The sequence below is a fragment of the Alteromonas sp. K632G genome (genome assembly GCF_017653625.1).
Classification (GTDB): domain Bacteria; phylum Pseudomonadota; class Gammaproteobacteria; order Enterobacterales; family Alteromonadaceae; genus Alteromonas; species Alteromonas naphthalenivorans.
Genome location: NZ_JAGGDM010000020.1, coordinates 1 through 57,671, shown reverse-complemented (window position 1 = coordinate 57,671; position 57,671 = coordinate 1). Strand labels below are relative to the sequence as shown.

At 44.4% G+C, this 57,671-nt stretch carries 45 protein-coding genes; 23 read left to right on the top strand and 22 right to left on the bottom strand.

Annotation, left to right across the window (positions count from 1 at the left end; translation table 11 throughout):
* Positions 1 to 18 precede the first annotated feature (18 nt).
* Positions 19 to 231, bottom strand: coding sequence for a 50S ribosomal protein L31 (rpmE, locus tag J5X92_RS17565; RefSeq protein WP_013786275.1), 213 nt, complete (start codon positions 229 to 231; stop codon positions 19 to 21).
* A gap of 311 nt (positions 232 to 542) precedes the next feature.
* On the opposite strand from rpmE, the gene priA reads away from it, so the two are divergent.
* From priA to hslU, 4 genes are all read left to right on the top strand, one after another.
* Positions 543 to 2,747, top strand: a complete 2,205-nt coding sequence (gene priA, locus J5X92_RS17560; protein WP_208806209.1) for a primosomal protein N' — start codon at positions 543 to 545, stop codon at positions 2,745 to 2,747.
* A 129-nt stretch (positions 2,748 to 2,876) separates the two neighbouring features.
* Positions 2,877 to 3,446 (top strand): SPOR domain-containing protein, encoded by a 570-nt coding sequence (locus J5X92_RS17555; protein WP_013786272.1) that lies wholly within the window; start codon positions 2,877 to 2,879, stop codon positions 3,444 to 3,446.
* 325 nt (positions 3,447 to 3,771) lie between these two features.
* Positions 3,772 to 4,296 (top strand): ATP-dependent protease subunit HslV, encoded by a 525-nt coding sequence (hslV, locus tag J5X92_RS17550; protein ID WP_013786271.1) that lies wholly within the window; start codon positions 3,772 to 3,774, stop codon positions 4,294 to 4,296.
* A gap of 79 nt (positions 4,297 to 4,375) precedes the next feature.
* Complete coding sequence (gene hslU / locus J5X92_RS17545) at positions 4,376 to 5,704, top strand: HslU--HslV peptidase ATPase subunit (protein ID WP_208806208.1); 1,329 nt, start codon at positions 4,376 to 4,378, stop codon at positions 5,702 to 5,704.
* A 53-nt stretch (positions 5,705 to 5,757) separates the two neighbouring features.
* On the opposite strand, the gene J5X92_RS17540 is transcribed toward hslU, so the two are convergent.
* Genes J5X92_RS17540 through J5X92_RS17520 form a run of 5 tightly spaced genes read right to left on the bottom strand, consistent with a single transcriptional unit; the run spans position 5,758 to position 10,776 of the window.
* Entirely contained in the window at positions 5,758 to 6,675 is a 918-nt protein-coding gene (locus tag J5X92_RS17540) for a hypothetical protein (RefSeq protein ID WP_013786269.1), read from the bottom strand.
* Positions 6,676 to 6,728: 53 nt separating this feature from the next.
* On the bottom strand, positions 6,729 to 6,953 hold the full coding sequence (locus J5X92_RS17535) for a hypothetical protein (protein WP_208806207.1): 225 nt from the start codon (positions 6,951 to 6,953) through the stop codon (positions 6,729 to 6,731).
* A gap of 48 nt (positions 6,954 to 7,001) precedes the next feature.
* Positions 7,002 to 7,313, bottom strand: coding sequence for a helix-turn-helix transcriptional regulator (locus tag J5X92_RS17530; protein WP_013786267.1), 312 nt, complete (start codon positions 7,311 to 7,313; stop codon positions 7,002 to 7,004).
* The gene (locus J5X92_RS17525; RefSeq protein WP_208806206.1) at positions 7,313 to 9,523 is read right to left on the bottom strand and encodes a peptidase domain-containing ABC transporter; all 2,211 of its coding nucleotides are present in this window, start codon (positions 9,521 to 9,523) and stop codon (positions 7,313 to 7,315) included. The genes J5X92_RS17530 and J5X92_RS17525 overlap by 1 nt, the downstream gene beginning before the upstream one ends.
* 2 nt (positions 9,524 to 9,525) lie before the next feature.
* Positions 9,526 to 10,776 carry an HlyD family efflux transporter periplasmic adaptor subunit gene (locus J5X92_RS17520; RefSeq protein ID WP_244361003.1) on the bottom strand — a complete coding sequence of 417 codons (1,251 nt, stop codon included), beginning with the start codon at positions 10,774 to 10,776 and terminating at the stop codon, positions 9,526 to 9,528.
* A gap of 383 nt (positions 10,777 to 11,159) precedes the next feature.
* Between J5X92_RS17520 and J5X92_RS17515 the strand changes: the two genes are divergently transcribed.
* Positions 11,160 to 12,704, top strand: a complete 1,545-nt coding sequence (locus J5X92_RS17515; RefSeq protein ID WP_208806205.1) for a hydroxymethylglutaryl-CoA reductase — start codon at positions 11,160 to 11,162, stop codon at positions 12,702 to 12,704.
* Between the two features lie 221 nt (positions 12,705 to 12,925).
* Here J5X92_RS17515 and J5X92_RS17510 read toward each other — a convergent pair whose 3' ends face one another.
* Entirely contained in the window at positions 12,926 to 16,261 is a 3,336-nt protein-coding gene (locus J5X92_RS17510) for an amidohydrolase family protein (RefSeq protein ID WP_208806204.1), read from the bottom strand.
* 286 nt (positions 16,262 to 16,547) lie between these two features.
* On the opposite strand from J5X92_RS17510, the gene J5X92_RS17505 reads away from it, so the two are divergent.
* A complete protein-coding gene (locus tag J5X92_RS17505) occupies positions 16,548 to 18,770 on the top strand; it encodes a molybdopterin oxidoreductase family protein (RefSeq protein ID WP_126871739.1) in 2,223 nt (740 codons plus the stop codon).
* A gap of 108 nt (positions 18,771 to 18,878) precedes the next feature.
* Here J5X92_RS17505 and gorA read toward each other — a convergent pair whose 3' ends face one another.
* The 5 genes from gorA to J5X92_RS17480 form a co-directional block, all read right to left on the bottom strand.
* Positions 18,879 to 20,228: a glutathione-disulfide reductase gene (gene gorA, locus J5X92_RS17500; RefSeq protein WP_208806203.1), complete on the bottom strand. Its 1,350-nt coding sequence runs from the start codon at positions 20,226 to 20,228 to the stop codon at positions 18,879 to 18,881.
* A 212-nt stretch (positions 20,229 to 20,440) separates the two neighbouring features.
* Positions 20,441 to 21,769 (bottom strand): response regulator, encoded by a 1,329-nt coding sequence (locus J5X92_RS17495; RefSeq protein WP_129740220.1) that lies wholly within the window; start codon positions 21,767 to 21,769, stop codon positions 20,441 to 20,443.
* Positions 21,766 to 23,466, bottom strand: coding sequence for an ATP-binding protein (locus tag J5X92_RS17490; RefSeq protein ID WP_208806202.1), 1,701 nt, complete (start codon positions 23,464 to 23,466; stop codon positions 21,766 to 21,768). The genes J5X92_RS17495 and J5X92_RS17490 overlap by 4 nt, the downstream gene beginning before the upstream one ends.
* Entirely contained in the window at positions 23,463 to 24,287 is an 825-nt protein-coding gene (locus J5X92_RS17485) for a phosphate/phosphite/phosphonate ABC transporter substrate-binding protein (RefSeq protein WP_129740218.1), read from the bottom strand. The genes J5X92_RS17490 and J5X92_RS17485 overlap by 4 nt, the downstream gene beginning before the upstream one ends.
* Positions 24,288 to 24,370: 83 nt before the next feature.
* A complete protein-coding gene (locus J5X92_RS17480) occupies positions 24,371 to 24,931 on the bottom strand; it encodes a response regulator (protein WP_129740217.1) in 561 nt (186 codons plus the stop codon).
* Positions 24,932 to 25,249: 318 nt separating this feature from the next.
* On the opposite strand from J5X92_RS17480, the gene prlC reads away from it, so the two are divergent.
* The 7 genes from prlC to J5X92_RS17445 all read left to right on the top strand — a co-directional run bounded on the left by prlC (position 25,250) and on the right by J5X92_RS17445 (position 32,528).
* A complete protein-coding gene (gene prlC, locus J5X92_RS17475; protein WP_208806201.1) occupies positions 25,250 to 27,286 on the top strand; it encodes an oligopeptidase A in 2,037 nt (678 codons plus the stop codon).
* Between the two features lie 21 nt (positions 27,287 to 27,307).
* Positions 27,308 to 28,000, top strand: coding sequence for a DNA-3-methyladenine glycosylase I (locus J5X92_RS17470; RefSeq protein WP_208806200.1), 693 nt, complete (start codon positions 27,308 to 27,310; stop codon positions 27,998 to 28,000).
* 74 nt (positions 28,001 to 28,074) lie between these two features.
* Entirely contained in the window at positions 28,075 to 28,860 is a 786-nt protein-coding gene (ubiE, locus tag J5X92_RS17465) for a bifunctional demethylmenaquinone methyltransferase/2-methoxy-6-polyprenyl-1,4-benzoquinol methylase UbiE (RefSeq protein WP_013786255.1), read from the top strand.
* Complete coding sequence (locus tag J5X92_RS17460) at positions 28,860 to 29,495, top strand: SCP2 sterol-binding domain-containing protein (RefSeq protein ID WP_013786254.1); 636 nt, start codon at positions 28,860 to 28,862, stop codon at positions 29,493 to 29,495. The genes ubiE and J5X92_RS17460 overlap by 1 nt, the downstream gene beginning before the upstream one ends.
* Before the next feature lie 9 nt (positions 29,496 to 29,504).
* Positions 29,505 to 31,133 carry a ubiquinone biosynthesis regulatory protein kinase UbiB gene (gene ubiB / locus J5X92_RS17455; protein WP_208806199.1) on the top strand — a complete coding sequence of 543 codons (1,629 nt, stop codon included), beginning with the start codon at positions 29,505 to 29,507 and terminating at the stop codon, positions 31,131 to 31,133.
* Positions 31,134 to 31,414: 281 nt separating this feature from the next.
* Positions 31,415 to 31,624: a cold-shock protein gene (locus J5X92_RS17450; protein ID WP_013786252.1), complete on the top strand. Its 210-nt coding sequence runs from the start codon at positions 31,415 to 31,417 to the stop codon at positions 31,622 to 31,624.
* 136 nt (positions 31,625 to 31,760) lie between these two features.
* Positions 31,761 to 32,528, top strand: a complete 768-nt coding sequence (locus J5X92_RS17445; protein WP_208806198.1) for a hypothetical protein — start codon at positions 31,761 to 31,763, stop codon at positions 32,526 to 32,528.
* Positions 32,529 to 32,600: 72 nt separating this feature from the next.
* Here the strand turns inward: J5X92_RS17445 and cysK are convergent, their stop codons facing one another.
* On the bottom strand, positions 32,601 to 33,557 hold the full coding sequence (cysK, locus tag J5X92_RS17440) for a cysteine synthase A (protein ID WP_208806197.1): 957 nt from the start codon (positions 33,555 to 33,557) through the stop codon (positions 32,601 to 32,603).
* Between the two features lie 119 nt (positions 33,558 to 33,676).
* Between cysK and J5X92_RS17435 the strand changes: the two genes are divergently transcribed.
* Complete coding sequence (locus J5X92_RS17435) at positions 33,677 to 34,150, top strand: Lrp/AsnC family transcriptional regulator (protein ID WP_013786248.1); 474 nt, start codon at positions 33,677 to 33,679, stop codon at positions 34,148 to 34,150.
* A gap of 174 nt (positions 34,151 to 34,324) precedes the next feature.
* Positions 34,325 to 35,920 carry a methyl-accepting chemotaxis protein gene (locus J5X92_RS17430; RefSeq protein ID WP_013786247.1) on the top strand — a complete coding sequence of 532 codons (1,596 nt, stop codon included), beginning with the start codon at positions 34,325 to 34,327 and terminating at the stop codon, positions 35,918 to 35,920.
* Between the two features lie 33 nt (positions 35,921 to 35,953).
* On the opposite strand, the gene J5X92_RS17425 is transcribed toward J5X92_RS17430, so the two are convergent.
* The 4 genes from J5X92_RS17425 to J5X92_RS17410 all read right to left on the bottom strand — a co-directional run bounded on the left by J5X92_RS17425 (position 35,954) and on the right by J5X92_RS17410 (position 39,329).
* Positions 35,954 to 36,118, bottom strand: a complete 165-nt coding sequence (locus tag J5X92_RS17425) for a hypothetical protein (RefSeq protein ID WP_167347530.1) — start codon at positions 36,116 to 36,118, stop codon at positions 35,954 to 35,956.
* Between the two features lie 260 nt (positions 36,119 to 36,378).
* Positions 36,379 to 37,389 carry a cytochrome d ubiquinol oxidase subunit II gene (locus tag J5X92_RS17420; RefSeq protein ID WP_129740210.1) on the bottom strand — a complete coding sequence of 337 codons (1,011 nt, stop codon included), beginning with the start codon at positions 37,387 to 37,389 and terminating at the stop codon, positions 36,379 to 36,381.
* Between the two features lie 9 nt (positions 37,390 to 37,398).
* Positions 37,399 to 38,760 carry a cytochrome ubiquinol oxidase subunit I gene (locus tag J5X92_RS17415; RefSeq protein ID WP_208806196.1) on the bottom strand — a complete coding sequence of 454 codons (1,362 nt, stop codon included), beginning with the start codon at positions 38,758 to 38,760 and terminating at the stop codon, positions 37,399 to 37,401.
* Positions 38,761 to 38,771: 11 nt separating this feature from the next.
* Positions 38,772 to 39,329: a GbsR/MarR family transcriptional regulator gene (locus J5X92_RS17410; RefSeq protein ID WP_013786244.1), complete on the bottom strand. Its 558-nt coding sequence runs from the start codon at positions 39,327 to 39,329 to the stop codon at positions 38,772 to 38,774.
* Positions 39,330 to 39,599: 270 nt separating this feature from the next.
* On the opposite strand from J5X92_RS17410, the gene J5X92_RS17405 reads away from it, so the two are divergent.
* A complete protein-coding gene (locus J5X92_RS17405; protein WP_013786243.1) occupies positions 39,600 to 40,634 on the top strand; it encodes an energy transducer TonB in 1,035 nt (344 codons plus the stop codon).
* Positions 40,635 to 40,782: 148 nt separating this feature from the next.
* On the opposite strand, the gene J5X92_RS17400 is transcribed toward J5X92_RS17405, so the two are convergent.
* From J5X92_RS17400 to ubiD, 4 genes are all read right to left on the bottom strand, one after another.
* Positions 40,783 to 41,757: a transporter substrate-binding domain-containing protein gene (locus tag J5X92_RS17400; protein ID WP_013786242.1), complete on the bottom strand. Its 975-nt coding sequence runs from the start codon at positions 41,755 to 41,757 to the stop codon at positions 40,783 to 40,785.
* Positions 41,758 to 41,823: 66 nt separating this feature from the next.
* A complete protein-coding gene (locus tag J5X92_RS17395) occupies positions 41,824 to 43,218 on the bottom strand; it encodes a M28 family metallopeptidase (RefSeq protein WP_208806223.1) in 1,395 nt (464 codons plus the stop codon).
* Positions 43,219 to 43,405: 187 nt separating this feature from the next.
* On the bottom strand, positions 43,406 to 44,101 hold the full coding sequence (gene fre, locus J5X92_RS17390; RefSeq protein WP_013786239.1) for an NAD(P)H-flavin reductase: 696 nt from the start codon (positions 44,099 to 44,101) through the stop codon (positions 43,406 to 43,408).
* 23 nt (positions 44,102 to 44,124) lie between these two features.
* The gene (gene ubiD / locus J5X92_RS17385; protein ID WP_013786238.1) at positions 44,125 to 45,612 is read right to left on the bottom strand and encodes a 4-hydroxy-3-polyprenylbenzoate decarboxylase; all 1,488 of its coding nucleotides are present in this window, start codon (positions 45,610 to 45,612) and stop codon (positions 44,125 to 44,127) included.
* Between the two features lie 247 nt (positions 45,613 to 45,859).
* Here ubiD and J5X92_RS17380 point away from each other — a divergent pair, with 247 nt between their 5' ends.
* From J5X92_RS17380 to J5X92_RS17370, 3 genes are all read left to right on the top strand, one after another.
* Positions 45,860 to 46,111: a TIGR02647 family protein gene (locus J5X92_RS17380; protein WP_126871752.1), complete on the top strand. Its 252-nt coding sequence runs from the start codon at positions 45,860 to 45,862 to the stop codon at positions 46,109 to 46,111.
* 266 nt (positions 46,112 to 46,377) lie between these two features.
* The gene (locus J5X92_RS17375; protein ID WP_126871753.1) at positions 46,378 to 47,022 is read left to right on the top strand and encodes a tetratricopeptide repeat protein; all 645 of its coding nucleotides are present in this window, start codon (positions 46,378 to 46,380) and stop codon (positions 47,020 to 47,022) included.
* A 443-nt stretch (positions 47,023 to 47,465) separates the two neighbouring features.
* On the top strand, positions 47,466 to 49,799 hold the full coding sequence (locus J5X92_RS17370) for a TonB-dependent receptor (protein ID WP_129740203.1): 2,334 nt from the start codon (positions 47,466 to 47,468) through the stop codon (positions 49,797 to 49,799).
* Between the two features lie 136 nt (positions 49,800 to 49,935).
* Here the strand turns inward: J5X92_RS17370 and J5X92_RS17365 are convergent, their stop codons facing one another.
* Positions 49,936 to 51,612: an alkaline phosphatase D family protein gene (locus J5X92_RS17365; RefSeq protein ID WP_208806195.1), complete on the bottom strand. Its 1,677-nt coding sequence runs from the start codon at positions 51,610 to 51,612 to the stop codon at positions 49,936 to 49,938.
* 212 nt (positions 51,613 to 51,824) lie between these two features.
* On the opposite strand from J5X92_RS17365, the gene rnr reads away from it, so the two are divergent.
* From rnr to J5X92_RS17345, 4 genes are all read left to right on the top strand, one after another.
* Positions 51,825 to 54,137 (top strand): ribonuclease R, encoded by a 2,313-nt coding sequence (gene rnr, locus J5X92_RS17360; RefSeq protein WP_208806194.1) that lies wholly within the window; start codon positions 51,825 to 51,827, stop codon positions 54,135 to 54,137.
* Positions 54,137 to 54,874, top strand: coding sequence for a 23S rRNA (guanosine(2251)-2'-O)-methyltransferase RlmB (rlmB, locus tag J5X92_RS17355; RefSeq protein ID WP_013786232.1), 738 nt, complete (start codon positions 54,137 to 54,139; stop codon positions 54,872 to 54,874). Before rnr ends, rlmB begins: the two co-directional genes overlap by 1 nt.
* A 556-nt stretch (positions 54,875 to 55,430) precedes the next feature.
* Entirely contained in the window at positions 55,431 to 57,119 is a 1,689-nt protein-coding gene (locus tag J5X92_RS17350; protein WP_208806193.1) for a S8 family serine peptidase, read from the top strand.
* A gap of 229 nt (positions 57,120 to 57,348) precedes the next feature.
* Complete coding sequence (locus tag J5X92_RS17345) at positions 57,349 to 57,600, top strand: hypothetical protein (RefSeq protein ID WP_244361000.1); 252 nt, start codon at positions 57,349 to 57,351, stop codon at positions 57,598 to 57,600.
* Positions 57,601 to 57,671 lie beyond the last annotated feature (71 nt).

The window sequence follows — 57,671 nt, the reverse complement described above, 5'->3', positions numbered from 1 at the left end:
TGTTTCTGAGTACTGAGCTTATTTAGCGCCCAAAGCACCGAAACGTTTCTTGAAGCGGTCAACACGACCACCGGTATCAACGTTACGTTGCTTACCAGTGTAGAATGGGTGACATGCAGAACATACGTCTAGGTTAATATCTTTACCTAGAGTAGAACGGATTTTCATTACGTTGCCGCAAGAACATGTTGCTGTCATTTCAGCGTATTCTGGGTGGATACCATCTTTCATTTTGGATTACCTTCAATATGAGGCCGTATCGCTATTTGGCCCGAAGCCAAACACCATACGCAACTTTAAATTCAATGACCAACCGCAGTAATTGCAGTCAGCCGCAAAAGAGCGGCGCATAATAAAGGAAGCAACTAAAGTGATCAAGCACTTTTTGTATGCGAAGTAAACAGGGGCGGCGTTAATCAAGCTCACGGGCTAAAATAAATTCCCTTCCCTTATTTGACATTATGTTTAAATGCCAGATCATTAGCGGTTCTGAATTTACGTTTACTCACTTTACGTTCATCAATTTTGGGGCATCAATTTTAATGGTATTCATTCAGGTGGCTGTACCTGTGCCGCTTCGCCAGCTATTTACCTATTCTCATACCGACACTTTACAACCGGGTGTGCGGGTAAAAGTGCCTTTCGGGCCACGTCAACTGGTAGGCATTGTGGTTGAATCCGGTGTAGACATAGATGATACCAGTAAGATAAAAGCCATTATTGAGGTGGTAGATAGCGCACCTGTTATCGACGAATCGCTAAGAAAAATGGCGCATTGGTTATGGCAGTATTACCACCATGCGCCTGGGGAAGTGATACATGCCATGCTTCCCGTACCACTTCGTAAAGGTGAGCCAGCCACGCCATCCCCCGCGCAATATATTCAAGTCACACCAGAAGGTGCTGATACCGATGTTAAAAGTTTAAGCCGTGCTCCAAAGCAAATGAGCTGCTTAAAAGCGGTTCAAACCACATCAATTATTGCTAGCGAAGCGCGTAAGCATTTTTCACCCGCAGTAGTGAAAGCGTTATTAGAGAAAGCACTTATTGAGCTCGTAGAAATTACCCCTGAACTCACTGCACAAGCGTGGTTGGATACCTTCGAAATTGGCGAAAAGCCCGTACCTGATAAAGAGCAAGGGGTCGCGATAGCGGCATTAAACCAGCAACATGGCACCTTTGCGATTAGCTTGCTTGAAGGGGTGACAGGTAGCGGTAAAACCGAGGTGTATCTGCAATCAATTGAACCTTTGCTTAAAGCCGGTAAACAAGTGCTTATTTTAGTGCCTGAAATTGGTTTAACGCCGCAAACCGTTTCGCGTTTCGAAAAGCGCTTCAATATTCCTGTAGGCGTATTGCACTCTCAATTGACGGACGCCGCGCGATTATCGGTATGGCAGCGGGCAAGGGCAGGCGAACTCGGTATTATCATTGGTACTCGCTCAGCTATTTTTACACCCCTTAAAAACCCCGGCATGATCATCGTAGATGAAGAGCATGATGAATCGTTTAAACAACAAGACGGGCTTAGGTATCACGCGCGCGATTTAGCGGCCATGCGAGCCAAAGAGCACAGCATTCCTTTGTTGCTCGGCAGTGCTACCCCAGCGCTTGAAACGCTTAATAACGCGTTAAACGGGCGCTTTGCGCATTTGCAACTAACACGGCGTGCCGCAGGGGCGCAAAGTACCAAGCAGTATTTGCTAGATGCAAGAGACCAACCTATTCATTACGGCATCTCAGAAGGCTTGCTGACGATTATGCGCCAGCATGTAAATGCAGGGAATCAGATTCTGGTTTTTGTAAATAGACGAGGTTATGCTCCCGCGCTTTTGTGTCATCACTGTGGCACCACGGCAATGTGTAAGCGTTGTGACAGACCCTATACCGTGCATAAAGGGCAAAACAGACTGCAATGCCACCACTGTGGTGCTACTCGTTCAATGCCCAAAGAGTGTGAAGCTTGCCACAGCCATGAAATGGTAACGGCGGGGACGGGCACCGAGCAGGTAGAAGAAGGCTTAATGAAGCTGTTCCCCGATGCCAAGCACGTGCGCATAGACAGTGATACGGTAAGAGGAAAAGACAAGCTACATCAAACCCTCGACGCTATTAACCGCCAAGAACACCAAATACTGGTAGGCACGCAAATTTTATCGAAAGGGCACCATTTTCCTCACGTTACATTGGTGGTGGTGTTAGATTGTGATGGGGCGCTATTTAGTGCTGATTTTCGAGCTCCTGAAAAGCTAGCGCAGCTCGTTACGCAGCTTGCAGGGCGAGCAGGGCGTGCCAGTAAACCCGGAGAAATGTGGCTGCAAACCCACAATCCTCACCATCCTTTATTACAAGATTTAGTGAACAACGGCTATGCCCACTTTGCTCGTCATGCATTGATGGAGCGAAAAGCGTCTGCATTGCCTCCTTATATTAGTCAATTTGTGATTCGGGCAGAGGCAACCGAGAGCTCATCGGCCTATGCATTCCTGCAGCAGACTAGGGGCGTCCTTTCAAACTCACATACTGCAAACGCAAATTCTAAGGGCTTAGTACCGCAAATGAGTGGACCATTTCCCTGTTTAATTGAAAAGCGCCAAGGGCGTTTTCGCTTTATGCTGGTGTGCAGTCATGAAAAGAGAGCGCCGTTACATAACGCATTGCGGCTAGCTCTGCCGTATTTACAAGGTTTACCGCAGGCGGCAAAAGTACGTTGGTCGGTAGATATCGACCCCACCGATTTCAGTTAGCGCACAGGTTTCTATTACGGTAAAATCTTAACACTGATGTATACAAGTGTTTCAGGGTTGTGCACTATGTCTTCGTCTCATGGCATTACCCATCTAAAATAACGATAAGTAGTAGGAAAACTGCCGAATATGGCTCAACGCGATTATGTATCTCGTGGTAAAGCACCACAAAAAAAGAAGCCCGAAAATAAAAAGCGCGGTAAATCACAGGTGAAGAGTGGCCCCACGGCCTCATTCCCTATTGTTCGCCTTGTTATTGTGGTGATATTGCTTATCGGCTTTGCGGTTTTCTTATGGTCTATTAAAGATAACGCCAGTTCTGAGGTAGATACCGAAGTTGTACGCCCTGTAGCGCCTACCCAAGAAGCTTTGCCCGAATTGCCTAAAGAAGAGTGGGAGTATATTCGTACTCTGCCAGGGTATGAAGTGGAAGTAGACGTTGCCGAACAGGAAAAATCAGACAAACGTTACCTTATGCAGTGCGCGTCGTTCAGAACCCGCGCTCAAGCTGAAGAAATGAAAGCGAAAATTGCCTTTCAAGGTTTAGAAGCACTTATTCGTCAGAGTTCTGGCAGCAACGGCGAATGGTTCAGGGTTATTTTAGGGCCATTTGAATCGAAACGAGATGCAGAAAAAGCCAAGCACAGCCTTCGTAAAGTGAATATTGCGACCTGCCAAATTTGGTACTGGAATTTATAAGCGTAAACGCTTTTTGTTCACTATCTATTACTCATTATTCATTAATAAGGGCATTCACCGCATGATGTGGTGGATGCCTTATATTCACCTCATACTACAATCATCTCATAATAACCACCTCATACTCCTTTGTAGCGCTTAACGCTTTAATACGTACCCGTTGACTAAATACGTCTTCACTGCTTTTTCTTTTAACAGCCCCTTTTAGCTGCCCGTTTTAACTGCTCCCCTTGAAAACGAAAACCCTTCCCCCATTTCATAACAAAGTCTTTTTTCAGTTATCGCCCGAGTCTGCGATAGCGCCCACCTTAAACGGGGATTAAACGTGACAACGATTGTATCTGTAAGACGTGGAAATCAAGTTGTGATGGCTGGCGATGGTCAGGTGTCACTCGGCAATACCGTAATGAAAGGTAATGCACGTAAAGTGCGCCGCTTGTACCACGATAAAGTATTAGCTGGCTTTGCAGGCGGCACCGCCGATGCCTTCACCCTTTTTGAACGCTTTGAAGCAAAACTTGAAGCCCACCAAGGTCATTTGACCAAGGCGGCGGTCGAACTTGCCAAAGATTGGCGAACCGATCGCATGCTGCGCAAGCTAGAAGCCTTATTAGCCGTAGCCGATGAAACCGCGTCTTTCATCATTACCGGTAACGGCGACGTAGTTCAGCCAGAAAATGACCTGATTGCTATTGGTTCAGGCGGCAACTATGCCCAAGCTTCTGCTATTGCTTTGCTGGAAAACACCGAACTGACTGCAAAAGAAATTGCGGAGAAAAGTTTGACCATAGCCGGTGATATCTGCGTATTCACTAACCATAGTCAAACGGTAGACGTACTCGATTACTAAGTGGCTGTTTAACTAAAAATAAACAGCGACTTGTGCCTGCTATCGATGCAGTAGCACCAAAACAGAAAAGGGTTTATGCATGTCTGAAATGACACCTAGAGAAATTGTTCATGAGCTAGACCGACACATTATTGGTCAGCAAGATGCTAAACGTGCGGTATCGATTGCACTTCGAAACCGCTGGCGCCGTATGCAACTTGAACCAGAGTTGCGTCAAGAAGTAACGCCTAAAAATATTCTTATGATTGGCCCAACAGGTGTGGGTAAAACTGAAATTGCGCGCCGCTTGGCAAAATTAGCGCATGCGCCGTTCATTAAAGTTGAAGCCACTAAGTTCACCGAAGTGGGCTATGTGGGTAAAGAAGTAGAAACCATCATTCGCGACCTTGCTGACATTGCCGTGAAGATGACCAAAGAAACTGAAATGAAAAAGGTGAAATTCCGCGCTGAAGAAGCAGCGGAAGAGCGCATTCTTGACGTACTTATTCCTCCTCCTGAAGATGCATGGGGTAAGAAAGAAGACGTTGAAGATAGAGGCACACGCCAAGCGTTCCGTAAAAAGCTTCGCCAAGGCGATTTAGACGACAAAGAAATTGAAATTGATGTGGCACTTCCACAAGTAGGCGTAGAAATTATGGCGCCTCCTGGAATGGAAGAAATGACCAATCAGCTTCAAGGTATGTTCCAAAACTTGTCGGGTTCGCAAAAGAAAAAGAAGAAGTTAAAAATTAAAGATGCACTGAAAATGCTGGTGGAAGAAGAAGCCGCACGTTTGGTGAATCAAGAAGACTTAAAAGAAAAAGCGATTGAGTCGGTTGAGCAACACGGCATTGTGTTCGTGGATGAGATTGACAAAATTTGTAAGCGTGAAGGCAATACGTCAGGCGATGTATCGCGTGAAGGTGTTCAGCGTGACTTGCTACCTCTGGTAGAAGGTTCAACGGTGTCGACTAAGCACGGTATGATTAAAACAGACCATATTTTGTTTATCGCTTCTGGGGCGTTCCAAATGAGCAAGCCGTCAGATCTTATTCCTGAGCTTCAAGGTCGTTTGCCCATTCGCGTTGAGTTATCAGCCTTAGAAGTAGGTGACTTCAAACGTATTCTTACCGAGCCAAATGCGTCGCTTACCGAGCAATACAAAGCGCTTATGCTGACCGAAGGCGTAAATATCGATTTCGTGGAATCAGGCATTCAGCGTATTGCTGAAGCTGCATGGCGAGTGAACGAACGCACTGAGAACATTGGTGCGCGCCGTTTGCACACGGTACTTGAACGTCTAATGGAAGATATCTCGTTTGATGCGTCTGAAAAAAGCGGTGAGTCTTTCGTGATTGACGAAGATTACGTAAACAGCCACTTAGAGTCGCTTGTAGAAAACGAAGATCTATCGCGCTTCATTCTATAAAGCCCTAGGGCTAGTAACACAAAAGAGCCCATTTATTTAAATGCGCTCTTTTTTTATGTGGTTAATAATTTCACTAAACGGCCGGTAATATCAACACCAGTCTCGTTTTCAACAAACAAGAAGAAAGGGCAAGGGTTGGCTTCTAAGAAATAGTATTCACCCTTGGTATTTTTACGCCAATCGATAGCGCACCAATGCATGCCTAAGCCAGTACATATCTTTCGTGATAAATCCTGCATTGGTTTAGGAAGGGGCGTCAGTAAAGGCCGTGCGTTTATATCTTCTCTGAAATCGAGGTTGTGAGAGTCTATTTGTACACTGACCACTTCATCGCCAAGTACGTAACTTCGAATATTTGTCCCTTCAATAAATGCCTGAAAAGTGACAGGGCGCTCTTTTAACAAAGCCTGTACTAAGCCGCGAGTATCATAGCCCTGTTGCACGAACTTCGCTGTTTCGCCGCCTTTAACGGGCTTATAGACCACCTCGCCTATGTTCGCACAAAACTGTAAAGCTACATCACTAGCGTTACCTATGTAGGTATATGGCACCTTAGCGCCTAGCTTTTTTGCCATTCGCAATTGAATCGGTTTGCAGTGATGGGCGCGAATGGCGTCAATACCATTAACCCACTTAGTTTCACTGAATAAAAACCAACATAACAAGGTGCTGGCATATTCCTGATCTAACCATTGTGAAGACACACTATCAGAGGGTTTCACCGAAGGGGGAATATATTGATGCCAATAGGCAGATGTGATGTCCGATAGAGGAATTCGAAACAGACCGTTGCGGGTAGGCTGGTTAAAATGTAACAGGCCATCATTAAAATCTGGGTCGTAGCTGAGCTGCCAGTGCTCACCAAAGTAGTTGGTATTGATAATACAGGGGTCGTTTTTATCGGCAATTAAGGTTTCAGCCACATGTAGAATTTGTGGGTCACTCTCGCTCCCTATTAATGCAATCTGCATTGAAATATCCTTTTTAAGTGGTAAAAGGAGGACTGCTTAACCTCCTTAATCTGCTATGACAATAAATCGGGTAATTGTCCGCCGTCCTCACCAATCGCTAGGGTGATGTAGACAGGTTGTTTAACAAAGCGAATAGGGTCTTTGTCTGCGTCTGCAGAGACCCCAGATTTCCCGCCAGTGACTTGCAGTAGTTCTTGGGCTTTAAGGTGAAGGCCAGAGCCGTTCTGTGTATTTTCTTGTGTATTTCCTTGTGTATAGCTGTGCGTGTTATGTTGCATTTTTCGCTCCTTATATAAGCGTTTTGGTGTAGTTAAAAAGATTAGCGGTTAGGCCAACCTTAGGGGGTGGTAAATCGATCGAAAGCAACTTGCGATGAGCGCGGTGCGGCTGCTTATTTTCAGTTTTTTGTAGATGTTGGCGCAGTGGAATTTAACGGTGCGTTCGCTAATAAATAGCTCTGCTGCTATCGCTTTATTCGACAAGCCCTCCATGATCTTTCGCGCAACCTGAAGCTCGCGTTTTGACAGGGTATCGATAGGAAGGGCATTACTGTTTAAGTTATCTACATGCTTAACGATTTGTTGACGCTCAATATCGGTGAGCAAGGGTGTAGATTCTCTAACTTCGGGCGTTATCATTATGAATCTCCTAGTGGGGTAATATTATTTTCTTCTACTACTTCAGAAGCTGGGCAGTGCTGCAGGCTGCCGTCTACTAACTGATAAACGGTATCTGCAAGGGCAATCGTTTGAGGGCGATGGGCAACCATGATTCGGGTAATATTGAGCGCCTTTAAATGGGTATTGATAATGTGCTCGTTGTGAATATCTAAATGGCTACTCGCCTCATCAAGAAACAAGATGTCGGGCTCTCTGTATAGCGCTCGCGCAAGCAGTAGCCGTTGTTTCTGACCACCACTTAAGCTACTTCCCATATCGCCGACCAACGAGTGATATTGCATAGGCATGGCACAAATTTCGTCATGGATACAGGCTAATTGGGCAGCACGTATAACCTTTTCTTGATTCGGTATCTCATCGAAACAACTAATATTTTCAGCCATAGAGCCAGAAAGGCACATGTCTTCTTGCAATACAGAAGCAATGACTGGGGAATGATTTGATGAAATTGTATTGTGACTAACCGTCCCATCAAAAGGTGCATACAGGCCCATCAGGCATTTAAGTAGGGTGCTTTTTCCACTGCCGCTTGCACCAACGATGGCAATTATTTCCCCTGCATTAACCGATAAGTTGAGGTTTTCAAAAATACATTTACATCCCTCACCATAGCGATAACTAAGGTTGTGGGCCTTTAAGTGAATGACTGGGGTACTAGAGGCGATTGCATGGGAAGAGGTCGCACCTGAGACTGAAGGTACGTTTGTATAGGGGCTAGCTTGTTGTGACAGTACTGTGGTGTCAGCAGGCTCTGTTAGCACAATATCGCTCAAACGAGAAAAGTGTACGGCCAGCATTCGCAATTCGATAAATTTGGACACTAGGCCGTCTACTGCGGCAGTGAATTTGGTTTTGTATGCGATGAAGGCAAGCATCATTCCTACCGTCAGCATATTATCCATTACCAAAGATGCCGCAATAAAGATTACAACGATGTTTTCAATACCAAATAAAACCTGGTTTACCGCGTCGCTTCCAATATTGAGTTTTCCGAGACTTATATCTTTGTTCAAAGTGGCGACTAACTTGTTTTGCCACTGACTATGGCGCTGGGATTCTTGATGGTAGATACGAATAGGCAGCATACCCCGAACACTTTCCATAAAGTGGCTTTGCTCGGTGGCGCCTAACGCAATTTTCTCTGTTGTGAGTCGCTTAGTGACAGGTATTAATGCGATGCGGAAAAGTAGATATATTGCCACTACTAGCACCACACACAATGTAAGTTTAACGGAATAAAGGGCCATCACGACGAGCGTGATAATGGCCAATACGCCATCGAGAAATGCAGTCACAAGCCCCGTAGTGAGGAACTCACGAATATGGGCGAGGGAGCCAAAGCGAGACACCACATCACCCACGTGTCTTTTGGCGAAAAAATCCAGCGGTAGAGAGAGTAAATGTTGGAAGACGGAAGCCGACATTTGAAGTTGCAGCCGGCTTGATACAGCAAGGATCAGAAAGCGCCGCAACACTCTGGTGAAGATGCTTATCAGTAGCAAAAAAGTAAACCCAATAGCAAGCGCGGTTAATAATGCTTGGTTCCCTTGCAATAACACATCATCAACCACGGTTTGCACGTAATAAGGAGAGGCTAAAGCGAACAGTTGAAGTAATGCAGACAGCGCCAGCAAGGTCGCTAAATTACGTTTAAACCCTACCGTGCGAGTAAAGAAGTTTCTTAGCTTTAGTAAGGGCTTTGCGGGTGGTGGCGAAAAATTGTCTTTAGGCGTAATTTCTAACGCTATCCCCGTTAGGTGTTTACTCGCCTCATCAAAGGTGAAACTGCGTTTGCCAATACTTGGGTCGTGTATGGTCAATCGCTCTTGCTTTACCTTAGTCAGCACAACAAAATGACGCATATCCCAATGCAGAATTGCTGGCAGGGTTAGTTGAGATAAATCCTGTGGCTCAATTTTTAGTGCGCGACATTGAAATGCCATTTGCTGCGCAATATCCATAATATCTTTAAGTGTGACACCGCGAAGTGAAACGCTAATGTGCTGGCGAAGGTGGGTCATATCCCGTTTGTCGCCATAATACTGCGCCACCATACTCACACAGGCCAAGCCACATTCAGCAGCTTCAGTTTGAAGCACAACCGGCACTTTATTTTTAGGCGACAAAGCGCTGAGTACAGGTGAGGTAAATCCGTGAGCAATAGTCATAATTACAACCTTTTCGTGACGCTTAGTAACGGCTCTAAAATCCATTCCAGTAAGCTACGCTGGCTAAGTGCTACGTCTGCTGAAAACGTCATTCCAGCCTTAAGCATGACTGGGTTTCCATAGGCAATAATGGCGTCGCTATTTACTCGAGCGGTAACCAAATAAGCCGGTTCGCTCACGGTTAAAGGCGCGTTCGCCCACTCACCTGGCAGTAAAATAGTTTCGGAGATGCTAGTTATCTGCCCTTCTTGCAAACCAAATTTCTGATAAGGAAAAGCGTCGTATCGAATAGCGAGCTGTTGCCCGTTAGCGATAAAGCCGGCGGCGCGCACGGGTACTAACAATCGTGCTTCTATCGGAGAATTTTCTGGAAGTAAGCTAAGTAGTGGTCTGTTTTGATCGACCATTAACCCTGCACTAGCTTGCAGGCTCGAAACCACACCATTTTGCGTTGCATAAAGAATTCGCTGGCGATCACGATTTAACGTCAGTAACTGTTGGTTGATATCACTCAGTTGGTTTTCATGTACGGTGCGCTCATTGGCTTGAATCTGGGGTGAACCGGCAATTTCATGTGTCAGTCGGCTTACTTCAGCTTCGCTTTTCAGATTATTTCGCTCAGCTTGTTTCCATTGTTGCTGGCTACTCAAAAGCTCAAGCTTATAACTATCGAAATCTGCGTTACTTACATGGCCAGCATTGCGTAGCACTTCAAGTGACGTAAATTGATTGTGCGCTAACTGCCACTGTTGATAAGAAATAGCTAAAATATGGCGTATTGTTTCAGCATCTTTTTGCGCGTGCTGAAGTTGCTTTACTAACTGTGCATTGTTGCTTTTATGAATACTAATGGTGCGCGCCAACGAGTCGCTTATTCGCTTTCTCTTAGCGAGAAGCTCTTGTTGCAGTTTTAATTCTACGGTTTCGCCTTGTGGCTGCTGAACCCCGTATTCAATCGACAATAATGGCTCGCCTTTTTTAACTTTTTGGCCCTCGTTGACATACACTTGTGATATGCGGCCTTTACGGGCGTCGGCGTACAACCTTAGTACGCCATGGGAGGGCTCTAACCATCCTTCTACAGTGGCTTTTCGGGCATAGCTACCCGTAGTGAGATATATCCCCACACCTACTATCCATAAAAGTAGTATTGCCGTTATCCCCATATGGGATGCTCGAGGCGTCATCAATAGATCGCCTTGAAATGGCGAGGTAGGCTGCATTGCCTGATGACGGAATAGTCCTTTTCTCATAACAGTTCATCCCATGAAATTAAAAAAATGGTATTCAGTTGCCATTTCCCTATGGACATAGCGCTTAATCAGCAATCGATGCTTTTTAAACAGCGAAAACCTGAATACCGACAAGTGGTCTTGGGTAAAGCCTTGACGATGTAAACGTTAGATGAAGGCGCTTCGGTATACCGAATAAAGCGAAGTCAGGGCGTTTGCTGCCCTTTATTCATAGGGTGTTGGCGCAAAATTTAATGAAGTTTTGATGAAATGGCTCAAATTTAAATGTGGTTAAAAATTGATGGAAATGCAAAAGGTTAGTGATACTGTACAAAGGTTGTACTATAAAAAAGTAGTGTACTTAATTCACGCAGTGGCTTAACCAAAACGGAATAGGAACTCACATGTTTGTACCAAGTATTTTACTCAAGCAGCTATATACTCATGGAAGCCTAACCAAAACTGACAACGGCGTTTCCTTTGCACTTAAAAACCGTTTAAAAGATGCCACACTAAAAGAGCTGAAATGGATTTCATTTGATGGCGAGAAAGTCCCTAGTCACAAAATTTCTATTCAAAGTAGCAACGATAGCGATATCAGCTTCAAAGCACTTAACGATGCGGGGGGCATGCCATTTTCATTACGACAAGTCATTACCGTACACCTAGAACTGAATGAAGAAGTCAGCCCTGAAAAACGTAAAATTGGTATTTGTTTTTCAGCGTCACCTTTTGGAAAGCTTAAATTTGAAGTAGAAGATAATGTGACTTCTCCTACCAATCGCAAGTTGCATATTCCCCGTGACGATCACGACGATTATGGCGATAAAATCATTAAGCAGCGTCAGTCATACTTTGAAAGTTTTACTGGCGCCAAAATCGATCATGTTGGCAAGTACTCGGTCGATCCAGACAAATTGAAAGGTAATATTGAGCATTTTATTGGTGTAGCTCAGGTGCCCATTGGCATTGCAGGGCCACTAACTATTGATGGCGAACACGCGAAGGGCGATTTTGTTGTGCCAATGGCCACCACAGAAGGCACCTTGGTTGCCTCGTATAATCGGGGCATGAAGCTGCTTAATATGAGTGGTGGGGTAAAGGCTACGGTGGTAGATGATGCCATGCAGCGAGCTCCGGTTTTCATTTTTAGCGATGCCCGCGGGGCAAGAGATTTTGTTACTTGGGTAAACCAAAACATCAGCAAAATTCGCGAAGAGGCTGAAGCAACCTCGAGCATTGCCAAGCTCACTTATATTGACCACTTCTTATCAAACAAATTTGCGTTTTTGCGTTTCAACTATTTAACCGGTGATGCGGCAGGGCAAAACATGGTGGGGCGGGCTACTTTTGCGGCGTGCGGGTGGATTTTAGATAATTATGAAGGTGTTGAAAACTTCTACTTAGAGTCTAACTTTGCTACCGATAAAAAAGCCTCGCAAATAAATATTATGCGTACACGTGGTAAACGGGTAACCGCAGAGGCCACGATAAAGCGTGAGCATTTACTGCAAATTATGCGGGTAGAGCCTAAGCAAATTGATTATCACGGCAGGGTTGCTGGGGTAGGCTCGTTTCTATCTGGGGTGAACAATACGGGGTTGCACTCGCCTAATGGTATTACCGCCATGTTTATTGCTACGGGGCAAGATGTTGCGAACGTAGCGGAATCATCGGCTGCTATTATGTATTCAGAGCTTACTGATGAAGGCGATTTGTATGTGTCTATTACTATTCCTTCGTTAATAGTGGCCACCTATGGTAGTGGCACTGGAATGGGCACTCAGCGTGAGTGCTTAGAACTTATCGATTGCTATGGCAAAAACAAGGTGTATAAATTCGCCGAAATCGTTGCCTCGGTAGCCTTAGCGGGAGAAATCTCTTTAGCCTCAGCCATTAGCTCATCAGATTGGGTGTCGTCTCACGAACAATATGGACGCAACCGCTGACGGGGACAATACGAAGTGTGGGGCACACAAACACAGGCACGCCGTAAATCCATCCCTGGAGGCTCCTCCCCGGCATCCCTGCCGGGGAGGGCCTGCTTATTGTGTGCCCCACACTTCTAATACAGACCTAGCTCCCAATAAACCCATCAATGGGGATCTGTAAGCATAAAAAAGCCGGCGATTTACGCCGGCTTGATAAGTGCTAATAACTCATTAGATTATTAGTGTTTCCAATGGAAGTGATGTACTTTCGCGTCAATGGCTTCCGCGGTGGTTCTTGGCATAAAGGTGGCGTTGTTTTCTTCGAAGAAGAAAGGGGAGCGCTTGGTTTTACTGCCCACTTCGTTCATGGTGGCAGCTTCATATACGCGGCCGTTAAGTACGGTGAATTCCACATATTCACTGCGGCGTAAGTCTGCTAATACGTCGCCGTCAATTACGACTAAATCAGCCAATTTACCTTTTTCAATACTGCCGATGTCATTACCCATACCTAGGTGTTTTGCGCCATCGATAGTACCGCCGCGTAATGCTTCCCAAGCGGTGAAACCGCCTTGTTGCATTATCCACAGTTCCCAGTGGGCGGCTAAGCCTTCACGTTGGCCGTGAGCGCCAATATGTACACTAACCCCATTATCTCGAAGCTCTTTGGCGTAGCTAGCTACGTTTTGGTGGTTGTACTGGTTATCAGGCGCGGTAGGGCGTCTTATAGAGCGGCTATGCAACATGGTGGCTGGTGTATAGCGAAGTAAGCGTGGGTTCTTCCAAACTTCGGTACGGTCGTACCAATACTCTTCACCCATCATGCCGCCGTAAGAAACCACAAATGTAGGTGTGTAACCAAACTCGGTGGCTTTCCATAACTGGGTTACATCACTATAACCGCGCTCTATAGGCAAGCTGTGCTCTAATCCTGTATGGCCATCGACCAACATGGTTAGGTTTTGCTGAAACTTACCACCACCCTCAGGGACGACCATCATGTCTTGATTTTTCGACGCCCATAACACTTGTTGGCGTTGATCGCGACGTGGTTGGTTGTAGCTTTTCACCGAAATTGCGCCGCTTTCTTTTAAGCGTTCTACGTGGAAGTACGCATCTTCGTAGTTGTTGATTATGGCTTTGTAGCCTAGACCTTCTGCGCCGTACAAAATAGTACCGGTAGAGTAAATACGCGGTGCCACTATGTCGCCTTTACGCTGAAGCTCAGAGGCGGCAAAAATCTCTGTGGTATCGTTTGATGGGTCATGAATGGTGGTAACACCAAAGGCCACATTCGAGTATTGGCTCCAGTTTTTATCTGGAATAATCTCATTCCTGCCTTGTGCGCCATGAGCATGAGTATCAACTAACCCGGGAATAATGGTTTTGCCACTGGCATCTATTTGCATAGCGCCTTCAGGAATAGCAATATCTCCGCGCTTGCCCACAGCTTCAATACGATTATCTTTAATGATAATAACGCCGTCTTCAATCACTTCTTGGGTGTTGTCGGCATCACGCATGGTCACGACCTTTCCACCAATTAAGGCTTTGTAACCGCTTGGTTTATCGGCTTCGGTGGTGAACGATAAATTAATACCATCGGCCACAGGGTCAGGCAGGGTTTCTGGCGCGCCATCTACAAACGCAAAAGCTTCTTTAAGCGAGCGACTGTAGAACGTGGGGCCATTAAACCAGCTCACCGTTTCATTATCCGGCGACCATGTTAAGTACTCACCGGCTTTAGATGAAAGCTGAGTAACCGGCAGTGAAGTCATGTTAGGGCCAATAGTTACTTTCTTACCATTGTCCACAAACGGGGTGACGAACGTTTTAAATTGGTAAACGAAAACTACCCATTTTTTATCATGGGAAAGTTTGTACTCACTTACATCATCAGCGCCGTATAAATGCGTTCGCTTATCGTTTCCTTGCAAATTAACACTTGAAAGTTGTGTTTCTCGATACGGCGTGCCGCCTACCGATTCGGTGAAATACACCCGTGAATTGTCGCCTGCAAAGTGTGGGTTAATACCCCCATCAGACACTTTCTTTTCGGTTTTTCTATCAAGGTCTGCTACATAAATACCAGGGTCCACCGAGTATTTAGGGTCAAGTAAATAGCCGCCAGTAAACTTGCGGTACACCACCTTTTCACGATCACTTGAGAACGATGGTTCTATATAATGGCCAGGTTGCTTGGTAATCACTTTACCTTTACCGCCACGGGCAGAAACAATGCGTACTGACCCTAATTCATCATCATTCCACGTGGTGTAAACAATGGCTTTACCGTCGTTAGAAAAACGCGGGTAATATTCGCCATGGTCATTTTGCTTAGTCAGGCGTTTCATCTTGCCCGACTTTACGTCTTTAACGTAAAGCTTTCCTAATGCTTGAAACAAGAGTGTCTTACCGTCAGGCGACATTTGCGACCAGCGAATCATGTTTACATCAAATTCATCCGGTGCCACATCTACATCAAAACGAAGTGCATCCGCATATTGAAGGGTAGCTTCTACGTTAATGTTAATATCTGAGATAGTCTTATCGTCGATATTGATGCTATGGAAAGTACCACCTGTCCAATACACAATGGCTGATGAATCTGGCATCCAGTCGAAGTAGGCGAAGTAACCTTCAGAGCCAAAACCTTCTTGCATGTCACGTTCAAGTTCTGTGGTAAGCGGTGTTTCTTCACCGGTTTTAATATCTTTTAAAAACAGAGCGGTTTTTTCTTTTACCCGGCGAACAAACGCAACGTATTTACCATCCGGAGATGGTGTAGGCACCACTGCACCGCCGGTGCCACTGATGTAACGGCTTTCGTCGCCGTTCTCACGGTCAAAGCGGGTAATGGCGAATATGCCACCTAGTGGGTCGCGGTTATAGTCGAAACGACTCCCAGGCACTGTATTCTCGGTGAAGTAAATATATTTACCGTCGTGAGAAAAAACGGGGTCAGCTATGTTTTGCTGGTCTTTTTTACCATGATTACGGGCTTTAATTTGCAAGCCGTCACCGCCGGTATTGTGATACATCCAAATTTCACCCGCAGGAATGCTGCGGCTAGACATAATGCCTTTGGATACCAGCAAGTATTCACCATCGGGACTCCATTTAGGAGAGTGAATAAGGTTGTTCTTTTCTTTGGTCACTTGGCGCAGGTTTTCACCATTGCTGTCCATTATCCAAAGATTATTAATGCCATCGCGGTCAGAAATAAACGCAATCTTCGAACCATCCGGTGAAATACTTGGGTGTATGTTCCATGCAAAATCTTGCGTAATAGGTGTGGCATCGCCGCCATCAACATTTACTTTGTAAATATCACCTAGCATATCGAACACCATGTACTTGCCATTCGGTGCTATATCCAAGCTAGACCAAGTGGTTTCGGTGGTGTTGATAGTAACTTCATTAAGAGCAAATGGCGGGTTACTAACATCCCATTTTTCTTCATTAATCGTTGCATCTTTTTTAATGTCGTCAGCTGCATGCGTAGAGTAGGTGGTGCTTAAGCCCAAGGCGCTCACAAGTGTGACGGCTAATAAGCTTTTTGTTGTTTTTATCATAATGAGTTTCCAATTGCTTGAAATGCGTTTTCTGTCTATTGATGAGTATGCCCGTGAGCGTCCCACCTAATTGTAAATTTGTAATTGTAAATTTGTCGTTAACTTTAACCTGAAATGGCGGGTTCTACCTTTCGTATGAGATTTCACGTATAAATCTAACGACCAAACTACAGTTTTACCACCCACCCGTCTATTTATCCATCACTCACGATGATGCTTGTCTATAAGATGGATAAACGCTAATTTTGCAACAAGCTGTTAACAAAATTTAGTGTGGGTGCTGTACATGGTTAATTCAGAGCAAAACGTGGCCAATTCAAAGCAAAGCGGGGTCAGCCCAAAACAAGAACTCCATTATTCAACCTGTACGCTGTGCGAAGCGATGTGCGGCATTGAAGTTGCCACACAGGGCAAGCGCATACTATCCATCAAGGGAGATAAAGATAACCCTTTTAGTGCCGGCCACATATGCCCCAAAGCCAGTGCCCTGAAAGATTTATATGATGATCCAGATAGACTAAAACGACCGGTCAAAAAGGTAGGTGACGAGTGGCAGGAAATACCGTGGAGTGAGGCCTTTGATTACGTTGCTGAAAAACTTCACCATATACAGTCTACATATGGAAAAGATGCCGTTGGCGTCTATCTTGGTAATCCGAATGCCCACAACATGGGGGCTATTTTGTTCGGCCCTTATTTTTATCGCGCACTTGAGTCACACAATAGATACTCTGCCACCTCGGTGGATCAGCTCCCTCATCATATTGTTAGTCGTAGGCTGTTTGGGCATATGTCGCAAATTCCTATTCCAGATATCGATCACACCCAACACTTTGTGATTATCGGTGGCAACCCCCTTGCTTCCAATGGCAGCATCATGACCGTGCCCAACGTTAAAAAGCGCTTGAAAGACGTACAAAAACGCGGCGGTAAAGTTGTGGTCATCGACCCTAAACGAACAGACACTGCTGATTTAAGCTGCGAGCATCACTTTATTCGCCCCGGCAGTGATGTATTGCTATTACTTGCTATGTTGCATGTAGTCTTTGATAAGCAATTGCACAATGCAGAAGCGCTCTTACCTTACGCCGAAGAACTGCTTGAAGTTGAAGGCTACGTAAGAGACTTTTCTCCCGAAAAAGTTAGCGAACAAACCGGTATTGAAGCGTCACAGGTAATCCAATTGGTTACCGATTTTTGCGAAGCTGAATCGGCTGTATGTTACGGACGCATGGGCGCGAGTGTGCAAGCATTTGGCACACTCACTCAATATCTCATCATGCTGTTTAACATGTTGACCGGAAACTTAGATAGACAAGGGGGGATGATGTTTACCCAGCCTGCTGCCGATATTTTACCGGTATCAAGCAGGGGCAGCATGTCAGGCTATAGTTCACGGGTAAGGGGTCTACCCGCTTTTGCTGGGGAATACCCTGTGGCGTGTTTAGCAGAAGAAATATTAACGCCTGGTGAAGGCCAAATTAAAGCCATGGTCATAGGTGCTGGAAATCCAGTGGTGACTACGCCTAATACCGAGCAGCTGGAGCGTGCGTTTTCACAACTCGATTTTATTGTGTCTGTGGACTTCTACATTTCTGAAACTTCTCGGCATGCAGATATTATATTACCTCCCGTTACGCCATTAGAGCGGGATCACTATGATGTGGTTTTTCATAATTTTGCGGTAAGAAACTACGCTACCTATTCTGAGGCAGTGGTAGACATAGACGATGATCAATTAACAGATTGGCAAATATACCTATCGCTGGCAGAGCGCCTAGATAAATTAAATGGCAAAAGTACCGCGCACTATCAAACACTATGGCAAAAACAGCCAAAAGGTGTGATAGACGATTTATTAAAAAGCGGTCAATACGGGGCCCATGCTAGTGCAAATATCAGTGCCAAGGAAAATGCTAACGGCATTGGTAATGAAGGCGACAACTTGTCGCTAGATAAGCTGAAAGCGCATCCACATGGCATCGACCTTGGGCCATTACAACCTGCACTGCCTGACGCTATTTTTCATGAGAATAAAAAAATAGACTTAAATTTTAATTACTTTATGTCAGATATTGCCCGCGTGAAGACGCATTTTTTCGACCAGAAGCGTAACGAAAATAAAATAGTATTGATTGGCAGGCGCCATATTAAAACGAACAATTCTTGGTTACATAATAGCCCTAGAATGGTGAAGGGAAACAATCGTTGTACGCTACAGTTACACCCCATAGATGCCGCTGAATATGATGTAAACGAAGGCGATAGGGTTAAAGTCACGTCAAGAGTGGGAGAGTTATTCGTAGAGGCAGAAATTACTGATTCTATTATGCCAGGCGTGGTCTCTATTCCCCATGGTTGGGGGCATAATAAGAAGGGAATAAAGCTGGGTGTCGCTAGCCAATACCCTGGTGTTAATACCAATATACTGACAGACGAAATGCAGGTAGATACTTTGTCGGGTAATAGTGTGTTAAACGGTGTGCCTGTTTCGTTAGAAAGAATGTAAAAGAAAGGCGATAATCAAAAAATTGATTATCGCCTTACATTCTATAAGTACGTTAAAAGTGCGCTAGCGTTTTACTAAGCTTGGCTAACCTAAGCGTAGTTGGACGACCTAGGTCATCGTAACGTATTCTTCAGCACTAGTAGGGTGAATGGCCACACATGCATCAAAATCGGCTTTGGTCGCGCCCATTTTTATGGCTACTGCAAAGCCTTGTAGAATTTCATCCATACCATGGCCAATACCGTGAAGGCCAACCACTTTTTCATCTTCGCCTGCACACACCAATTTCATTTTGGTCATTTGACGATGACGAGTTACTGCAGTGTACATAGAGGCGAAACTTGATGAGTACACTTTAACCTTATCCTCACCATATTCTGCAATGGCTTCAGGTTCAGTTAAACCCATGGTGCCAATAGGCGGGTGGCTAAACACGACGGTGGGGATCATGGTGTAATCCATGTGCGCGTCTTCTTGGCCGTTGAATAAACGTTCGCTCAGTAAGCGACCTGCTTTTACTGCCACAGGCGTCAATTCGGCTTCACCAGTAATATCACCCACAGCATAGATGTTCTTGGCCGTGGTGTTTTGGTACTTATCTACTTTCACGGTGCCATTTTCGGCAAGCTCTACATCGGTATTTTCAATCGCTATCACATCGGTGGATGGTTCGCGGCCAATGGCCCAAATTAGGCAGTCTGCTTCAAGGACTTCACCATTTGTAAGATGAATTGAAAGTTGCTTACCTTCACCGCGTTCTACTTTTTCAACGCTGGCGTGGTTGTGTAATGTGCAGCCTTCAGCATGAATCATATCAACTAGAGTTTCATGGATGATAGGGTCGAAGTGGCGAAGTGGCGCTTGTTTGCGAACCACTAAGTGAGTCTCTGTACCCAAACTGTGCAGTACGCCAGCTAGCTCAACGCCAATGTAACCTGCACCTACTACAACCGCTTTCTTAGGTTGTTCTTTCAGTGCAAAGAAGCCATCTGAGTTAATACCGTGCTGAGCGCCAGGAATATCAGGAATGACAGGGCGGCCACCAGTAGCAATGGTAATATGGTCTGCGGTATAGGTTTCACCATCCACTTCAATAGTGTTGTTATCTACAAACTTAGCAAAACCACGAATAAGGGTTACGTCGTTAGCCGTAAGTGCGCGATCATAGGATGCATGAATGCGTTCGATATAAGCTTGGCGGCTGGCAATTAGGCTATCCCAACTGAAGTGGTTTACAGTGATATCAAAACCATATTCTGGTGCATAGCGGTGAATAGCTTCGGCAACTTGTGCGCCGTACCACATGGCTTTTTTAGGCACACAGCCTACGTTAACGCAGGTGCCGCCAATATCTTTAGCTTCAATAATGGCTGCTTTTTTACCATGCTTGGCGGCACGGTTTGCAGACGCAATGCCGCCACTCCCGCCGCCTATGCAGATATAATCAAAATGTTTCATGTTAACCGCCTTATTATCCGTTAGGCCTAAAATTGTCATTTATTGTGACACGAAATTGAAGGAATACACACTGTATACGCGTTTAAGAGACCGCGGTGCAAGGTAGAAGATTTCATTATCGTGGGTATCTGTTACAAAAAACAAAGAAGCGCTAATTGCCTTAGAGCTTCTTTATTCCGGTTTTATGGGTACCTCTACAGCTACACTTAAGATCAGGTGTCTTGAGGCGCAGCCCCTTCTTCGGTTTCATCTAACGGCGTATCTGGCTCAATCAAAATACTGAATGCACGACGTCGCTCTTCTTCAAATTGAGTTAGCTTTTGAATAGTGGCGTCGGTGAAAATATGCCCTTCAGGCAGTATAAGAATATGGCTATCATTATATAAATTTTTAGCTAAGACCATGCCCGCTTTTAGCTGCGAGGCTTTCATCGTGTTGTAAATGTATTTTGATGTGCTCACATCGTCATCTGCAAGTAAGAAGGATAAAATCTCACCGTCGTACCGCGTGTTGGTATGTTTTTTCATTTCGGCTTTGGCATCCCGCGGTGTCATTTCTTCACCGCTCATTCGGCCAGTGACTAAGCGCCAGTAATCTCTAGCTATTGAGACTATACGGGCACCTATGGGAATTTCTTTTGCCACCACATTACGGGGGCCAGCACCGTTATAATGCTCGAATTGAAATTCAATCATGTCTGACACTGGCTGTAACTCAGTGGCTGGCGCGAGCATTAGCGCAGCTTGTTTAGTTTGATCTAAGTAGTTCTGTTGTTGTTGATACTTAAGCTTCGAGAACGGGGCTAGAAAATCGTCGGTATTTAGCCCTAGCAAGCCAAGTTCACAAATGAGCCCTGCGTAGCGCACTCGCTTAACGTCCTCAGGGCTTAGTTGAAGGTATTTGGCTAGCTTAGTGGCAAGCTCACTTACTTCAATAGCAAATTTGCCGTCTATGTTGGGGTTAATGCTAATAACATTAAACAGTACCTGTTCCATCGCAAGATTATGTTTTTCAATCTTGTTCAGCGCTGCTTTAATTTGGCGCGTACGCTTATGAACCATTTGCTCAAGCGACGTGTTCACTTCTTTTAATTTACGGTTTTGCAGACGTGTTAATTTTTGCAACCGAGTATTTTCATTTTTTAATTTTACCCGTTCTAACCCATCTTCAATGGCAGATATAAGCTCTTTATTGTCCCAGGGCTTTTGCAAATAACGATGAATTTTTCCCTCGTTAACCGCTTTAATAGTAGATTCTATATCGGCATAACCGGTTAGCACCAACCGATAACTTTCAGGGTACAACTCTGCGACTTGTTGCAGTAATTCAGCGCCAGACATCTGTGGCATTTTCATGTCGGAAATGATCACATGAACCTCATTTTCTTTCATGATCTCTAATGCTTTTGCGCCACTGTCGGCCAGCAATAAATTAACTTTCAAAGAAAAGAGCGCGCGCTTAATGGCGCGAAGAATATTAGGTTCATCGTCGACAAATAAAACAGTGTACACGTCGGCGTTTTGGTCAGTGGTATCATTCATAGTGAATCGTCCTGAAAAGAATCTACGGCGTTGTCATCTAACGGGTTATGTATTGGTAGGCATAACGTGAAACAGCTTCCTTCCCCATCTTTACTTGATGCATGGAGAGTGCCGCCGTGCTCTTGAGCAATGCCGAAAGAAATAGAAAGTCCAAGTCCGGTGCCTTGCCCTTCTGGTTTAGTAGTGAAGAACGGATTAAATAATTTATCTAGATGACTCGACTCAATACCGCATCCAGTGTCTTGTACGCTAAGCTCGATGTAGCCATCTAATTCCCGCGTCGTAATGGTAATAGTGCCCTGTACGCCTGTGCTTTCAATTGCTTGGCCAGCATTAATAAGCAGGTTTGTCACCACTTGCGAAATTTTACCCATGTTCATCATGATATGGGGAATCGACCCTAAATGGGTTTCTACGCTGCATATGTATTTTAGCTGATTGTTCACCATCGCTAGGGTGGTGCGAACACAATCATTTAAGTTGTAAGATTGCATTTCATCACTGTCTACGCGCGAGAACAGTTTTAGCCCTTTAACTATTTCTGCAACCCGAATTAGGCCGTCCTTCGAATCGGTGATGAGTTCAGAGATGTCGCTGTTGATAAATTCCATATCTTGCTGCTGTATAATATTGCGCAGCTGTTTTATCGCTTCATCCTGATGAGCATCGGTATCTTTTAAAAGCACATCATTAAGCTGTTGGAAAATCATTTGGTAGGTTGCTACATACTCACTGAGGGTATGCATATTACTATTCACAAACCCTATCGGGTTATTGATTTCGTGCGCTACACCCGCGGCCAATTGGCCAACTGATGCCATTTTTTCTGCTTGTAACAATTGAACCTGTGCTTCTTTTAGGTCTTTATTTGCTTCTTCAAGCTGGAAGTTTTTTTGATTTAACAACGAGGTACGCTGTTTTACTTTCACCTCCAACAAGCTATTTAGTTCTTTAAGTTCACCTTCAACGCGCTCGCGATGAATATTTTCGTCTTTTAAAAGCTCAACCAATTGATTAAACGCTTCAGCCAGCTCGCTGAGTTCATCTTTGCCGCGCACTTTTACAGAGATATCTTGGTAATTTTTATCTTTAACCGCTGCCCCCAAATGCCTAGCACCTGCACGTAGCTGCTTTAACTGCGACATTAAGTACGACCCAAGCAAGAATGAGCACAATGCAATAAGGGCAAGTTCTATGGCGGCGAGTGTTAATGTCCAAGTACGTACCCGATTTACCGACTGGTTAATAGAATCAACATCAAGGCCTATTTCCACTCTGCCGAATAAGGTCTCGCCAACTTTAATATCAGCAGCGGTATCGTATATACCATCTATCGCACTCATTACATCGCTGTCTAGCTGGAAGGGGTGATTGAGCGCCTCTGGCTCACCTTTTTCAACATATACATTGTTGTTGTTATCGAGAACCCGAACATAACTGATATTAGGGTTTGAAAGCATTTCAGTTGCATCTGCCTCTAGCGAAGCGAGGTCGTAGCTTAAAAAAGCATTTTTTGCGGTGGACACAAACAGGTTGGTAGTAGTTTGAGCAGACGTATCAACACTGGTGTCGACTAAGTCATTTAATAGTTTAAATACGGTTGTGATAAGAATTAAAAACAAAATGGCAGCAATAAGTGCTACCCCAACAATAGTTTTGGTTCGTAGCGATAACGAGAGCAACGCTTCTTTTTTCACAATAGCGGCCTTGCCAATGAGGTGATGCCCAAGGCTCGTACGTCGTCCCAATCTTCATCTGCTGACGACATAAAGCCTTTAAAGCCAATATTTTTCAATAGCTGATGATTGTCTTTATCCTCTGACAGAGTAAGCAACGCATTCAATAGTGCCTCTCTTTGAGTGTCAGTTATTCGAGGGTGAGTTGCTACTGCATGAGGGGTATACCCGTCACTTTCCCATAAAACACGAAGAGCACTGCGTGTATTGTCATCAACACCATTGAAGGTTCTTATTATACCGCCGCCCGCGTTAAAAAAGCCTCTTTGTACATTGAGGTACACCGAGTCATGAGAATGCACATAGCGTGGCGTAAAAATAACGCCCTGCTGTTTCAAATACGCACTAGGGATAATAGTGGCAGCAAATGCGGCAGGAGAGGGAAAGGCTATTTGTTTACCATTTAGATCGTCAAGTGACGTAATAGTGCTGTTGGCATTCACAACAACAATGCCTTTAATTCGCTTACCTTTTTGACGAGCCAACGCGCGATAGCCAACCGAGTCATTAAATACCACAAAGTGGTAAGGGTTCATGTAGGCAATATCGTACTCACCCTCGGCCAGCCTTTGTTCGAAGGTTGGGATATCTTTCGCTGTTTTAAACACCACATCAATGTCGGCATGTTCAGAGATATAGTTGATAAGCGGCTGCCAGGTTTCAGCAAGCTTCTTCGCAGACTGTTGTGGCACTATGCCAAGCGTTAACGTATTGCATGCACCAAAAGAGGCGAACAATGCGAGTGCTAAAAAAGCAAATATACGACGTGCAGCTTGAAACATTGATTTTTCCACTATGATTCACCCCAAACTCACTCATTTAAAAGGCCCTAATAAAAAACTGGCCAAGTACACTTATAATGAACTTACTCAATCATGAACTTTTCGATGGTTTCGATTAGTTCGCTATTAGTAAATGGTTTTGAAAGTGCTGCATTTGCACCTAGTTCGATAGCTCGGTCTAGACTGATATCGTCAAGTGCAGAAATGACTAAAATTTTTAAATTTTTATACTTAGGCTGTTCTCTAACAAACTGGATAACGCTGTAACCATCCATGCCAGGCATACTTAAATCGAGGGTCATCAACTTAGAGTTATACTGGCTCAACATAATGCCAGCTTGAAACCCACCCGTAGCAATATGGCTTTCGAATCCCCCACGGCGTGCCACTCTTTGAATTGACTTTGCCACTGGCATTTCATCATCAACAATAAGAATTGAAGGTGATATCTCACTTTGGAGATCGTCTGGGATAGGAATGTTGTGGTGTTCAAGAAAGGAAACAAAGTCAGATACTAGCACGCGATTGTTGCCACGACCGGGGAGCTTAAACCCTTTGAGTTTTCCGCTTTCTATCCACCGAATCACGGTGCGAAGGTTTACATCGCAGTAGGTTGCGATTTCACCTGATGTTAATGTCTTCATTGCTCAATTCCTAATGCCAACTTGTAACGTTATAGCACTGAATAGGGGTGTTCACAATTTAGACAAAAGTAGTGAATGTGACATTTGCGACACTCTATTAAAGCGTTTTTAGCTGCTGAATTAGTGAGTTACAAACTTTTCATGTAGCAAATAAAAAGAAAGAATTACTCAAAATTTGATCTGCACGCTTAGCATTTATAGTAATCCTAGTATAGAACGCAAAAATATCACTGTTATCTAGAGCAATTACAGCGCTTGTTTTTGTTGCAAACAACCCCAACATAACTTGCTATACGAACTGAAAAGAGTAGACGGATTATGACGACCCCAGCAATTGAATTGGTAGATGGTTTGCCCTTATTTTCATCTATTGAGCCCGCGCAGATAAAGCCAGCCATCGAAAAAGCGATAGCAAAATGTAAGCTTGAAATTGATGAGGTGGTTGCATCTAAGGATTACTCTTATGCGAACTTAGTATTGCGCTTAGAAGAGGTAGACGACAATTTAAGTAAGATGTGGTCACCGGTTTCTCACATGAATTCAGTGGTGAGTAGCGACGAACTGCGAGAAGCTCATGATGCTTGCTTACCTTTGCTATCAGAATATGGTACTTGGGTAGGTCAGCACGAAGGCTTGTATAATGCATACGTGGCGATAAAAGACTCAAACGAATATGCTGACCTAGATGAACAGCGTCAGAAAGTTATTGATAATGCTATTCGCGATTTCACCTTGAGTGGGGTGGCACTGCCAAGCGAGGAAAAGAAACGCTATGCAGATATTCAAGCGAAGTTAAGCGAACTGTCATCTACATTTTCAAATAATGTGATGGACGCCACCATGGGGTGGAGCAAACACGTGACCGATGAATCTATGCTAGCGGGTATGCCAGAATCTGCAAAAGATGCAGCTGCACAAGCGGCACATCAAAAAGACTTACAAGGCTGGCTATTCACATTAGATATACCTTCTTACTTACCGGTTATGCTTTATGCAGATAATGCAGCGTTACGAGAAGAAATGTATCGCGCTTATGCAACAAAGGCGTCAGATCAAGGCCCGAATGCAGGCAAGTGGGACAACACCGACATCATTCAACAAACACTGGCTCTTCGCAGTGAAATTGCGCAGCTGCTCGGTTTTAGCAGTTATTCTGAACGCTCCCTTGCCACCAAAATGGCCGAATCGACTGACCAAGTTACCGGATTTTTACGTGATTTAGCTGCCAAATCGAAGCCACAGGCTGAAAAAGAGTTAGAAGAAGTACGAGCATACGCGAAAGATACCCACGGGGTAACAGAGCTTAACGCGTGGGACTTACCTTATTATAGCGAGAAGCTGAAACAGGAAAAGTACACCATTTCAGATGAAATGCTGCGCCCTTATTTCCCAGAGGACAAAGTATTATCGGGTTTGTTTGAGGTAGTACACAGACTATATGGCTTGAAAATTATCGAGCAGCCAGGTATTGATACATGGCATAAAGATGTACGCTATTTCACTATTACAGACAGCGCCGATGCCTTGCGCGGCAGCTTTTACCTAGATTTATATGCGCGTGCCAAAAAACGAGGTGGCGCATGGATGGACGAGTGCCGTGTTCGCCGCGAAAAATTAGACGGCGAATTACAGTTACCCGTTGCATACCTTACTTGTAACTTCAATGCACCCGTCGGGGATAAGCCTGCCTTATTCACTCACGATGAAGTGGTTACCCTTTTTCATGAATTCGGACACGGTATACACCACATGCTAACCAAAATGTCGGTGGCTGGTGTATCTGGAATAAACGGCGTGCCGTGGGATGCTGTAGAGCTGCCTAGTCAGTTTTTAGAAAACTGGTGCTGGGAAGAAGATGCACTTAACTTTATCTCGGGTCACTTCGAGACGGGCGAACCCTTACCCGCTGATTTGCTAGATAGAATGTTAGCCGCTAGAGATTACCAAGCCGCTATGCAAATGGTGCGTCAGCTGGAATTCAGTTTGTTTGATTTCTTACTGCATAGTGAATCTGGCGACAATGTTGATGTACAAGCCATTCTTAACAGCGTGCGCGCTGAAGTCGCTGTTAATACACCTCCAGCATTTAACCGTTTTCAGCATAGCTTTGGGCATATTTTTGCTGGTGGTTATGCAGCAGGCTATTACAGCTATAAATGGGCAGAAGTGTTATCTGCCGACGCTTACAGTAAGTTTGAAGAAGACGGTATTTTTAACCAAGACACGGGTAAAGCATTTTTGGAAAATATACTTGAAATGGGTGGTAGCCGTGCGCCTATGGATTTATTCGTTGCCTTTAGAGGCAGGGAGCCAAACGTAGATGCCTTACTTCGCCATAGCGGCATTCGTGGCTAATTAGCATTAGGGTAGATAACCATGGGAATAGAATCTTTCTCCACCATTTACCAGCGGGCATGTAAGCGAAAAGGTGGTGAAAAGGCGCTTGAAAGCATGCTTTCAGCGCCGCTTTCCTCTGAGCTCGTTGCCAAAATACCGGACGATCGGTTTTTAGCAGCCATGACGAAGCAAGTGTTTCAGTCAGGCTTTGTGTGGCGCGTTATCGAGAAAAAGTGGCCTGAGTTTGAAACCGTGTTCTTTGGTTTTGATATCGAAAAAGTGCTGCTGATGCCTGATGAGATGTTAGAACAAAAAGCGTCTGATAAACGCATAGTGCGTAATTACAAAAAAGTAATGACCGTTCGCGATAATGCCATGTTCATTAAAGATATTAGCCGTGAGCACGGCAGCTTCGGTCAGTTTGTGGCTAAGTTCGACGCCAGTAATATTACCGAATTGTGGACCACCTTAAAGAAACGTGGGTCGAGACTCGGCGGGAACACCGGCCCCTACATGCTGCGGGCGTTAGGCGTAGATACCTTCTTGTTTTCACGAGATGTTGAAGACTACTTAAGAAAGAACGATATTATCGATGGTGGCCTCACTAGCAAGAAAAGCTTAACCGCTGCAAATGCGGCTTTTGCACAGTGGCATCAAGAAAGTGGCCGCACGTTACAAGAAATAAGCGTTATTATTGCGTTTAGTTGGGGTACAAACCAGTATTTAGCATAAGGTAAATACTGTTGCTGGGCGCTACAATCCGATACACTTCAGCCTTTACTATGAATCACTAATGCAGGAATGCCATGAGCGACAACCATAACAACACATCGCCCACAGAGGCATCGGATGCACCTACTACTCATTTCGGCTTTAAGCAGGTTGAGAAAAATCAAAAAGCGTCCTTAGTAGCCAATGTATTCGATTCTGTTGCCGCTAAATACGATGTCATGAACGATTTAATGTCGATGGGTGTGCACCGTTTATGGAAGCGCTTTGCCATTGATTGTTCCGGTGTGCGTGCAGGGCAAAAAGTGCTTGATATCGCTGGTGGTACTGGCGATTTAACCGCAAAATTCTCTCGTCTTGTTGGCCCTACGGGCAACGTAACCTTGGCCGACATTAACTTATCGATGCTGAAAGTTGGCCGCGATAAACTAAGAGATCGCGGACTAGTTAGCAATATCGATTACGTTCAAGCAGATGCAGAGGCGTTGCCTTTTCCTGATAACCATTTCGATGTAGTGACCATGGCTTTTGGTCTTCGAAACGTGACCGAGAAGCAAAATGCACTTAATTCAATTTACCGTGTGTTAAAGCCAGGCGGCCGACTGTTGGTGTTGGAGTTTTCAAAGCCAACGTCAGAGCAACTAAGTAAGCTTTACGACACGTATTCGTTCCATATATTGCCAAAAATGGGGCAGCTAGTGGCCAACGATGCCGAGAGTTATCAATACTTGGCAGAAAGTATTCGTATGCACCCTGATCAAGAAACCCTGAAAGGTATGTTCGAAACCGCGGGGTTTGACCAGTGTGACTACCAAAACTTAACCGGTGGAATTGTAGCACTGCACCGAGGCTATAAGTTTTAATGCCCACGTCAGCATTGGTAAGTGCCGTTATTGAAACGGCTGCGAATAAAATTTTAGCGTTAGATCCAGACAGCGTTGCCAGAATGGCTTCGCTGAAAGGCGCGCGGCTTATTGCTTATGTAGACCCCTTGCCATTTGCTGTAGTGCTTGTATTTTCTGAGCAGGTAGACGTGCTGACCCTACATGAGCCGTTCGAAGACACAATAGCTACGCTAAATCATAAAGACTGCTGTATTAAAACATCCTTAGATACCCTGCCTGAATTAAAGCACACCAATCAGCTAACCCGTCTTATTCAACAAAAAAAATTACAGGTTGAGGGCGAACTTGCTGTGGCTCAGCAGGTTAGCGGTTTGTTTCAGCAGCTAGATATAGATGTAGAAGAACTTCTGGCTGCCAAAACCAACGATGTGGTTGCCCATCAAACGATGAGCTGGTTTAGTGCTATTAAACGTAAAGCTACGGGTGCCCTGTCTGAGTTTAATAAAGTCGCTAGCAATGCCTTGATAGAAGAAAAGCAAATAGCAGCGCCCAAATTAGCGGTATTACATTTTAGTGATGAAGTGAACGCACTACGAGACGATGTAGCGCGATTAGATGCCCGCTTACTTCAGCTAGAACAAAAATCAATTTAAGAGACAAGCATGCGCATTGTTAGGTTGTATAAGATAAATAAGGTGTTGTTAGAGCATGGGTTAGACGACCTTATCCCTGCGAAATGGCTACCATGGTACGCACGCCTTATGCGTCACAGCATCTTTTGGATCCGTAATAAACACAAAGATAAGACTGCCGGTGAGCGCATTACGCTCGCACTGCAAAGCCTTGGCCCGGTTTTTATCAAGTTTGGCCAAATGCTATCGACCCGCAGAGACTTGCTCCATCCTGCTATTGCTAATGAACTTGCTCGTCTGCAAGACAAAGTGCCTCCGTTTTCGTCAGAAGCGGCACAAAAGATTATTAAAACCTCCCTTGGTCTAACCCATCTATCTGAATTATTTAGTGAGTTTGATGAAGCGCCTCTGGCGTCAGCCTCTATTGCGCAAGTGCATGCTGCAAAATTAAATGCGAATAATGAAGATGTGGTGGTTAAGGTTTTACGCCCCGATATTCGTGAAACAATTGTGGCCGACATGGAGCTGCTTTTTAGTTTAGCGTCAGTTCTGCAAAAATGGCTGCCAGATGGCAAACGCCTCCGCCCTGTTGAAGTGGTGGTGGAATATCGTAAAACCATAGTGGATGAACTGGACTTACTACGTGAATCGGCAAGTGGCATTCAATTAGGGCGGAATTTTGAAGGCTCAGATTCATTATACATACCTAAAATATACAGCGACTATTGTCACAGCAATGTAATGGTGATGGAGCGCATATACGGGCTACCTATTTCAAATATAGATGCCTTACTAGCACAAAACACTAATATGAAAAAGCTGGCGGAGCGCGGCGTAGAGGTCTTCTTTACCCAAGTATTCCGCGACAGCTTCTTTCATGCTGATATGCACCCGGGTAATATTTTTGTTTCTACCGAGCATCCAGAAAACCCTAAATACATTGCTATCGACTTTGGCATTGTGGGCACGTTAAACCGTGAAGATAAGCGTTATTTAGCAGAAAATTTTATTGCGTTTTTTAACCGAGATTATCGCAAGGTAGCGCAACTTCACGCCGACTCTGGTTGGGTGCCGAACGACACCAATATTGATGAGTTTGAAATGGCGATTCGCACGGTCTGCGAGCCCATCTTTCAAAAGCCCCTTGCGGAAATATCGTTCGGTAATGTGTTACTGCAATTATTTAATACTGCCCGTCGATTTAATATGGTGGTGCAACCTCAGCTAGTTCTGCTTCAAAAAACGCTGCTTTATGTTGAAGGGTTGGGGCGTCAGCTTTATCCGCAATTAGATTTATGGAAAACCGCAAAGCCATTTTTAGAAAATTGGATGCGCGAGCAAATTGGCGTGAAAGCCATGCTGGGTAAGGTAAAAGCAAACCTGCCGTTTTGGTCTGAAAAGCTACCTGAAATGCCGGATTTACTTTACGACAGCCTACAGCAAGTTAAACGGCTTCCTTTGCAACAACAACGCGCACAACTTGCTTTACTAGAACAACAGAAAAAGAGCGCACAATCCATTCAGTGGGGCGTAACGGGTGCTACCTTTATTCTATTGTCTGCTATTTTACCAATGTACGATTTAAATTGGTGCTTTCCAGCGCTTTCTGCCAGTGTAGGATCCCTTTGTTGGGTATTGGCATGGCGTAAGAACCGGTAGCGACTGTTACGCTCGGGTGAAATTTTTATGAAATGCATTTTTTAGTGAATAAATTGTATATTAATCAGTTCGAAGAGTGTTATAGTTGCTTTGGCTTTAAGCCAAATGTCTTTGAATAGACGAGATATGAAATTATTTGCTATATGTAAAACCGCTCAAGTTACCTTGTGATTTGTAGTAAGTTGTTGCCCATTCGTAAGTAAGACCAACTCCGCCTATTAAAGACACTCGCTATACGCGCTTATTGCGCAATTTAATATGATATTTGAGGTCTATACGACATGTCTAAAGTTACAGGCACCGTTAAGTGGTTTAACGCTGATAAAGGTTATGGTTTTCTAACTCAAGATAACGGCGGTAAGGACGTATTCGTTCATTTCCGTGCTATCGTTTCTGACGGTTACAAAACTCTTCCAGAAGGTCAGCGCGTGGAATTTGAAGTAGAAGAAGGTCAAAAAGGTCTTCAAGCTGCTAACGTGCACGCCATCTAAGAAATTCAAAAACGGCGGTCTGAAAAGACCGCCGTTTTTCTTTCTTTTATAAACACTACATTCGTTAATATAGTTGGTTTTCCCGCTATTAAGTGCTTTACTGTTTGAGTAATAAACTTAATGAAAGGATTAGCTAATGTTAAGGATGAATAGTGTTTTTTTCGCTTTTGTTCTATCTACCACGTTTATATCTTCTTCGCCATTCGCGCAATCATCCAGTAATATACAAAATACTTCCCAAGGCACCCAAAATGCCAGCAGCGCCACTAGTAACCAAACCAGTAGTAACCAAGCTAATGCTATTGCCATGCTTTTTGGTGAACCGATTACCTTAGCTGACATTACTCCCGACCAAGACACTATTTCAAAAATTCGAAAGCAAGCGCCAGACAACGTTACGCAGCTTGTTACTCAGATGAGAGCTATTAACCTAGCGAACCAAATTATAGAAGCCGTGCTCAGCGACTATGCTAGCAAAAACAATATCAAGGTGGACGAGTCCTTGGTTGAAGCTTTTAAGCAAAAGTTTGGGTCAGAATATGAAAAAAACAATAAGAAAATAGCTGCTAAGAAAGATGCTCAGCAAGAAGATAGTGATTTGAAGGAAAGTACTAGCGCTGAAGACACTGCCAGTATTGATGAGATTGCATCAACCCAAGTAGAGCGCTGGCAAATAGAAAAACACCTATATAACACCTATGGCGGGGTAGTGATATTCGAGCAGTCTAATCCTTCCATGCCAGTGGAAGCATACTTAACGCTAATGAAAGAATACGCGAGCGCAGGTAAGTTCAACGTAGTCGATGCAGCCTTGGCTGAACGCTTTTGGGCAGCCTTCGAACCGCCATACGAATTTGTAATAGCACCTGAAGATGTCGACTTTAATCAACCTTGGTGGCGTTAATGCATAAATGGCAACCTTTGTAGGTTGCCGATAATCACGCCGTTACTCGCCGCTACTCGCCGCTACTCGCAGTTAGTCGGCGAATAACGGGGTAGAAAAGTAACGCTCAGCGCCGTCGGCAAGAATGACAACGATGTTTTTTCCCTTATTGCTAGGCTGTTGAGCTAATTGAGCGGCAGCAAACAGAGCGGCTCCGGAAGATATCCCTACCGCTAGGCCTTCTACTCTAGCAATCTGCTGAGCGTAGGCTATGGCTTCATCGTCTTCTACCGTAATTATCTGATTTATCTGGCTTACATCAAGCACGTCAGGCACATGGCCTGAACTTAATCCCTGAATATTGTGCACGCCACCGTGTCCTTTGCTTAACACCGGACAACTTGCTGGTTCTACAGCCACTACTTCCAAATGAGGAATATGAGCTCGCATGCTTGTGGCTAAGCCAGTGAGCGTACCGCCAGTACCCACGCCCGCAACCACAATATCAATATGCCCATTAGTATCGCGCAGCAGTTCCTGAGCGGTAGATTGGGCATGAGCGTTAGGGTTAGCGTGGTTTGAAAATTGGGACAGACCCACTGCGTTTGGGTTTTGCTCGATAAGTGCAGCAGCTCGTTCTATAGCTCCTTTCGTTCCAAGGTCTTTCGGTGTAGTCACTACCTGTGCGCCATAGTGGCGTATTAGCTTTTGGCGCTCGATTGACATATGTTCTGGAATACATACTGTCAGCTTAATGCCGTAAATCGCGCAAAGCCAAGCACAGGCCACACCGTTGTTTCCTGATGATGCTTCAATTATCTCGGTTTTCTCATTAAAGGCAGCGCTTTCCATTAGCGCAGTAAGCATGGCCATTGCCGGTCTGTCTTTTATCGACCCTGCAGGATTGAAAAATTCCACCTTGGCTAAAAGCGTTGCATCTACGTTATGACGTGCAGCAAATTTACTCAAGCGTATTAATGGTGTGTTTCCTATGGTGTGGGTTATATCGTCAACCACACCAGGCATGGCATTTATCGCGTAATCAAGCATTTCAAAAAACCTATAAGTCAGTCTTACTCAATAATGACAGCTAGAAAAAGAGAAATTTACTCATTACTCCCCATTTGATAGGCTGGATTTGGTAAATAATTCTAATTTAGAGGAAGGTAATGAAAAATATTGCTCTTGATGGGGTGGATAAGGCTATATTGTTGCTGTTGCAGCAAAATGCCGACGTGCCGGTTGCAGATATTGCGGAGAAAGTGGGCTTAACGGCAACGCCTTGCTGGCGACGTATACAGCGGCTTGAAGCCCAAGGCGTTATCTCCCGTCGCGTAGCATTATTACAGGCGCACAAATTAGGCTTGGCAATGACGGTATTTGTGCAAATTAAAGCCGCACGTCACGACGGGAAGTGGTTAACAGATTTCGCCAAGCATGCTTCATCGTTTGAAGAAGTGGTAGAATTTTATCGCATGTCTGGAGAGTACGACTATTTGCTTAAAGTGGTGGTAACCGATATGGCTGCGTTCGATCATTTTTATAAAAGACTCGTTAATGGGATTGATCTTAACGATGTCACTTCTAGTTTTGCCATGGAGCAGCTTAAATATACCACTGCACTTCCGCTTACTCACCTTTAATAATTACCTAATAATGCTTACGTTTTTTGTGATTTACGAAAGTAAAAAGGCAGAGCTCGGGTCTAGGTTACTTATGGGTTGCTAAAGACACTATTATAAGTTTTTTATTGGTTTATGCTTCAAAGTGTCTACAGTAATACTTTACGTTAATTTTTTCCTCGAAGGCAGTATGCAATGTTAAACACTATAAAAGTAAGAATTTTAACGGGTTATGCAGGAATATTACTCGCAACCTTAATTGCTGCCGTGGTGTTAACATTGAACAACAAGCAGGTCACGCACCAAGTCGATACTTTTGTGAGTGAAACCTTACCCGCGTTAAGTACATTGGATAATGTGCAAAGTAACAGTAAGCAACTTGTATTAATTGGCTTCTCACTTTATGGCACAACGTTATCGGGCAATGCCTTTGATGAACAAAAACAAGAATTAGAGCAAAACGTTGATGCTGGATTCAAAGCATTAGGCTATATGGCCGGTGATACCCTTAAATCTCAGTTTAATTCGCTAGTTTCAAGTATGGATTCACTTCAAGCAACTATGTCTGCCTCGCGGGTTGATTGGGATCGTGCCCGTGACGATTTACAGTTAGTTAATGAATTAGCCTCTGTTTTTGACAACGCATTAATTGAAGTAAGAAATCAGGTGGCAAGCAAAGCAGGTGAGCGTTCTCAGGCGATAGGAAGTCAGTTACAAACCAGTCAATTCACTATTTACTTTCTCGTGCTTATTCTAGCTGCTGTTGCCATGGCTGGTTACCATAGTGCTAAAAAACAAATTGCGCAGCCGATAGAAGGCATGGCTGAGAAGCTCGATAGTTTAGCGAAAAGTAGGAACTTAGTAGCGCGCCTTCCAGAACAAAGCACCCATGAACTTTGTAGAATGACCAACAGTATTCATGGTTTGGTATCTGTGTTTCAGGCGGGTATGAAAGAAGTGAAAGGCGCCGTTTCTGGCATAGAGGGCGCGGTGAATTCTCTCTCTACAACTACAGAACAGTCAAGTTCGTCGGTGGATAGTTTACTCACCGATATTACCGGCCTTGTAAACATTATGGACTCGTTAGAGTCAGACATGGTGGAAAGCCTTCAGCGTTCACAAACTGCAGCAAGTGCAGCCCAAGACAGCGCAAAACAGGTGGATGCAGGTCGTGTACAAGTAAAAGAGACCGCCGACGCTATTTCTGACTTGGCCAATGATATTGAGCAAACGGCGAGTATGCTAGAAACCCTTCAAGTTGAAGGGAACAATGTTTCAAGTGTAGTGAAGACCATTGCAGAAATTGCCGATCAGACAAACCTACTGGCATTAAATGCTGCTATTGAAGCGGCAAGGGCAGGGGATTCTGGCAGAGGTTTCGCGGTAGTCGCTGATGAAGTGAGAACACTAGCAGTAAGAACCCACCAGTCCACGGTTGAAATTAATACCATGCTTGAGAAAATTGTGGTTTCAATTACCTCTGCAGTATCTACTATGAGCTCAAATCAAAACAAGGCACATGACTCAGTGGGGTTAGCTAATGATTTGGTCTCAACCCTTGAAGCAGGAACGCAAAGCATTTTGGCGTTAGTGAGTGTTAGTGAAGAAGCGGCCGTATTGGCGAAACATTCACAGTTGCAGGCCAATGAAGCGAAAAATGGTGTTAATCAATTTAAGAATTTGGGAGATAGACTGTCTCAGAACAACAGTCAGGTAAACGATGCGGCTGAAGATTTGTCTGCACTTGCAAATGGATTAAGTGCTAATGTGAACCAATTTAAAATAGGCTAATGCAAGAAGGGCCCTGTTAGGGGCCCTTCGTTACTAATGCTGTTGTTCTTCAGTTTGCTTGCTAGCAAAAATCTTGGATTTCTTTTGGATCTTACATCCTAAAATATTTTGAGCATTTTTCCGACCTATATAGTAAGCCACTGTATAGGGGTGAGCACGCCTGAAGAACCTTGAAAATGATTTAACTACATTGTTCATAATGGTCTCCTTTTAATTCTGCCCAAAATAAGCATACGTATATTTAATTATTATGTCAACACTGTCACAAAAGAAATATATAAGAATTTTGTTTGATTTTTGGTGTAATTATTTGTTTACAAGTGTGTGAGGTCTAAATTAGAAAAAAGTGATCTAGTGAAGTTGCATGGAGCTGAATATGTTTCGGGTGAAAAAAAGGCTCCGAAACCAGGTGGTTAGGAGCCTATTATTGTTTTCAAGGGTTAACTAGTAGGAAGGCGCTAATAATAGCTAAGCTTTTCCGATTTACCTGAAAATATTTTGTATACCATCGCGGTGTAAGCAAGAATGCAAGGTACTACAATAACGACACCCACTAATAAGAAGCGAAGTGAGTTGGCGTCGCTAAGTGCATCTTGTACCGTAAGGTGTCCTGGTATGACAAACGGGTAGTAACTTACTCCAAAAGCGGTGAAGCAAAGCACAAACACCGTTAGTGCTATAGCAAAAGGCATCCATTCACCTTTCCCGCCTGCATCAGGTAGCTTTTTCAATAGCACGCCACATAAGCTAAGTAATAAAAAGCAGGCAACAGGAATAGCCATCAATACATAGCCAATAGTGGATGATAACCACAAATCACGCACATCATCATGCAAGGTTAAGTTTGCTAGGCTAACCGCTACTATTCCTATAGAAAGCGCAAACAATCCTCTGCGCGCCCAATAATAGGCTTTGGCTTGTAAGTTGTTCTCTGCTTTTAATATTAACCAGCAAGAGCCGATAAACGCATACGCAGCCGTTACACCAATAGCAGACAGTAAGGCAAAGCCTTGTGCCCATAAGTCGGTACGCAAGCCGGTTACATAAATGCCTAGCATATAACCTTGCGCCAGCGTGGTAAGTAATGAACCGTACTTAAAGGTGAGATCCCACTTACGCTTATGCACTTGAACGACCTTCGCCCTAAAATCAAAAGAGACGCCACGTAAAATGAGCCCTAATAGCATTATAGTTGCGGGAATATAAAGGCTTTGAAGTACCTCACTGTGTGCTTCGGGAAAAGCAATCAGCAGAAGCCCAACGGCCAATACCAACCACGTTTCATTGGCGTCCCAATAGGGCCCAATAGACGCAATCATATCGTCACGAAACTTTTCTTCTCGGGGCGGTATTAAAACACCTACCCCTAAATCGTAACCATCTAAAATAGCGTACAGCAATACTGCCAGCCCAAGCAGGCCAACGTAAATATTCCCTAATGTTTCTGCTGATACATTTTCGAATAACATAGCTGCTCCTTAAGTGTTGGCCGGCGACATTTTGCTAGCTTTTGCCATTTCACGCTCTTCCGTAGAAATCTCTTCAATTTCAACGGCGCGGCGACACATCAACATGAGCGTTCCCATATAAGCGAACAGCAAAATAGTATAAATTGTGGCGTACATGGTGAACGAGAAAGCAATATTCGCAGGAGGAAGTGTTGTTACCGCTTCTTGTGTACGTAAAACACCACTGACGAGATAAGGCTGCCTCCCAATTTCAGTCACATACCAACCGGCTAAGGTTGCAATCCAGCCGCTGAATGCCATGCCAGCGAATACTCGCTTGAGCCAAAGTGGGAAAGATTTCCCTCTAAGTAAATAACTGCTACCAAGCCACGAAACCGCTAACATTAAAAAGCCCATGCCTACCATCACCCGAAACCCGAAGAATACAGGTGCTACTGGCGGATGCTCGCCTTCAAAGTCGTTCAGGCCTTGAATTTTGCCATCCTTTTTATGGGTTAAAATTAGGCTCGCGCCGTTGGGTACCGGTATTTCAAAGTGATTTTCCCTGCTTTCTTCGTCGGGAATGGCAAAGAGCAGCAAGGGCGCACCCTCTGTGGTATCCCACAAGCCTTCCATTGCGGCAACTTTTTGTGGTTGATGCTCAAGGGTATTTAATCCATGCATATCGCCTGCAAAAATCTGCAAAGGGATAAGCACTGCCGCGGTATAGGTTGCGGTTTTAAGAGCAAGCTTTGGCGCAAGTTTGTCATCGCCTTTCAACATACGGTAGGCCGACAAACCGGCAATTAAGAAACTGGCCGTCAAACCCGAAGCTAGCATCATGTGTACAAAGCGATACGGGAACGAAGGATTAAAAATAATTTCGCTCCAATTTACCGCATACACAACGCCATCTATAACTTCATGCCCCTGAGGCGTTTGCATCCAGCTGTTAAGCGCCAAAATCCAAAAGGCTGACATGGTAGTGCCCACTGCCACAATCAATGTTGAAAGGGTGTGTAACCAATTAGGGACTCGGCGAATACCAAACAGCATAATACCAAGGAAGGTGGCTTCTAAGAAAAACGCAGTAAGGACTTCGTAGCCCAATAGGGGGCCTGCCACATTACCCACCCGCTCCATGAAGCCGGGCCAGTTGGTACCAAATTGGAAAGACATGGTCACGCCACTTACTACACCAAGTGCAAAGCTTAGTGCGAATACGCGCACCCAGAAGCGGTACATACGCATCCAAACAGGGTGGCCGGTTACATTTGAGCGAAATTTGAAGTAGAAAAGGAACCATCCCATTGCCATGGTGATAGTAGGAAACAGAATATGAAAACTAATATTTAATGCAAATTGTAAACGAGACAGCAAAAACGCATCCACAGATAGTCTCCTTAATTAACGGAATTTTTTCCCGGAAGAATTTTGTCTTTCAGTTCTAACATACGGCCAACACCCGAGCCGAGTTTCATCAAGGTGTTAAGTTTATCTGGGCCTAGGTTTTGAAGCTCTTGTGACCATGCGGTTACCGACTCTAATAAGTCATGAATTTCATTCAGCTTATCTTGTGCGTTGGCTTCAGTTTTGTTGGCGGGCGTATCGAGTAATAAATCTCGCAATAAACTCATGGTAGGGTCTATTTCGCGTTTGCGGCGCTCTTCGAATACGCGGTTTGCTAGGGTCCAAATGTCACCGCCTGCAATAAAGAACTCTTTTCGTTCGCCAGGGACAAGGTGCTGTTTTACCAAGCGCCACGACTGAAGCTCCTTTAATCCCATGCTGGTGTTGCCGCGAGATATATTTAGCGCGTCGGCGATTTCTTGCGCTGAGATGGGTTCATCAGCAAGTACAATCAGCGCCAAAATTTGGCCCACAGTACGGTTAAAGCCCCAACGACTGCCCATTTCGCCGAAATGCATAACCGCGGAAGTAATAAGTGGTGTCATTTTCATGTCTATACCTGCTGAACTTTCAGAAATTACTGAAAGTTTATGCCGAAGTTTGATTGAGATCAACAAGTATCAGATGAAAATTATGTTAGGAGGAACTCGAAAACGACATAAATGGGCATGGTGAATCTTATGTTCGTTGATAAGTTGTCTCGTGACGTTTCGATTTATTGTTAAGTTTAAAAGATAGGTGCTATAAACAATATAGAATTAAACAGGAAACGCGATGTTGAGGTTTATTACTTTTAACACGCTAAAAATTAGGGATAAATTGTGAAAATATTTTCTGCGCTATTATGCGTGTTATTGATCGTGTCCAGCAGCTTCTCTTTTGCCAATGGTAACAGCAAAGAAGTTAAAGCCGCCAAAATAATAAAAAATGCTAATAAAGTGGAAGAGACCTTTACCTCGCGCGGAGGCATGGAAGGTTGGACAAGAGTTTCATTTATAATAGACAAAGACGGCACAACGAAAGATATCGTTGTTTTTGATTATTCAGGCAAAGACAGATATGTCAAAAAAGTCACTAAATACATAAGAAACCTTCAATATTCTCCTGCGCTCGTTAACAATAAGCCAGTAGCAAGTGCTCAAACTCTGTTTGTTAAACACACATACTCAGAGGCTGGCCATAGCGAAGGTAGCGTGACGCCTGCCTTTGCAAAAGAATACCAAGCTACCATAGATGCGCTTTCTAGCCCTACCGCAGATATGCTTAACATAAAAAAATCCATAGACAATTTGGTAGAAGACCATACTAAAAATTTAAACGAACATGCTTTGGCTGCGTGGTTAAAGTCTATCTATTATTATAAAAATGAAAATTTTTTAGAATATATGCGCCAATCCCAAATTACAGTAGATTTATACGAACACTTGCCTATAGCAATATTGGCTAAGTCGACGGTGAATCTTTTTCAGTCACAGCTTTATTTCGGCAATTTTAATGGTGCCGCCGAAACCCTTTCGCGAATGGGAAGTGTTAATGGCCTTAATTTATCTGAAGAAACCTATCAACAATTTGCAGATGCACTGAAGGCTGCTAAAGCGACTGGGTCAGCAAACGTCACTAAAGGTCAGCTGAGTCATTTAGGCGCGTGGTCTCAAACGTATGATCCCTCAACATTTAAAGTTGAAGTTTCTCAAGGGAATGTTGATTCAGTGGAGCTTAGATGCAACGATTATCAACAAAAATATATAGAAGGTTGGGAGAACAAAATAGAGTTTCCGGCGCAAACTTCCGATTGTATTTTGTTAATCAGAGGGGATGCTGGCTCAACATTTGATATTCTTGAAATCACTAGTTGAAAATTAAGAAAGCGAGAGCGGTTTCGCAAAATGATTGACTATAAGGGCGCTCTTCTACAGTGCTAGCAAAAGGCACTGCTAAAATCTGCTCCTAAAAAGCGCAATAAAAAGCGCAATAAAAAGCGCAATAAAAAGCGCAGTTAAATAACTACCAGCGTCTAATCATGGTTTTATAAACATCAGGGTCGAGCAAACTTTCTCGCTCGGCCTTAACGCCATCAAGCATAGCCATCGCTTCAGCTTTCGTTTCAACGATAACACCATCAATAACGTAAATACTGCTATCACCAGGTAACGATTTATCGAGTGGGTAGGCGGTAAGTGTATCTGTGGGTACAAGGCTCACACTAGTTTCACCAATATAGTCGGCGATACCGTCGTTGTTAATGTCTTTGGATAGCCAAGGTAGCCCCAGAATTTTATTGTAACTGCCATCTTGTTGCATGACCTGAATGGTTTGTTCAAACGCTTCAATAGTGGCCTTAGCGTTAGGCGTACTTGTGCCAAGTGCCAAGGAAAAACCAGCGTTCATCAACGATGCTGAAGATACGTGTAAAAGCTCTTCACCGTCTTTATCAAGAAGTAAATTAAACTCTTCAATCAACAAGTGGGTAGTAATTAAATACGGCGCTCTGTCATCGGCTAGCTGCTTAAAAGCGTCGTACGTGCTGGGATTACGTGACCACTTGATTTCTTTTAGCATGCGGAACTTTGGCGTATTAGCAAAGCGGTTTTCTATCGCTACGCGGCTGTCTTTTAAATGCGGTATCAGCTTAATCTCTTCAACATCGTATTTTTTACCCGTGGCATATAAATAGATGGGAAGGTAGGGGGCTGAAAGGGTAACCGTGTCTTTTCTTTCACCTAAATCTATATAGGCGAACTCGCCATCCACCTTACCAGAACGTACTGCGCTACCTAAGAAAGCATCGCGCATAACCTGAAGCTCCAGGTCGGTTTGCATTCGCGAGAACGCCGCTTCAACGATAGACGTGAGTCTTGAAGGTTCGCCCTCATCGCTTACGTAAGTTTCAAATGGCGCTGCGGCAAGTGTGACACTGTTTGCCTTTAACGGCGCCACCACGGTGATAAAACTTAATAAAGCGATGACTCTCACCAACACGGGCGACATCTCCAAAACAACATTATTATTATCTATAGGCGCTATTACCTATCAACAGTATAACCGTTACTGGCCAAAACTGCCTGCAGCGCCTGGGAATACAACTGGGCTTTCAATGCCATCGTTGTTCACACTGGCAACCCCGAAAAAGTAGTTGTCAATTACTACGTTTTCTAACGTGGCTTCGTTCACCTTACCAACAAACTTACTAAATTCCCATTGCGGTGCATCGGTATGACGCCAGTAAACTTTATAGCCCGACAGTTGAGGGTTTTGCGCTGTATCTGCTATATCCCACATTAATGTGGTAGAAGGCTGAACGGCGCCTTTAATTTTTACGTTAGCTGGCGGGTTGGGCGCCCAAGCCATAGCCGCTAGCGATACTGCGTTTAAACCAGTTAGCTTGGCTGCGTAATCAAAATTCACACCGTCTAAGGTATCGCCATACTTGATACCATCTTCTTCTCGAAGATCCTGATGCTGGCGAGTGTAGTTTTCATTGGTTTCCATAATACGAATACCGGGGAAACCTAAATCGTTGAAGGGGCGATGGTGCCCGCCACGACCAAAGCGATCTAATCGATAAATGACCATGGTATCTAGATTCTCAATGTATTGGTCGGCAATGTTATCAATGTATCTTGCTAAGTTTCTGCTTGGTGAATCGACTTCTCCACCTGTGAAGCGGCGGGTGCGAGCTTCATCTGTGGTTTCGGTTACGCGAGTGCCTTCAGCAAATATGCGCGCCGTGGTGTTGTTGATAACCCCATTAACGCCCTCTATATTGCCAATCATGTCGTTGTTCAATACTGCTTTTAACCGCCAGCCGTCTTTTTGAACTTGGTTTGCCATAATACGCCCACCAAACAGGCCTTGTTCTTCCCCTGCTAGTGCGGCGTACACAATGCTACCGTTAAATGTATATTTCGATAGTATGCGTGCGGCTTCCAGTGTTCCAGCTAAGCCCGATGCATTATCGTTTGCGCCAGGTGAGTCTGATGTGAAATCCATCACATCAGATACGCGAGAATCTATATCACCAGACATCATCACGTAACGTTCTGGATCGGTACTGCCGCGTTGAATAGCAATAACGCTTACTACCTCGACAGGGTCGGGTATACGTTTTTCACCGCTAATGGTTTCAGACTGAAAATACACGTCTAAGCAACCACCACATTCGGCTGATATCTTTTCAAACTCAGTCTTAATCCAGCGCCTTGCGGCCCCTATGCCTCGGGTATCTGATTCGGTTTCCGATAAGGTATGTCGGGTTCCAAAATTCACGAGTGTGGTGATATCGCTTTCAATGCGCTTTGGGGAAATGTCTTCGGCTATTTTGTATAAAGCTTGTTGTTGTTCATTTTGCGCTTGCGCTGTAAAGGTCAAGGAAAGTGGTAATACTGCTAACGCTGAAATTTTTACGAATGTAGGAATGCTTTTTATCATTGTTTTCTCCATCTCTTTTTTTATCACCATACTGGATACGAGAGAAAGCAACAAATGGGGTTAACGTGTGGAGAAGTTAATGGTCGATAACAGCCTAAAATAGAAAGGGCATGCTTTATTGCGTGCCCTCCTTGTATGTACCGAGTGTATCAATACTAGATGCTGTTTATGCTAACTATAAAGCAAGCACGTAACCGATTTAAATAAACGCGAAGGCATCGCCAAATAGGTTTTCTACTTTTAAGCCGCGAACGGTAAAGTCTTCACGTACAGTTTTAGCCATTTCAAAACGCCCTGCTACATACACTTGCATGTGTTCGAAGTCTGTATGGTCGGCTAATACTGCATGGTGAACCCATCCTGTTCTACCTTTCCAGTCGTCTTCGGCAAATTCCACTACAGGTACAAAGGTAAAGTTATCGTGCTTGGCAGCGAGTGCATTTAGCGCTTCTGATAGATATAAATCACCGGTATGACGGCCTCCCCAATAAAGGGTAATAGGTGTTTTATCACCGCTGTTCAGATGCTGCTGTAAGATAGAGTAGGTGTAGGAAAAGCCTGTGCCGCCAGCGATTAGTACCATCGGCAAGCCATTTGATTGTAAAAAGGCTTCACCGTTATTTACGCTAAGACTAATTTCGCCTTCTTCTTTCATACGACTTAATACTTCGCCGGCGAAAGTATTGCCAGGCTCTGCGCCAATGTGAAGTTCAATGCGTGAATTATCATAGGCTGCATTGGCAATAGAGAAGGGGCGCTTGTCTTTTTCGCCCATATCAATAAGTGCGTACTGGCCTGCTTGAAAGGCAACTGGCGCGGGAGGTGTTAATTCAATTTTGTATACTACGTCGGTTAACGGCGTGATGCTGGCAACCTTACATTTAATTTCTGACATGTAATCTCTTCTTACGTTTGCTGTTAGCGTTTCGCCGTTGGTAAGTCCATGATACCAAGTTCATCCCAGATATCATCCACCCGTTTTTTCACGTCTTCGTCCATCACAATGGGTTCGCCCCATTCACGGTCGGTTTCGCCGGGCATTTTATTGGTGGCGTCCATCCCCATCTTCGACCCAAGGCCAGACACTGGCGAAGCAAAATCTAAATAGTCGATGGGAGTATTTTCAATCATAACCGTATCGCGTGCCGGATCCATACGCGTGGTAATGGCCCAAATCACATCGTTCCAGTCGCGGGCGTTTACGTCGTCATCGCACACTATCACAAACTTTGTGTACATAAACTGTCGTAAAAACGACCAAACCCCCATCATTACGCGCTTAGCATGACCCGGATATTGTTTTTTCATGGTAACCACAGCCATGCGGTAAGAACACCCTTCTGGCGGTAGATAAAAGTCTACAATTTCTGGAAACTGTTTTTGCAAAATAGGCACGAATACTTCGTTTAATGCTACGCCTAAAATAGCTGGCTCATCAGGCGGGCGACCGGTATACGTTGAATGGTAAATAGGATCTTTACGATGGGTAATATGGGTTACCGTAAACACAGGGAAGTCATCAACTTCGTTGTAGTAACCAGTATGATCGCCGTAAGGCCCTTCGGGCGCGACTTCGTCTTGTGCAATATAACCTTCCAGAACAATTTCAGCGCTTGCAGGCACTTGCAGGTCGTTACTTATCGATTTAACCACTTCAGTTTTATCGCCTCGCAACAACCCTGCAAAGGCATATTCGGAAAGGGTGTCAGGCACAGGAGTAACGGCACCTAAAATAGTGGCCGGATCGGCCCCTAGTGCCACGCTTACCGGATAGGGTTTTCCTGGGTGAGTTTGGCACCATTCACGAAAATCGAGCGCACCACCACGGTGAGATAACCAACGCATAATAAGCTTGTTCTTACCGATAACCTGCTGGCGATAGATACCTAGGTTCTGGCGGTTTTTATGCGGGCCTTTAGTCACACTTAACCCCCACGTAATAAGCGGCGCGGCATCACCGGGCCAGCAACGCTGGATAGGCAGTTTACCTAAATCGACATCATCACCGGTTAGTACGACTTCTTGGCAAGGTGCTTTTTTTACGACCTTGGCTGGCATATTCAGTACCTGTTTAAAAACAGGCAGTTTTTGCCATAAATCCTTTAGCCCTTTAGGTGGTTCGGGTTCTTTTAAATAGGCCAGCAATTCGCCCACTTCTCGAAGTGCCGCAACCGACTCTTGCCCCATTCCCATTGCCACACGTTCTGGTGTGCCAAATAAGTTGGCCAATACAGGCATGCTATGGTTTTTAGGGTTTTCAAATAATAGCGCAGGGCCACCAGCACGTAGTGTACGGTCGGCTATTTCGGTCATTTCTAAATCGGTATCGATTGGCTGGCTAATGCGAACCAATTCACCTTTGGCTTCCAACTGGTGAATAAAGTCACGTAAATCTTTGTACTTCATTTGAACAGGGGGTATCCGCAGACTAAAGTTAGGAACAAGAATATACTATTTCGACACAAAGTCCGATCAGTTCAGTGGGCTAAAAGGGTGGCTTATCAAGTTTTAGCGGCGTATGTTGATAAAATAATCTGGACACCCTACGTAAATGGTAGTCTGATAGCGTTAGTGCGGTTGAACTTCAAGTAGTTGAACTGTCTATATAAAAGAGTGAATAACAATAATACCCTTTTTTGCCTAAGGTGAGTGTATGACAATATTTGACCAGGACATGCTCGACGAACTTAACTTATTAGTTAAGTTTCCTACAGACAGTTTATTACAAGGCCTAAAGATACATCACGATGCCAGCCAATCAATGGTGAATGCCGCGTCAAGACTTTATACAAAGGGTCTGATTACTCAGCCCGATGGCGGTTATCTTACCGATTTAGGAATAGATTTGGCCGATCATTCTCGTCATCTACAATCAGCGCTGTGTAATCGCAAAAGTAGCCACTAAAGAATACACGCTTGTAGCGGGGCTGCTGTTTAGCCTGCCCCGTTAAACAAACCCCGTTAAACTATCATTAAGTATTCGCTTTAATGGCCGATAATTAAACATAGCCATTAAGGTCTAGATGTAAATATCGTCATATTCATACCGTTATTTGTTTCTCGGCCTTTATACCTAACCGCTTAAGAAGCATGGTTTGAAGACATTAACCCCAGACTTTAACTTAAGACATTAACTCAAATCACCAACGTCTAAATAAAGAAGCCATTGATATGAAACTGTATTCACTGCCCACAATTTGTTTATTGCTTTCTACACTTTTCAGCGCCTTGGCGTTGGCTGAAGGGGAAACTATTGATGAAATTCGTGCGGTGCAGTTATACGATCAAAATGCGCTTATCGATATGATTAATGCCAATACTCACTTAGATAAAGTAGTCGCCGATAGATGTCAGCTAGTGCAAGATATAGAAGCCCGTGCGGATATACTTAAAGTGCCTGCTTATCAGTTTTTATGGGGGGACATGTTAGCGTGGGGGGTATGCGTTGATGCTGAACCTGCCAGGGGCATGACCCATATTGAAGATGCGGCGAACCAAGGTTTCCCTGCTGCGTTAGAACAGTTAGGTCGTTACTATGCGAACGGTACTTTAGTACAACAAAATAAAGAAAGAGCGGTAGTGTATTTGCGAGAAGCCGCAGCGCTAAAAAGTTTAAAGGCGCAATTGCAGTTAGTTGAGCTATTTCTTGACGGTTACGGCAGCCCTTACGACTATCAAGATGCCTATCATTGGTTACATAACTCAGTCACTAACGACAAAGCGCAGCATCAAAAAATAGCCAGTTACTTAAGCAAGCTTGAACAGCTAATGCATCCTAAAGCAGTACGCGCAGCAAAACGCCCATTAGACAGTTAGTCCATTTAGGCTAGCAATCGCTGGTAGCAGGTTCGCTCGCCATTAAGCACGTTTGCTAAAAATTATATGGCACGTTCGAAAACTTCCCCCACCGCAACAATGCTTGAGCAAACTCACTTCGGCCGCAATTCATTTAAACCGCAATATAGTGCGACTTTACTAAATTAAGATCGCAAGAAAAAACGCCCAGCAGGCTAACAAGCGCTTCTTACCCCAATCCATCACAGTTATGTGTAGTTATATACGTGTATGATAATTATTGGGTTTTGAAACATGTTGTCATAAAACTGCCTCTTATCTGTCACCTTCGCTTCATCATTTCGTCTTATAACAGAATTAAATTCATCTGCTTTGCAGAGCTCTGACCACTACTGCAATAAATCATGAAAATACACACAATTAAGCGCAGAACACACTAACGAGATATTCATTAAGGGACACACATGTTTTCAAAAACCCTATTAGCCACCGCTATTTTTAGCGCATTGGCTGCCCCAACATTTGCTAATACAGATTCACCAGCAGATGAGAAAGACTACATTGAAGAAATTACCGTTACTGCTCAAATGCGTGAGCAATCGATAATGGATGTTCCGGTAACCATGGATGTTATTTCAGGCGACTTTTTAGAGCGCACAAACATTATGGAACTTGATGAGCTTTCTCGCGTTTTGCCAAACGTTCAAATTCAAGAACAAGCGGTAAGCCTACCTTCATTTAATATTCGTGGCGTTACAGACGACGGCTCTTCCGTTTCGGCTACTCCACGTATCTCGGTATATCAAGATGGCTTCGATATCAGTAAGAAAACAGTATCAAGTGTAGCGCTTTACGATATTGCTCGTGTCGAAGTATTAAAAGGCCCGCAGCCCACACTATTTGGTGTTGCCGCGGCTAACGGTGCTATCAGTATTCACTCTCACTTGCCTACCAATGAAAAGGAAGCAACGGTTCAGCTAGGTTACGACACTGAGTCGGGCAAAGAAGCCGAGTTCATGTTCAATACACCTATTAATGATAATCATAGCGTGCGTATTGCCGGCTTATATCGTCAGATGGACGGTATTATAGAAAACAATGCCTGCTCTGAAGATAGCTACTATGGCAACGCCGACATGATTGATCATTTAGGTAATGCAGTGCCCTGTAACAGTGAAGATCTGCAAGGCATTTCAGTACAAGCCCTACGTGGGACATGGAAAGCCAGCTACGACAACTTTGAAATAATAGCCCGTGCTTCAATGGAATATAACGACCAGCCAGGTATTGCATTTAAATCAGGCTCGATTGCGCCTAATGGCGGCGATACCAGCCCGTTTACAGCCGCTGAATTTAGTATGGGCAGTGAGCTTGGTATTGAGCGTACACTGCAGGCCTACGATATTTCATTAGATTACGATATTAGTAACAGCCTAATGTTTCATGGCGATGCGTATTATAAAGACGTAGAAGTAAGTGAAGGGTTTGATGCCGATGGTTCGGCCCTTAGAATTCAAGATGCCTACTTCGATAACGATGCAACACTAAGCGGTGGTTCTATGCGCTTGGTTTATGATGCGGGCGAAAAGCTGGTGGCTTTTGTGGGCGCCTCTGTAAGCCAAGATGATTCGATACTGCCGTATTACGTTATGGTAGACCCGTTTGTACGCGGCACGTTCGATGCAGTAAAAGCACAATTAGAAGCGTCTTCGAATATTCCGCTAAATCAAAACATTGCTACCGATGCCTCGCTTGAAGAAATTGAAGCTTTGCGCGCTATGTTAGTGTCTTCATTGTTTAATGCCGATGGCACGCCAATTTCAAATGCAGATTTCCCCTCTACTATTATTCAAGGCCCTTATATCTTTGAGGCAGAGCTAGATATCACGTCTTATGTGGCTGAGGTGTCTTACTTTGTGACTGACAAGGTGAATGTGACCGCGGGTGTGCGTTATATTGATGAATCACGTTATACCAAAAACACCTATACATTAGATTCAGGCACATTTGAATTTGAGGGGGAAGGCGACTTTGACGATACGCTACCTCGTTTTGCTGTAAGTTATGACATGAACGATAACTGGAATTTCTATGCGAACTACGCCCGAGGCCGTCGCTCACCTGTAGTTAATGCCGACTTCTCTGGTGTATCGACGACTAAAGCTGAAATTGTTGATAGCTACGATTTAGGCGTTAAATATCAAAGTAACAATTTCACCTTCTCCGGTGCGGTTTTTACCTATGAATATAGCGATTATCAGCAGTCTTATACTGATCCTGAAACTTTACAATCCATTACCGTAACCGTGGGTGATTCAACCATGTCCGGTATTGAAGGTATGGGAACTTATCATTACAGCGATACGTTATCGATAACCGGTAGCATCGGTTTCTTAGACGCAGAGTTTGCTGACAATACTGCCGATGGTAGCCCATTCCAGTATGCTGGAAATAAATTCCGCCTAGCGCCAGAGGTAAGCGGGGCGATAAATATCAACAAGGAATTTGAAGTTCAAAACTGGCTTGTAAATGTAAACTGGCTAACGAGCTTCCAGTCTGAAGTATTCTTTGAAAGCAGTAACTACCCTGGTTTGTCGCAAGATACTCATTCATTGACAGATATCTCTGTACAGTTTTCGCAAGAAGCAAGCAGCTTTGCGTATGAAGTGTATTTAGAAAATGCCTTCGATAAAGAGTATGTGATTGATGCAGGTAATACCGGTGGTGGTTTAGGTATCCCTACTTATGTTCGCGGTATGCCGCGCATTGCAGGCGTGCGCTTCTACTATAGCTACTAATATCGGTAGCTTTTAAATAATAAAAAAATCCCGTTTCGCTTTTGGCGGTAACGGGATTTTTTTATCTTAGTGTTAGATTGAAAGTAACGGCGCTAGCGCTTTGCTAGCCTTTGCCCAGCCATTACTTAGGCCTTCGTCAGCCCTCAATGACAAACTCATGACTATTTACTGCGCTGGCCGACATGGATTTAATCGTATCTACATAACGCCACGTGGCAACCGCCTGTTTTTCAGTAAAAGATACCGTTAAATATCCCCGCTGATGCAAATTGCAATATGCTAAATCATCGATAAGTACAGGAAGATCTTCCGCCATGGTTGACGCCGTGTCAGCATCCATTTTTAAATAATGCTCCATACCCGGCGATGAAACACTGGATGTGGCAAGCTCCGTTGCCACCGCTGTGCCATCTTGCAAGGTTAAGGTGTTATGCCACGCATTGTGCGTGTCGCCCGCTAATGCGATCACTGGTTTATTTAATTGTTGCACTGCAGTTAGCAATTGTTCCCTTTCAACCGGATAGCCATCCCATGCATCAAGGTTGTACGGCATGGCAGCGGCTAGCAGCTTTTCTTCTTGTGCTGAAATGGTTTCTCCGGCTAGCTTTCTGCGTTTGCTATTTGCAAGGGCGTGCACATGAGCAGGAATTTTTTCAAAAGGGACACCATTAAAGATAGAGGCAGGAAACATCATGCGGCCAATTAAAAGCTGCTGCCCTAATACTTGCCACTTCGCCTTGCTATCGTTCATGGCCGTATTAAGCCATGTTCGTTGAGCATCCCCCAGTAAACCTCGTTCTGGTGCACTAATCGCTTTGGTAAATCCGGGTAAATCAAAAGCCTTGGTATCAGGGTCGCGAAAGTCACTATAGGCTAACTGCTTATCTCGCGCTAAAACACGAGTATCTAGCATGTATAGGTCAACCAAGTCGCCAAAGGTAAACTGTCGATATATTTCTAATCTGCTTTCACCAAAGGTAGGTCGAATGGGGAGCCACTCATAATAGGCTTGCACCGCCGCGGCTCTGCGCGCATAAAAATCCCCCTCATCTTCCTGATGATTTTCAGCACCATCTTTGTAGGTGTCGTTAGTGATCTCATGATCGTCCCACACCACAATAAAAGGCTTAGCACGGTGTAAATCTAATAAACCTTGGTCAGTACGATAGAGCGCGTAGCGTTTACGGTAATCTTCAAGAGTATACAACTCGGTATCGTTGTCTTCGGCAAACGTGCGGCCTAATTCTTTAGCATGTTCGGTGGCATAGCCTTCGCCATCATATTCGTAAATGTAGTCGCCTAAATGCAATACAAAATCAATATTCTGCTGTGACGCAGCATCAGCATAAGGCGTAAAAAAGCCCGCAGGGTAGTTAGAACATGAAAACACTCCGAACGTTACCTGGCTTACATTTTCTTTCGGTAAGGTTAATGTTGTACCTACTTCGCTCATACTATTTGCGCTTTTGAAGCGATAATAATAGCGGGTGGCAGGATTCAAACCGGAAACATCAACTTTAACAGTATAGTCTCGTGATTGCTGAGCCTGGGCAATATCACTGGCAACAAGCGTACTAAAATCTTTTGAAGTAGATACTTCCCATAAAATGTTAGCGTTTGCTGCTTTTTTGTCGGGCAAAGCTCGGGTCCAAAGAATAACGCTATTATGCAGAGGATCGCCGCTAGCAATGCCATGAGTGAAGCTGGCACTATCTTGTGGCTTTTTAGTAGAAACACAGCCGGCTAAACCTGTTGCAATGGCAACACTGGCACCGGTAATAGAACTTAATTTAATAAAAGAACGTCTGTCCATAAGGCATGTCCGTAAGGGTTATTTTTTTAGTGATTGAGAACTAAAGATATATCGAAAGTGTATGACACTGGCATGGCAGTTTTATAACGTAATGTTTTGTGCAGATTGCTGTTATACTGTGCGTAAATCGAACGCTTTAAAATTGCTATGCGTAGAACATGGGCAACAGTGTTTGAAAAATGAATAAACTAACGAGGCGACAGAACAACTCTATGAGTGATGATCCGCATTATCAGCGCGAGAAAGAAAAGTACGAAAATCCGGTAGCAAGCCGGGAGTTTTTGATGAGTTTATTGAAAGAAGAAGACAGACCTATGTCTTTTCTTGAAATATGTACGGCAGTAAATGCCGAAGAAGAAGATGCTCGCATTGGCATTCAACGCCGCCTTCGCGCCATGGAGCGAGAAGGGCAAGTTCAGTTCACCCGTCAAAAGAAGTACATTCTTCAAGATCAAGATGAGTTGTTCCGCGGTAAAGTCATTGGCCACCGTGATGGCTTCGGCTTTTTACGCCCGGAAGATAAAAGCGGAGACCTGTTCATTAGTGCAGGCCAAATGAAACTGTTTTTACATGACGATATTGTAGAAGCACGAGTTAGCGGTACCGACCGCCGCGGTCGTAAAGAAGCCTTTATTACGCAAGTGGTAGAACCGCGTTCAGAGCCTATAGTTGGTCGCTACTTTGTAGAGCAAGGGTTTGGCATGGTTGTGCCAGATGACAGTCGTCTACAGTATGAAATTGTTATTCCCCCTGAACACGTACACGGCGCCCGTATGGGGCAAATAGTGGTGGTTGAGCTTACGCAGCGCCCACGTCGTAAAATGAGCCCAGTGGGTAAAATTGTTGAAGTACTAGGTGAGCATATGGCGCCTGGTATGGAAATAGAGATGGCGCTTCGCACCTTTGATATTCCGCACCAATGGCCAAAAGGCGTTACCAAACAGGTTAAAAACCTTACCGAGCAAGTGCCCGATGAAGCAAAAGAAGGGCGAATCGATTTACGTCAGCTTCCACTTGTTACCATAGACGGTGAAGACGCTCGCGATTTTGATGATGCCGTATATTGTGAACCGTTAGATGATGGTGGTTGGCAACTATGGGTAGCCATTGCCGATGTAAGTTACTACGTACGAAACGGCACAGCGTTAGACGATGAAGCCCAGCAGCGAGGCAACTCGGTGTATTTCCCTGAGCAAGTTATTCCTATGCTACCGGAAGTGCTGTCTAACGGCTTGTGTTCACTGAACCCAGAAGTTGATCGCTTGTGTATGGTGTGCGAGATGACGATTACCGCTCAAGGTAAGTTAGATACTTACCAATTCTATGAAGCCGTAATGAATTCTCACGCTCGTTTAACTTACACCAAGGTATGGCAAATACTGCAAGGCGACAAAGATCTTCATCAACGGTATGAAGCACAAGTGCCGCATTTGCGTCATCTTCACGATTTATATCGCTCGTTGAAAAAAGCGCGTCAGCACCGTGGTGCAATTGAGTTTGAAACCCAAGAAAGTAAGTTTGTATTTAACGCCCAGCGTAAAATTGAAAACATCGTGCCGCTTATCCGTAACGATGCCCACAAACTTATTGAAGAGTGCATGATTTTAGCTAACGTTAGTGCTGCACTAACACTGTCTGAAAATGAAGCGCCTACGCTATATCGTGTACACGATAAACCAGACGCCGATAGGCTCACAGCTTTCACCAGCTACTTAGCTGAAATAGGCGTGCCGCACAAAATTACCGATGAAGCCTTACCGGCAGATTTCACCGACGTGGTATTAAAAACCCGTGGTCGTCCTGACGAAGAGCTGATTCAAACCATGTTGCTTCGCTCAATGAAGCAGGCTATTTACGATGGCGATAACCTAGGTCACTTTGGCTTAGCCCTTGAAGCCTATGCGCACTTTACGTCGCCTATTCGTCGTTACCCAGACTTAGTGGTTCACCGCGCATTAAAAGGAATTATTGCCAAGCAAAAAGGCAACAATACGGTTTCAGGTGCGAAGAATTACACGGTTGAAGAAATCGAACAGCTAGGCGAACAATGCTCGATGACCGAACGTCGTGCCGACGATGCAACCCGTGATGTTGCTGACTGGCTTAAATGTGAATTCATGCTTGACCATGTTGGCGATACCTTCGAAGGCGTAGTGAGCTCAGTGACAAACTTTGGCTTGTTTGTTCGCTTAACCGAATATCACATTGACGGCCTAGTGCACATTACCTCACTAGATGACGATTTCTATCACTACGACCAAGTTAAACAAATACTGGCGGGTGAGTCGGGTCATCGTCAATTTAGACTAGGCGATACTGTAGAAGTAAAAGTGGCTGCGGTTAACCTAGATGAAAGAAAGATTGATTTATTGCTGGATAAGTCTATGCTGCGCGGCCCCGGCGGCAAGAAGGTTAAAGTAGCCAGTGCGAAGAAGCCGCCTAGAAATGCTAAGCGAGGCCCTAAAAAGGGCGCGCCAAAAGGCAAAGGGGCACCATCGCGTTCGAAGAAAGGGGATAAGCGTTAATGGCACAGCAAGAATGGTTATATGGTTTACATGCAATGCAGTCGGTTTTAGAACAAGAACCAGAGCGTGTAATGGAAGTGATGGTATTAAAAGGCCGTAACGACGAGCGTTTGACTAATATTGTTAATCAAGCACGTCGATTTGGTATATCAGTACAGTTTTGTCAGCGTAAAGCACTAGACGACAAAGTTAACGGCGAACAGCACCAAGGCGTGGTCGCTAGAGCGAAACCCGCTCGTGTAATGGATGAAGCTGACTTAGATAGAATCTTAGACAAAGAAAGCAAGCCATTATTGCTTGTGCTTGACGGTATCACTGATCCGCATAATTTAGGCGCCTGTTTGCGTACCGCCGATGGCGCGGGTGTGCATGCAGTGGTAGTACCGAAAGATAAATCGGCCAGCCTTAACGGCACCGTGCGCAAAGTCGCGTGCGGAGCAGCGGAAGTTATCCCACTTATTCAAGTGACTAACTTGGCGCGTACGTTAAAGCACCTTCAAGATAAAGGTTTATGGATTGTGGGCACGGCGGGCGAAACCGACAAAACCCTCTACGATATAAAACTAGATGGCCCAACCGCACTAGTGATGGGCGCTGAAGGTAAAGGCATGCGCAGGCTTACCAAAGAGACCTGTGATGAATTAGTGAAGTTACCAATGGCAGGTAGTGTAAGTAGCTTAAATGTATCGGTTGCCACTGGTGTGTGCTTATACGAGATAGTGCGCCAACGTGGCTAACTAGCTTTTATTAAGTTGGTATATAACTATTAGCTACAAACTTATATTAGCTACAAACTTATATTAGCTACAAACTTATATTAGCTACAGACTGATTCGCAAAAGACAGAAGCCGTTAACGTATCCGTTAGCGGCTTTTTCGTTTCTGAAAAGCGTGAAATTAACAAGTGAATATTTAAGGTAATTTAAATTATAAATTAATATTTTCTTACAAATTGGCACTTTACATTCGAACCTCGCGCCATCTCTGCATTTACCAAAATTCCAACGCTACTTAAGCACAATTCAATCTACAACTTACGTATATATTTTCAACGTGAGGAACATTTCGTAATACTTAACTCATTGATTCTATGCTTAATAGTTAAATGGTGCGCATTTAATGTTTTACCCAATGCCACATCAAAAGGCAGGTGGGCCGTTTGCGAATTTGAGCATGGAGTGCTTTCGTAGGAAGTAGCGTTTGCCCTGAATGTCTATTAATAACAACGAAGTTTCAAAAGCGCTGTAAAGCGTTGAAACACGACAAGACAGATAACAGGAAATAAAAGTGAATATGAAACACACAAGTATATCAGCCATCGCCCTTGCAGTTTCTGTAGGGTTAGTAAGTCACGCTGCAACTGCAGCAATCACAAAAAACACGACAGCAACAAACACAACCAATGCACCAGTAAAAGTGGAAGAGCAAAAAGCATCGCTTCAATCTTTACTCGGTAAACGACTTGTTTTGAAAGGCGAGTCTGCACAAGAAGAACAGCGCTATATTATAAAATTCAAAGAAACATTAACGACAGATGTTATTAGCAATGCCAGTAGCAGCAAATCTGGCTCGGCTGAACTAGTTCAAGCCACAAAATCTATTGTGAAGCGACCTTTTGAAGTGCAATCAGCCCGCAGTGAAATACAGAAGGTGGGGGGAGAGGTTCGTAAAGAGCTTAGAAAGCATCGTATGATGGCGGCGTCTTTAAGCCGAAGTGCCCTCAATAAACTACGTAACAACGCAAATGTAGAAAGTATTGAAGTAGATGTAAAGCGCACACCTATGGCGCAAACCACGCCTTACGGTTACACCATGGTACAAGCTAATCAGCTTTCGCAAGCAGATACTACCGCTCGGCGTGTATGTGTTATCGACACGGGATACAACCTAGGGCATCCAGACTTACCTGGCACTAACAACGGAGTAACCGGTCAGGCGAATAATAGTGCCGTGGGGAATTGGTATAACGATGGCAATGGTCATGGTACGCATGTGGCGGGCACCATTGCCGCTTATGACAATAGCGAAGGGGTTGTTGGTGTTTACCCAGGCGTGAATTTGCATATCGTTAAGATATTCAATGACAGTGGTGATTGGACCTACGCCTCTGATCTTATTGATGCCATTTCACAGTGTCAAAGTGCCGGGGCTAACGTGGTTAACATGAGTTTAGGTGGCGGCAGCGCGTCTACAACCGAGCAAAACGCCATGCAAAGCTTTGCCGACGATGGCTTGTTGCTAGTAGCTGCGGCCGGTAATGCAGGTACGAGCGCGAAGTCATATCCTGCTTCGTACGATGCAGTCATGTCGGTTGCCGCTGTTGATTCAAATGAAAACAGAGCAAGCTACAGTCAGTACAATGACCAAGTTGAAATAGCCGCTCCGGGTAGTGCCGTTTATTCAACATACCCTACAGACACATATGCGTCTTTAAGTGGAACTTCAATGGCTACCCCTCACGTAGCAGGTGGCGCGGCCTTAGTATGGAGTTACTTCCCTCAGTGCTCAAACACGCAGATACGAAATGCGTTAACATCAGCGGCTGAAGACAAGGGAGCAAATGGGCGAGACAACTTGTATGGTTTTGGCCTGATGCAACTTGAGGATGCCTACAGTTACCTGAATACCAATGGTTGCGGCGGCAGTGGCGGTTCAGATCCCGGTACCGACCCAACTGTTGAGCCGGTGTCAGGTCAACTTACCGGACTATCTGCATCACAAAGCAATTGGAATCGTTATACGTGGACTATTCCTGAAGGTGTAACGACCATGACGGTACAAACGTCTGGCGGTAGTGGCGATGCCGATTTGTATATGAAATTTGGGTCACAGCCCGAAACCAGTGACTTTGATTGCCGTCCTTACGAGAATGGTAATAATGAAGTGTGTACGTTCCAAGCACCCGCAGCGGGTACCTGGCACATCGGAATTCGTGCTTACACAACTTACAGTGGCGTAACGTTATCGTATTCCTATGAATAGTTAACTTACAAATAAAAAGCTCGCCCCTATTACCTTATAAACAGGTAATAGGGGCTTTTTTGTATAGAAAGACAAAATACTTTTGTAGTGAATTGTCAGCTTTGTAAAGGCAGCGTAAAGGTGTGAACTATAACAAGCTTTGTAGTGCCATACGGCAGTATAGTTCACGCCTTTCTGGGCAGTGTAACTCCCTTCAAACAATCACGAATTTAGTAAGGACGTTCAGTATATGCAATTTCAATTTCCGGCTTGGTTACGAAACGTAGCTATCGGTCTGGTGGCAATATCAGGGTTAGCTGCTTGTGGTGGCTCTGACAGCAGCTCCGATTACTCGTATGCTTATATACAATTCTATAATGCTTCGCCAAATGGTGCGAATGTAGAAATGCGAGAAGTCGATGGAGATAGCTTTGGCTCTGCGCAATTTGGTGATACTACTGCGATGTACTCAATGGACAACGGTGAAATTGAACTTGTGTGATTACCAAGGGATTGTGTCGGTCTAATTACCGAGCGATTTTGTCGTAAATAGCATATCAGCCAGTTGCTAAA

Coding starts and splice junctions, on each gene's coding strand:
- J5X92_RS17535 (WP_208806207.1), bottom strand. CDS start 6,953: ATGCAACATAACACGCACAGCTATACACAAGGAAATACACAAGAAAAT.
- J5X92_RS17505 (WP_126871739.1), top strand. CDS start 16,548: ATGGTTAATTCAGAGCAAAACGTGGCCAATTCAAAGCAAAGCGGGGTC.
- J5X92_RS17555 (WP_013786272.1), top strand. CDS start 2,877: ATGGCTCAACGCGATTATGTATCTCGTGGTAAAGCACCACAAAAAAAG.
- rpmE (WP_013786275.1), bottom strand. CDS start 231: ATGAAAGATGGTATCCACCCAGAATACGCTGAAATGACAGCAACATGT.
- J5X92_RS17445 (WP_208806198.1), top strand. CDS start 31,761: ATGTTAAGGATGAATAGTGTTTTTTTCGCTTTTGTTCTATCTACCACG.
- J5X92_RS17345 (WP_244361000.1), top strand. CDS start 57,349: ATGCAATTTCAATTTCCGGCTTGGTTACGAAACGTAGCTATCGGTCTG.
- J5X92_RS17485 (WP_129740218.1), bottom strand. CDS start 24,287: ATGTTTCAAGCTGCACGTCGTATATTTGCTTTTTTAGCACTCGCATTG.
- J5X92_RS17375 (WP_126871753.1), top strand. CDS start 46,378: ATGAAACTGTATTCACTGCCCACAATTTGTTTATTGCTTTCTACACTT.
- J5X92_RS17425 (WP_167347530.1), bottom strand. CDS start 36,118: ATGAACAATGTAGTTAAATCATTTTCAAGGTTCTTCAGGCGTGCTCAC.
- rlmB (WP_013786232.1), top strand. CDS start 54,137: ATGGCACAGCAAGAATGGTTATATGGTTTACATGCAATGCAGTCGGTT.
- ubiB (WP_208806199.1), top strand. CDS start 29,505: ATGCGCATTGTTAGGTTGTATAAGATAAATAAGGTGTTGTTAGAGCAT.
- J5X92_RS17480 (WP_129740217.1), bottom strand. CDS start 24,931: ATGAAGACATTAACATCAGGTGAAATCGCAACCTACTGCGATGTAAAC.
- ubiE (WP_013786255.1), top strand. CDS start 28,075: ATGAGCGACAACCATAACAACACATCGCCCACAGAGGCATCGGATGCA.
- gorA (WP_208806203.1), bottom strand. CDS start 20,228: ATGAAACATTTTGATTATATCTGCATAGGCGGCGGGAGTGGCGGCATT.
- J5X92_RS17450 (WP_013786252.1), top strand. CDS start 31,415: ATGTCTAAAGTTACAGGCACCGTTAAGTGGTTTAACGCTGATAAAGGT.
- J5X92_RS17365 (WP_208806195.1), bottom strand. CDS start 51,612: ATGGACAGACGTTCTTTTATTAAATTAAGTTCTATTACCGGTGCCAGT.
- J5X92_RS17510 (WP_208806204.1), bottom strand. CDS start 16,261: ATGATAAAAACAACAAAAAGCTTATTAGCCGTCACACTTGTGAGCGCC.
- J5X92_RS17435 (WP_013786248.1), top strand. CDS start 33,677: ATGAAAAATATTGCTCTTGATGGGGTGGATAAGGCTATATTGTTGCTG.
- J5X92_RS17430 (WP_013786247.1), top strand. CDS start 34,325: ATGTTAAACACTATAAAAGTAAGAATTTTAACGGGTTATGCAGGAATA.
- hslU (WP_208806208.1), top strand. CDS start 4,376: ATGTCTGAAATGACACCTAGAGAAATTGTTCATGAGCTAGACCGACAC.
- fre (WP_013786239.1), bottom strand. CDS start 44,101: ATGTCAGAAATTAAATGTAAGGTTGCCAGCATCACGCCGTTAACCGAC.
- J5X92_RS17370 (WP_129740203.1), top strand. CDS start 47,466: ATGTTTTCAAAAACCCTATTAGCCACCGCTATTTTTAGCGCATTGGCT.
- J5X92_RS17380 (WP_126871752.1), top strand. CDS start 45,860: ATGACAATATTTGACCAGGACATGCTCGACGAACTTAACTTATTAGTT.
- J5X92_RS17515 (WP_208806205.1), top strand. CDS start 11,160: ATGTTTGTACCAAGTATTTTACTCAAGCAGCTATATACTCATGGAAGC.
- priA (WP_208806209.1), top strand. CDS start 543: ATGGTATTCATTCAGGTGGCTGTACCTGTGCCGCTTCGCCAGCTATTT.
- rnr (WP_208806194.1), top strand. CDS start 51,825: ATGAGTGATGATCCGCATTATCAGCGCGAGAAAGAAAAGTACGAAAAT.
- J5X92_RS17350 (WP_208806193.1), top strand. CDS start 55,431: ATGAAACACACAAGTATATCAGCCATCGCCCTTGCAGTTTCTGTAGGG.
- J5X92_RS17410 (WP_013786244.1), bottom strand. CDS start 39,329: ATGAAAATGACACCACTTATTACTTCCGCGGTTATGCATTTCGGCGAA.
- prlC (WP_208806201.1), top strand. CDS start 25,250: ATGACGACCCCAGCAATTGAATTGGTAGATGGTTTGCCCTTATTTTCA.
- J5X92_RS17470 (WP_208806200.1), top strand. CDS start 27,308: ATGGGAATAGAATCTTTCTCCACCATTTACCAGCGGGCATGTAAGCGA.
- J5X92_RS17495 (WP_129740220.1), bottom strand. CDS start 21,769: ATGAATGATACCACTGACCAAAACGCCGACGTGTACACTGTTTTATTT.
- J5X92_RS17540 (WP_013786269.1), bottom strand. CDS start 6,675: ATGCAGATTGCATTAATAGGGAGCGAGAGTGACCCACAAATTCTACAT.
- J5X92_RS17395 (WP_208806223.1), bottom strand. CDS start 43,218: ATGGAGAAAACAATGATAAAAAGCATTCCTACATTCGTAAAAATTTCA.
- cysK (WP_208806197.1), bottom strand. CDS start 33,557: ATGCTTGATTACGCGATAAATGCCATGCCTGGTGTGGTTGACGATATA.
- J5X92_RS17525 (WP_208806206.1), bottom strand. CDS start 9,523: ATGACTATTGCTCACGGATTTACCTCACCTGTACTCAGCGCTTTGTCG.
- J5X92_RS17460 (WP_013786254.1), top strand. CDS start 28,860: ATGCCCACGTCAGCATTGGTAAGTGCCGTTATTGAAACGGCTGCGAAT.
- J5X92_RS17520 (WP_244361003.1), bottom strand. CDS start 10,776: ATGAGAAAAGGACTATTCCGTCATCAGGCAATGCAGCCTACCTCGCCA.
- ubiD (WP_013786238.1), bottom strand. CDS start 45,612: ATGAAGTACAAAGATTTACGTGACTTTATTCACCAGTTGGAAGCCAAA.
- J5X92_RS17420 (WP_129740210.1), bottom strand. CDS start 37,389: ATGTTATTCGAAAATGTATCAGCAGAAACATTAGGGAATATTTACGTT.
- J5X92_RS17530 (WP_013786267.1), bottom strand. CDS start 7,313: ATGATAACGCCCGAAGTTAGAGAATCTACACCCTTGCTCACCGATATT.